45 protein-coding genes (2 of these 45 running past the window's edge) are annotated in these 57671 nt (G+C 70.7%); 21 read left to right on the top strand and 24 right to left on the bottom strand.

Annotated elements, in window-relative coordinates; all coding sequences use genetic code 11:
- From EG812_RS06000 to EG812_RS06015, 4 genes are all read left to right on the top strand, one after another.
- Positions 1–1591: the 3' end of a DEAD/DEAH box helicase gene (locus tag EG812_RS06000; RefSeq protein ID WP_126710991.1), read on the top strand. The gene continues 4835 nt to the left of window position 1, outside the view; 1591 of the gene's 6426 nt are visible here — the last part of the coding sequence; its start codon lies beyond the left edge, outside the window; its stop codon occupies positions 1589–1591.
- Positions 1588–3813: a UvrD-helicase domain-containing protein gene (locus EG812_RS06005; protein WP_043721012.1), complete on the top strand. Its 2226-nt coding sequence runs from the start codon at positions 1588–1590 to the stop codon at positions 3811–3813. Before EG812_RS06000 ends, EG812_RS06005 begins: the two co-directional genes overlap by 4 nt.
- Positions 3814–3894: 81 nt before the next feature.
- Positions 3895–5163 (top strand): serine/threonine-protein kinase, encoded by a 1269-nt coding sequence (locus EG812_RS06010; protein WP_013734045.1) that lies wholly within the window; start codon positions 3895–3897, stop codon positions 5161–5163.
- Between the two features lie 318 nt (positions 5164–5481).
- A complete protein-coding gene (locus tag EG812_RS06015; RefSeq protein WP_043721011.1) occupies positions 5482–6771 on the top strand; it encodes a serpin family protein in 1290 nt (429 codons plus the stop codon).
- A 67-nt stretch (positions 6772–6838) separates the two neighbouring features.
- Here EG812_RS06015 and EG812_RS06020 read toward each other — a convergent pair whose 3' ends face one another.
- Positions 6839–7273: a MerR family transcriptional regulator gene (locus EG812_RS06020; protein WP_013734043.1), complete on the bottom strand. Its 435-nt coding sequence runs from the start codon at positions 7271–7273 to the stop codon at positions 6839–6841.
- Between EG812_RS06020 and EG812_RS06025 the strand changes: the two genes are divergently transcribed.
- From EG812_RS06025 to EG812_RS06035, 3 genes are read left to right on the top strand one after another with little or no spacing between them, the layout of a single operon-like run.
- Positions 7272–7526 (top strand): helix-turn-helix domain-containing protein, encoded by a 255-nt coding sequence (locus tag EG812_RS06025; RefSeq protein ID WP_232510817.1) that lies wholly within the window; start codon positions 7272–7274, stop codon positions 7524–7526. The two genes, EG812_RS06020 and EG812_RS06025, sit on opposite strands and share 2 nt — an antisense overlap.
- 37 nt (positions 7527–7563) lie before the next feature.
- Positions 7564–8613, top strand: coding sequence for a sigma-70 family RNA polymerase sigma factor (locus EG812_RS06030; RefSeq protein WP_013734041.1), 1050 nt, complete (start codon positions 7564–7566; stop codon positions 8611–8613).
- A 58-nt stretch (positions 8614–8671) separates the two neighbouring features.
- A complete protein-coding gene (locus EG812_RS06035) occupies positions 8672–9235 on the top strand; it encodes a dihydrofolate reductase family protein (protein ID WP_013734040.1) in 564 nt (187 codons plus the stop codon).
- A 58-nt stretch (positions 9236–9293) separates the two neighbouring features.
- Here the strand turns inward: EG812_RS06035 and EG812_RS06040 are convergent, their stop codons facing one another.
- Complete coding sequence (locus EG812_RS06040; RefSeq protein ID WP_013734039.1) at positions 9294–10568, bottom strand: hypothetical protein; 1275 nt, start codon at positions 10566–10568, stop codon at positions 9294–9296.
- Between the two features lie 137 nt (positions 10569–10705).
- Between EG812_RS06040 and EG812_RS06045 the strand changes: the two genes are divergently transcribed.
- Positions 10706–12256 carry an NAD(P)/FAD-dependent oxidoreductase gene (locus EG812_RS06045; RefSeq protein ID WP_013734038.1) on the top strand — a complete coding sequence of 517 codons (1551 nt, stop codon included), beginning with the start codon at positions 10706–10708 and terminating at the stop codon, positions 12254–12256.
- A gap of 11 nt (positions 12257–12267) precedes the next feature.
- Here EG812_RS06045 and EG812_RS06050 read toward each other — a convergent pair whose 3' ends face one another.
- Entirely contained in the window at positions 12268–13485 is a 1218-nt protein-coding gene (locus tag EG812_RS06050; protein ID WP_081476136.1) for an MFS transporter, read from the bottom strand.
- An 89-nt stretch (positions 13486–13574) separates the two neighbouring features.
- Here EG812_RS06050 and EG812_RS06055 point away from each other — a divergent pair, with 89 nt between their 5' ends.
- Positions 13575–14195, top strand: a complete 621-nt coding sequence (locus EG812_RS06055; RefSeq protein WP_158632489.1) for a CGNR zinc finger domain-containing protein — start codon at positions 13575–13577, stop codon at positions 14193–14195.
- A 104-nt stretch (positions 14196–14299) separates the two neighbouring features.
- Positions 14300–15916: a flavin monoamine oxidase family protein gene (locus EG812_RS06060; RefSeq protein WP_126710993.1), complete on the top strand. Its 1617-nt coding sequence runs from the start codon at positions 14300–14302 to the stop codon at positions 15914–15916.
- 30 nt (positions 15917–15946) lie between these two features.
- Here the strand turns inward: EG812_RS06060 and EG812_RS06065 are convergent, their stop codons facing one another.
- From EG812_RS06065 to EG812_RS06075, 3 genes are read right to left on the bottom strand one after another with little or no spacing between them, the layout of a single operon-like run.
- Positions 15947–16732 (bottom strand): hypothetical protein, encoded by a 786-nt coding sequence (locus tag EG812_RS06065; RefSeq protein ID WP_050814616.1) that lies wholly within the window; start codon positions 16730–16732, stop codon positions 15947–15949.
- 35 nt (positions 16733–16767) lie between these two features.
- Positions 16768–18081, bottom strand: coding sequence for an HEXXH motif domain-containing protein (locus EG812_RS06070; RefSeq protein ID WP_158632490.1), 1314 nt, complete (start codon positions 18079–18081; stop codon positions 16768–16770).
- On the bottom strand, positions 18078–19277 hold the full coding sequence (locus EG812_RS06075; RefSeq protein ID WP_126710995.1) for an FxsB family cyclophane-forming radical SAM/SPASM peptide maturase: 1200 nt from the start codon (positions 19275–19277) through the stop codon (positions 18078–18080). The genes EG812_RS06070 and EG812_RS06075 overlap by 4 nt, the downstream gene beginning before the upstream one ends.
- A gap of 274 nt (positions 19278–19551) precedes the next feature.
- Here EG812_RS06075 and fxsA point away from each other — a divergent pair, with 274 nt between their 5' ends.
- From fxsA to EG812_RS06090, 3 genes are read left to right on the top strand one after another with little or no spacing between them, the layout of a single operon-like run.
- Positions 19552–19734, top strand: coding sequence for an FxSxx-COOH cyclophane-containing RiPP peptide (gene fxsA / locus EG812_RS06080; RefSeq protein WP_126710996.1), 183 nt, complete (start codon positions 19552–19554; stop codon positions 19732–19734).
- Complete coding sequence (gene fxsT / locus EG812_RS06085) at positions 19721–23575, top strand: FxSxx-COOH system tetratricopeptide repeat protein (RefSeq protein WP_126710997.1); 3855 nt, start codon at positions 19721–19723, stop codon at positions 23573–23575. The genes fxsA and fxsT overlap by 14 nt, the downstream gene beginning before the upstream one ends.
- Positions 23576–23586: 11 nt before the next feature.
- Entirely contained in the window at positions 23587–24576 is a 990-nt protein-coding gene (locus EG812_RS06090) for a hypothetical protein (protein WP_013734029.1), read from the top strand.
- A 49-nt stretch (positions 24577–24625) separates the two neighbouring features.
- On the opposite strand, the gene EG812_RS06095 is transcribed toward EG812_RS06090, so the two are convergent.
- Complete coding sequence (locus EG812_RS06095; RefSeq protein WP_013734028.1) at positions 24626–26797, bottom strand: ATP-binding protein; 2172 nt, start codon at positions 26795–26797, stop codon at positions 24626–24628.
- 314 nt (positions 26798–27111) lie between these two features.
- Between EG812_RS06095 and EG812_RS06100 the strand changes: the two genes are divergently transcribed.
- Positions 27112–28914, top strand: coding sequence for a RyR domain-containing protein (locus EG812_RS06100; protein WP_126710999.1), 1803 nt, complete (start codon positions 27112–27114; stop codon positions 28912–28914).
- Positions 28904–29401: a hypothetical protein gene (locus tag EG812_RS06105; RefSeq protein ID WP_199743812.1), complete on the top strand. Its 498-nt coding sequence runs from the start codon at positions 28904–28906 to the stop codon at positions 29399–29401. The genes EG812_RS06100 and EG812_RS06105 overlap by 11 nt, the downstream gene beginning before the upstream one ends.
- An 18-nt stretch (positions 29402–29419) precedes the next feature.
- Here EG812_RS06105 and EG812_RS06110 read toward each other — a convergent pair whose 3' ends face one another.
- The 10 genes from EG812_RS06110 to EG812_RS06160 form a co-directional block, all read right to left on the bottom strand.
- Positions 29420–30046 (bottom strand): response regulator transcription factor, encoded by a 627-nt coding sequence (locus EG812_RS06110; protein WP_126711000.1) that lies wholly within the window; start codon positions 30044–30046, stop codon positions 29420–29422.
- Positions 30043–31227 carry a sensor histidine kinase gene (locus EG812_RS06115; RefSeq protein ID WP_126711001.1) on the bottom strand — a complete coding sequence of 395 codons (1185 nt, stop codon included), beginning with the start codon at positions 31225–31227 and terminating at the stop codon, positions 30043–30045. Before EG812_RS06115 ends, EG812_RS06110 begins: the two co-directional genes overlap by 4 nt.
- Positions 31228–31237: 10 nt before the next feature.
- Complete coding sequence (locus tag EG812_RS06120) at positions 31238–31675, bottom strand: ABA4-like family protein (RefSeq protein ID WP_126711002.1); 438 nt, start codon at positions 31673–31675, stop codon at positions 31238–31240.
- Between the two features lie 61 nt (positions 31676–31736).
- The gene (locus EG812_RS06125) at positions 31737–32669 is read right to left on the bottom strand and encodes a hypothetical protein (RefSeq protein WP_233579393.1); all 933 of its coding nucleotides are present in this window, start codon (positions 32667–32669) and stop codon (positions 31737–31739) included.
- 346 nt (positions 32670–33015) lie between these two features.
- A complete protein-coding gene (locus tag EG812_RS06135) occupies positions 33016–36720 on the bottom strand; it encodes a tetratricopeptide repeat protein (protein WP_126711004.1) in 3705 nt (1234 codons plus the stop codon).
- A gap of 192 nt (positions 36721–36912) precedes the next feature.
- Positions 36913–37803 (bottom strand): hypothetical protein, encoded by an 891-nt coding sequence (locus tag EG812_RS06140; RefSeq protein WP_013734016.1) that lies wholly within the window; start codon positions 37801–37803, stop codon positions 36913–36915.
- A gap of 13 nt (positions 37804–37816) precedes the next feature.
- Positions 37817–39379: an AAA family ATPase gene (locus EG812_RS06145; protein ID WP_013734015.1), complete on the bottom strand. Its 1563-nt coding sequence runs from the start codon at positions 39377–39379 to the stop codon at positions 37817–37819.
- A 10-nt stretch (positions 39380–39389) separates the two neighbouring features.
- Positions 39390–39944 (bottom strand): hypothetical protein, encoded by a 555-nt coding sequence (locus EG812_RS06150; RefSeq protein WP_013734014.1) that lies wholly within the window; start codon positions 39942–39944, stop codon positions 39390–39392.
- 3 nt (positions 39945–39947) lie between these two features.
- Positions 39948–40142, bottom strand: coding sequence for a hypothetical protein (locus tag EG812_RS06155; protein ID WP_013734013.1), 195 nt, complete (start codon positions 40140–40142; stop codon positions 39948–39950).
- Between the two features lies 1 nt (position 40143).
- Complete coding sequence (locus tag EG812_RS06160; RefSeq protein ID WP_013734012.1) at positions 40144–41913, bottom strand: hypothetical protein; 1770 nt, start codon at positions 41911–41913, stop codon at positions 40144–40146.
- 745 nt (positions 41914–42658) lie between these two features.
- Here EG812_RS06160 and EG812_RS06165 point away from each other — a divergent pair.
- The 4 genes from EG812_RS06165 to EG812_RS06180 all read left to right on the top strand — a co-directional run bounded on the left by EG812_RS06165 (position 42659) and on the right by EG812_RS06180 (position 50994).
- Complete coding sequence (locus EG812_RS06165; RefSeq protein ID WP_126711005.1) at positions 42659–43972, top strand: hypothetical protein; 1314 nt, start codon at positions 42659–42661, stop codon at positions 43970–43972.
- The gene (locus EG812_RS06170) at positions 43972–45930 is read left to right on the top strand and encodes a caspase family protein (protein WP_013734010.1); all 1959 of its coding nucleotides are present in this window, start codon (positions 43972–43974) and stop codon (positions 45928–45930) included. Before EG812_RS06165 ends, EG812_RS06170 begins: the two co-directional genes overlap by 1 nt.
- Positions 45927–49847, top strand: coding sequence for a CHAT domain-containing protein (locus EG812_RS06175; RefSeq protein WP_126711006.1), 3921 nt, complete (start codon positions 45927–45929; stop codon positions 49845–49847). The genes EG812_RS06170 and EG812_RS06175 overlap by 4 nt, the downstream gene beginning before the upstream one ends.
- Positions 49848–49992: 145 nt before the next feature.
- On the top strand, positions 49993–50994 hold the full coding sequence (locus tag EG812_RS06180; RefSeq protein WP_126711007.1) for a CehA/McbA family metallohydrolase: 1002 nt from the start codon (positions 49993–49995) through the stop codon (positions 50992–50994).
- Between the two features lie 77 nt (positions 50995–51071).
- Here the strand turns inward: EG812_RS06180 and EG812_RS06185 are convergent, their stop codons facing one another.
- The 4 genes from EG812_RS06185 to EG812_RS06200 are packed head-to-tail and all read right to left on the bottom strand — an operon-like array spanning position 51072 to position 53296.
- A complete protein-coding gene (locus EG812_RS06185) occupies positions 51072–51413 on the bottom strand; it encodes a hypothetical protein (protein WP_126711130.1) in 342 nt (113 codons plus the stop codon).
- Positions 51413–52606 (bottom strand): WXG100 family type VII secretion target, encoded by a 1194-nt coding sequence (locus tag EG812_RS06190; protein ID WP_126711008.1) that lies wholly within the window; start codon positions 52604–52606, stop codon positions 51413–51415. Before EG812_RS06190 ends, EG812_RS06185 begins: the two co-directional genes overlap by 1 nt.
- Positions 52603–52914 (bottom strand): type VII secretion target, encoded by a 312-nt coding sequence (locus EG812_RS06195; RefSeq protein ID WP_126711009.1) that lies wholly within the window; start codon positions 52912–52914, stop codon positions 52603–52605. Before EG812_RS06195 ends, EG812_RS06190 begins: the two co-directional genes overlap by 4 nt.
- Positions 52901–53296 (bottom strand): YbaB/EbfC family nucleoid-associated protein, encoded by a 396-nt coding sequence (locus tag EG812_RS06200; protein ID WP_126711010.1) that lies wholly within the window; start codon positions 53294–53296, stop codon positions 52901–52903. The genes EG812_RS06195 and EG812_RS06200 overlap by 14 nt, the downstream gene beginning before the upstream one ends.
- A 426-nt stretch (positions 53297–53722) precedes the next feature.
- On the opposite strand from EG812_RS06200, the gene EG812_RS06205 reads away from it, so the two are divergent.
- Complete coding sequence (locus tag EG812_RS06205) at positions 53723–54424, top strand: CBS domain-containing protein (protein ID WP_126711011.1); 702 nt, start codon at positions 53723–53725, stop codon at positions 54422–54424.
- A gap of 69 nt (positions 54425–54493) precedes the next feature.
- On the opposite strand, the gene EG812_RS06210 is transcribed toward EG812_RS06205, so the two are convergent.
- Positions 54494–55270 (bottom strand): SDR family oxidoreductase, encoded by a 777-nt coding sequence (locus EG812_RS06210; RefSeq protein WP_126711012.1) that lies wholly within the window; start codon positions 55268–55270, stop codon positions 54494–54496.
- Positions 55271–55503: 233 nt separating this feature from the next.
- Here EG812_RS06210 and sigJ point away from each other — a divergent pair, with 233 nt between their 5' ends.
- Positions 55504–56388 carry an RNA polymerase sigma factor SigJ gene (gene sigJ / locus EG812_RS06215; protein ID WP_126711013.1) on the top strand — a complete coding sequence of 295 codons (885 nt, stop codon included), beginning with the start codon at positions 55504–55506 and terminating at the stop codon, positions 56386–56388.
- Between the two features lie 113 nt (positions 56389–56501).
- Here the strand turns inward: sigJ and EG812_RS06220 are convergent, their stop codons facing one another.
- Both EG812_RS06220 and EG812_RS06225 read right to left on the bottom strand, forming a co-directional pair.
- Entirely contained in the window at positions 56502–57128 is a 627-nt protein-coding gene (locus tag EG812_RS06220) for a DUF6518 family protein (protein ID WP_013734000.1), read from the bottom strand.
- Between the two features lie 70 nt (positions 57129–57198).
- Positions 57199–57671, bottom strand: partial view of a CG0192-related protein gene (locus EG812_RS06225; protein ID WP_126711014.1) — the 3' portion only. It continues 163 nt past the right edge of the window; the window shows 473 of its 636 coding nt (coding positions 164–636); its start codon lies beyond the right edge, outside the window; its stop codon occupies positions 57199–57201.

The raw sequence follows: 57671 nt of genomic DNA on the forward strand, positions 1-57671 counted from the left end.
CCGACAGCGCATCACCACCTGCGAGTGCCGCCTCCAGGCCAAGCCCGTCTGCCACCGCTGCCTGCTGCGCTACGCACGCAACGAACAGTTCACCCTGATGAGCCGGGACGAGGCGCTGGGCATGCTGGACAAGCTGCTGGAGCGCTGGAACGTGGAGGAGGGCACCCGCACCGACGAGATCTCGCTCATCGGCCAGGTGGAGAGCGAACTGGAGATGCGTTTCCTCACCAAACTGCTGGCGCTCGGCGCCACGCCGCACTCCGGATTACGAGTCGAGAAGCGTACGGATCACGACGGCGCCCGCATCGCCGACCTACGCTTCGTCACCGACGGCGGGCAGAACGTCACCCACTGGCAGATGAAACTCCAGAACACCGTCCAGGGCACCCGGCCGGACGTCCACTTCAAGCGTCTTGACGCGCCGTCGCCCGAGGTCGCCGTCTACCTCGACGGCTTCAAGTACCACGCCTCCAGCCAGTACAACCGGCTCGCCGACGACGCGGAGAAGCGAGCCCGGCTGCGTGCCCACGGCTACCTGGTCTTCGCCGCCACCTGGGACGACGTGGCGACCTGGGGCAACGCGGAGAGCCCGGGGCGCTGGCTGCCGTACGGCGGCATCAGCCGACAGACCGCCCGGGAGCGGTACCGCAAGTTCCTGCCGGGCGCCGACCCGGAGGAAATGGAAACGACGATCTGGACCAACCCGATCGAGCAACTGCTGCGTTTCCTCGCCGAGCCGGACCTGCGCCGCTGGCAACGGCGGGCCGAAGCCGCCCTCGCCGGTCTGCTTCCCCAGGCCCGGGAGAACAGCCGATGCGACTCCAGCGGGGTGGCCGACCGGCTGCTGGCGGCGCTGCGCGGCGAGCCGCTTCCGCCGCCCGCCGCCCAAGGGAAGATCATGGTCCTGCGGGCCCGGGACTCCGCCGACTGCGCCCTGACCCTGCTGGTCGACGGCCGCAGCCAACCCCTGCCGACCTGGTCGGCGCTCACCGTGCTCGACGACCTGCCTGCGGCGATCGTCGCCGACGGGCACAAACAACGCTGGTCGAGCTGGTTGACCTGGGCGAACGTCATCCAGTTCCTCGCCGAGGGCGGTGGCGACGCCGGACAGCTCGTGGTCTCCGACCTCGACAGCTTCGAGCCCGCGTCGATGGCCGTCGCCGAAGGCACGGGACTGTCTCTGACCCGACGCGCCCTGCCGCTGGACGAGGAGACCTCGACCTGGCTCGGTGCGGTCAACCCGCTGACCCCGACCCAGCCGGTGCAGGACGGATCACCGTGGCGCGACGTCCTGCGCTACGTGGACCCCGACGAGGGCACTCTGGAGGGCCTGGTCCAGCAGTTGGCCGCTTGGAACCTGCCTCTGCCGGTGGTCGGCTACGAACTCGGGGACCAGGGGTGGCAGGCGGAGTTGGCCTGGCCCGAGCGGCGGGTCGCCGTCGTGCTCAGCGGATCGCCGGGCGATCCGGAGGTCGAGGACCGGGACCGGGCGTACACCGAGGCAGGCTGGCGGGTGCGGACCGCAGGGCAGTGGTCGGCGGAGGAGTTGGCGGCGCAGCTTGCCGCGACCAGTGGGGGAGAGGGCCGATGAATACCGGAGCGATGCTGCGGATGCTCGATCGGGCCGACAAGGAGGTCATGAAGCTGAGCCGCGCCGACAAGGGGGCGGTCTACGAGTTCACCCACAAGTTCCGCAACAACCCGGACAATCCCGGCCTCCAACTCAAGTCCCTGCACGGCAACTCGCGGCTGATGTCCGCACGGATCAACCGGGACTACCGGGCACTGCTACTGCACATCGCCGAACGGGACTTTCTCCTCGTCGCGGTCAAGCACCGCAGCGAGGTGTACGACGACCTGAGCCGGTACGCGTACCGCATCAACCGGGTCACCGGCGGCATCGAGGTCATCGACCTGACACCCGTCGGCGACAGCATCGTCGGCCGGGTCGTCTCCGCGGATTCGTCCGTGGCCGTCCCCTCGGTGACTGATCCCGCGGTGGCCGACCCGTCGGTGGCCGACCCACAGCCGACGCCGAAGCCGATCTTCGACCGCTACTCCGACACTGAGCTGGTGGAACTGGGGGTCGCCGAGCCGCTGCTGCCGCAGATCCGCGACCTGACCACCGAGGCGGAACTGCTGGAACTGCTCGACCGGGCCCCGCAGCTCACCACCGACGTGCTCTTCGCCCTCTTCGACGGCAAGACCTACGACGAGGTACGCGCCCAGGTCACCGACCCGGTCCGGGCCGAGGAACCGATCGACCCCGAGGACTTCGAGGCCGCGGTGGCCCGGCCGGCGACCCAGGTCACCTCCGACGACGAGGCTTTGCAGGCGATGCTCGTCGAGTCCTTCGGACGGTGGCAGATCTTCCTGCACCCCACCCAGCGCAAGCTGGTGGAGCGGCAGTACAACGGTCCCGCCCGGGTCGGTGGGGGACCGGGCACCGGAAAGACCATCGTGGCTCTGCACCGCGTGGCGTACCTCGCCCGGCAGCTACCGCCCGGTGTGGACAAACCCATCCTGCTCACCACCTTCAACCGCAACCTGGCGGCCGATCTGCGTACCCGGCTGATGGCCCTCGGCGGTGAGGAACTCGTCGCCCGAGTCGACATCGTCAACATCGACCGGCTGGCCAGCCGGGTCGTCGCCGAGGCCCGCGCCGGTGGTGGCCGACGGACGGTCAGCGACAACGAGGTGCCGCAGCTGTGGGCCGACTTCCTGATCGAGACCGGCGAAACCGGCTGGGAGCCCGAATTCCTGGCCGCGGAATGGACCCAGGTGATCCTCGGCCAGGTACTCAACTCCCGAATCGACTACTTCAAGGCCCGCCGCCCGAACCGTGGCCGCAGTCTCAACCGGATGGAACGCGACCAGATTTGGCGGCTCACCGAGCGGTTCACCACCTGGCTGGAAGGGCAGGGGATCTGGACGTGGCGACAGGTCGCCGAACGGGCCGCTCGACTGGAGATGGACCGTGCCGCCGCCAGCTCGACCGAGTCCTCCGGCAGTCTCCACCGGCCCCGGTACCGGCATGTCGTGGTCGACGAGGCCCAGGACCTCAGCGCAGCCCACTGGAAGATGCTGCGGGCGATGGTGGCCTCCGGCCCGGACGACATGTTCCTCACCGGCGACACCCACCAGCGGATCTACGACAACCATGTGACCCTCGGCAGCCTCGGCATCAACATCCGGGGTCGCTCCTCCCGGCTGACCCTGAGCTACCGCACCACCAGGCAGATCCTCGCCGACGCCCTACAGATCATGACCGGTGAGGTGTACGACGACCTCGACGGCGGCGAGGAGGACCTGGCCGGATACCGTTCGCTGCTGCGCGGTGAGCGACCCTCCTTCCGGGGCGCGGCGACCTGGGCGCAGGAACGCGATCTCATCGCCGAACAGGTGCACGCCTGGGGTGACCCGACCGACGGGTCGGTGGCTGTCTGCGTGCCGACCAGGGAGTTCGCGGCCGACGTGATCGCGCGACTGGAGGCCGACGGCCTGCCGGCCGTGGAGATTGGCCCCGATGGCCCCAAACAGCCCGACGGTGTCCACGTCGGCACCATGCACCGGTTCAAGGGCCTCGAATACCAGCGGATGATCATCGCCGGGGTCAGCGACGGACTGATACCCCGACAGGCGATCAGCCGTTATCGGGATACCGACCCCAAGCGCTACCAGCGCGAACGCCAGAGGGACCGGTCCCTGCTCTTCGTCGCCGCGACCCGCCCCCGCGACGAACTGGTGGTGCTCTGGCACGGCACGCCCAGCCCTTTCCTCACCAGCCGCCTCGTGCAGCGCCAGCTACCGTGAGAGCCGACCTGGGGCGGGGCTCGACACCCTGCCCGGGTCGGGTGGCGCCGTAGGGCCGGCGGGCAGCAGGGGAGGCCAGGGGTGCAGGCACGGGACCGCATCGGCGACCGGTACGAGTTGACGTATCCGATCGGACGCGGCGGGATGGGGCAGGTCTGGGCGGGCTACGACGAACGGCTCGACCGGCCGGTGGCCATCAAATTCCTCCGCCAGTCGGAGGTGCCGGAGGACGAGCGTGCGGTCGCGGCCAAACGATTCCGGCGGGAGGCCCGCGCCACCGCCCGGCTCGACCACCCCGGGGTCCCGGCCGTGTACGACCTCGGCGAGCACGGTGAAGACCTCTACCTGGTCATGCAACTCGTCCGTGGAATCGTCCTCGCAGACCACATCGCCGAGCAGGAGCGGCTACCCGTGCACGAGGCGGCGTCGATCGCCGCGCAGATCTGTTCCGTGCTCGACGCCGCCCACCGCGCGTCCCTCGTGCACCGGGACCTGAAGCCTCAGAACCTCGTGCTCACCCCCACCGGGGCGGTGAAGGTCCTGGACTTCGGGGTTGCCGCACTGCTCGGGCCGGCCGAGGCGTCCCGCCTCACCACCACCGGCCGTACCCTCGGCACCCCCGCCTACATCGCTCCCGAGCAGGCCGCCGGCAGCCGGGTAGGACCGGTGGCCGACCTCTACGCCCTGGGCTGCATCCTCTACGAGATGCTCGCCGGTCGGCCGCCCTACCAGGCGACCAACGCGCCGGAGATGCTGCGTCTGCACATGGGCGCCCCGATCCCGATCGTCACCGAGCACCGGTCGGACGTGCCGGATGACCTGGCGCACCTGCTGTTCTGTCTGCTCGCCAAGGACCCGGCGGAGCGGCCACCATCGGCCGCCGAGGTCGAGAAGCTGCTGGCACCCTTCCTCGGGGGCCGGCCCGCACACCCGTCAGCACCCCCGCCGCGCACATCCGACCCGGTCGGGTCGACGCCGACGGCTGACGCGGCGTTCGTGCCGCCCTCGCGGCAGGACTTCACTGTGGTGCGTGCGCGGGCGCAACAACTCGCCGAGCACGAACGGTTTGTCCAGGCAGCCGAGTTGTTGGAGGGATTCCTTCGCACCTGCGATGTGCACCCCGGTGCATGGCAGGTCGTCGCCCTGCGGATGGACATCGCCAATCTGCACATGCTCGCCGGTGACCTCCGGCGCGCAGGTCAGCAGTTCGAGGCCCTGGCCGACGATCTCGAACAGGCAGCGACCGATCTCGACCTCGCCGAGAATTGTCGGCGCCGCGCCGCGACCTGCCGGCAGGAACTGGCCGGGCCCGCCAGTTCGATCACATCTGGCATTGACACGATGGCGTGAAAGCTCTGATGGGCTTGTCCGCGCTGCCGTCGTGACCCCGACGGACCTTCGCCTGCCAGCCACCTCGCCGACACCGAGAGAGACCAGGTTCATTCGGCCCAGAGACCGGGTCGGAGCAACCCGGACGGCAGCGTACGGACGGTCTCCGGCGGCCTGCCGGGCCTCAACAAGCGCCGCCGGTGAAGCAGACGGCTGACGCCCCCGTCACCACGCGGTTCCGGTGCCCGACGGACAAGCGGCTGCAACATATCGCAGAACTTCGATGTATTTTCGGTGTTGACCTGGTGTTCCGGCGTGGGGCTGCATTACCGTCGAGATATGGTCTCGCGTCGATCGGTATTGCGGACCGTGCCCCTCGCGGCCGCCGCACTCACCGCCACCCCAGGTCAACTCCGCCGTCTCGACGAATCGTCCACATCGACCGATCCGATACGCGTACCCCCCGATCCTGCCACGCTGGCCGCCGCCGCGACCGCCGTGCGCGGCTTCTCGGCCGACCTCTACCGCGAACTGGCCTCGACCCGTCCCGGCGACAACGTGGTCTGTGCGCCGTACTCGGTCGGGCTCGCCCTGGCGATGACCCGGGCGGGCGCCGGTTCGGCCACGGCGGCCGAGATGGACGCCGTGCTGCACGCGCCGCATCCCCGACCCGGCGCGCTCGACAGCGGCCTCAACACCATCGAACAGACCCTCGCCACCCGCTACCAGGACGGCGACGGGACAGCCCGGCCCCTGCTGAGGACGGCCAACGCTCTGTGGACCCGGCTCGGCCTGGGCCTGCGACCCGGCTTCCAGGACACGCTGGCCGGCTACTACGGTGCCGCGCCGCACCCGGTCGACTTCGCCGGCGCGCCGGAAGCGGCCCGTCAGGAGATCAACACCTGGGTCTCCGACCGGACCAACGCGAAGATCCCCGAGCTGTTGCCGATCGGTGCGGTGAGCCCCGGCACCAAGCTGATTCTCACAAACACGACCTACCTCAAGGCCGCCTGGAGATACCAGTTCCTTCCGGCGTTGACCGCGACCGAGTCGTTCACCCGGGACGACGGCAGCGTGGTCGGCGTACCGATGATGCGGGGGCCGTTCGCCGGGATGGGCTACCAGGTCGGCGACGGGTGGCGGGCGGTCGACGTGCCGTTCGCGGGGGACCGGCTGGGTATGGCCATCGTCATGCCGACCGGGGACGATCTCGCCGCGATCGAGGCGAACCTCGACGGGGCGTGGCTGAGCGCGTTGCTGACCGGGTTCGGCGGCGCCACCGTCCAGCTGCGGCTGCCCCGGTGGACGTTCCGCCTGCCGGCGCAGCTGGCTGTCGCGCTGAGCAACCTCGGCATGCCCACGGCGTTCACGCCGCAGGCCGATCTCAGTGGCATGAGCACCGATTCGGCCCTGTACATCGACGACGTGCTGCACGAGACGTTCATCGCGGTGGACGAGAAGGGCACCGAGGCGGCAGCCGCGTCGGCTGTCATCATCCCGCCGCCGTCGATCCCGCAGGGGCCGCAGTTCTTCGTGAACCGGCCGTTCCTGTACGTGATCCACGACTGGTACACCGGCGTGCCGCTGTTCCTCGGCCGAGTCCACGACCCACTGGTCAGCACCCCGTAGGAATCGGACACCCCGCCACGACGACACCGAAGCGACCCCAAGCACGTGCCGCTCCTGGCGTACGGGATCAGGCGGTGACCGGCACGGCGGCGGCCGTGGTCGCCGCGTCGGCGTGGTATGCCGTCCACGGAGGTTCACGCAGGGCGGGGCAGTGTTCGGAGGTCGGATGGTGCGCGATGTCGATCATGCGGTCGAGGGTGTCGCGTGCGGCGGTAAGGCCGGCGATGGCGGCGCTGATGCGTTCGCGCTCGGCGGCCATCAACTCGACGGCCTCGGGGGAGCCGTGCCCGGTGTCGATGTGGGGCATCAGCGCAAGGATGGTCCGGCTGGGTAGGCCGGCGGTGAAGAGCAGCTGGATCAGCCGAACACGTTCGACGGCTGATGCGGGGTAGATGCGCTGGCCGGTGGGGGAGCGCTCGGAGGTGAGCAGACCCTGCTCTTCGTAGTACCGCAGCGCGCGGGCGCTGACGCCGGCCTGTCGCGCGATGTCACCGATCCGCATGCGTGTCCTCCTCCGGGTTGCTGTCCGACCTGCCCTTGACGTCAACGTCAGCTTTTACGGTAGTCGACGCCGGGCCTACCTGACCGAATGGCGGATGACCCTCGCCGCCGACATGCTGGCTGACACCACCGCGACCGTCGCTGCCGTGGCGCGCCGCATCGGCTACGCGGACGCCTTCGGCTTCAGCGCAGCATTCAAACGCGTCAACGGGGTCAGCCCGAGCCAGCACCGCAAACTCGCCCGAGCCCGGTGACCGGCTGAAACCGCCTCCGGTTCGGTACGGTCGCCCGGTGAGCGACGACGACTTCGCCTCCCGGATCGAGCAGCACCGGCGTGAGCTGCGCGTCCACTGCTACCGGATGGTCGGCTCCTTCGACGAGGCGGAGGACCTCGTGCAGGAGGTCTTCCTGAAGGCGTGGCGGGCGCGGGACGGGTTCGAAGGTCGGTCATCGCTGCGCAGCTGGCTCTACCGCATCGCCACAAACGTCTGCCTCGACGCCCTCGACGGGCGCAAGCGGCGGTTGCTGCCCGATCAGGCCAACCCGGACTATGCGCCGGGGCAGCCCGTGGCGACCCTGGTCACCGGCCCGTGGCTGCAACCGTTTCCCGACGCGCTGCGCGAACCGTACGCCCTGCGGGAAGCACGCCCGCTGCGGGAGCCACGTACGGTGCGGGAGCCGGTCGCGCCGCGCCAGGACGAGCCGGAGGCGGCCGTCGTGGCGCGGGAGACCCTGGAACTGGCGTTCCTGGCGGCGATGCAGCACCTGCCGCCCCGGCAGCGCGCGGCGGTGATCCTCTGCGACGTGCTGGGCTGGCCGGCGCGGCAGACCGCCCAGGTGCTCGACGGCAGCGTCGCCTCGGTAAACAGCGCGTTGCAACGGGCCCGCGTGACGTTGCGGGAGCACCTCCCGCCGGGCCGGTCGGACTGGGCTCCGGCCGCGCCACCGACCGAACCGCAGCGGCAGGTGCTGCGGCGATACCTGGACGCGGTCGAGCGCGGCGATCTCGACGAGGTGGCCGAACTGCTGGCCAAGGATGTGCGGGCGACCATGCCGCCGTTGCCGGAGTGGTTCGCAGATCGTGAGTCCGTCCTCGCGGCGCTGGCCGCGACCTGGGACCCGACCTCCGCCGAGTACATCGGCGCGTTGCGGATGATTCCGACGAGCGCCAACGGACAGCTCGCCGCGGCGAGCTACCGCCGACCGCCGGGCCAGCAGGTCTTCGAGCCGTTCGGGATCGGAGTGTTGCAGGTACGCGACGGGCTGATCACCGAGATCGTCGCGTTCCACGAGCCGGCGCTCTTCCCGGCGTTCGGCCTCCCGCCGACGCTGGACCGATGAGTTTTCGTCGCGGCTGCCGTCTCTTCTTCGGTACGACCGATCGCACCAGGAGGACAGCATGAGCGACTTCGCACCACAGACCGCCGGCGGCAAGGTTCTGTGGCATTTCACCATGTCACTGGACGGATTCGTGGCGGGACCGGATCACGACATGACGTGGATGCAGACCGGCATCTCCGAGCGGCCCGGCTTCATCCAGCAGTACGTCGAGACGACAGGCGCCATCCTCGGCGGCCGCCGTGGCTGGGACATGTTCCCCGACGCCGGCAATGTCTACGGCGGCGACTGGACCGGCCCGGTCTTCGTGCTGACCCACCATCCCGAGGACGCGAAACCCGCTGACCGGGTGACGTTCCTCAACTGCGATGTGGCGGAGGCGGTGCGGATCGCGTTGGCGGCCGCCGACGGCAGGAACGTGGAGGTGCTGTCGCCGGACATCGGCCGCCAACTCCTCGAACGTGGCCTGATCGACGAGATCGACCTGCACATCGCGCCGGTGTTGCTGGGTGACGGCATCCGGCTCTACGAGCACCTCGGCGGCCGTCCGATCTACCTGCACCGCGTCGGTGCCGACGACCCGACTGCCGAGGTGGACGTCCGCTACCGGCCGGCGGCAGCCTAGCGCCCCGGGGTCCGGACCAGCCCGCACGCTGGTCCGGACCTCGACCAGCCCCGCTGTCTCAGATGATGAAGTGGGTCCAGTAGGCGAGCCAGATGACGAACAGAGCGCCCTGCAACACCGCGAGCACGGCGGTCAGCCAGACGTCGAGCTGGGGTCGTCGTGCCCAGCCGGCCAGCACCAGGGCCACCGGGAACACCGCGAGCAGATAGCGCAGCAGGCTCTTGTAGACGGGGGTGCCCATCGACAGCGGCACCAGCACCATCATCACCCCGTACACCAGGTAGGGCAGGCCCAGGCGGCGGGCGCCGGCGACGAGGACGGCGAGGAACAGGACGGCGATCCAGACCCGTACGGCGTCCGGTGCCGCTCCGGTCAGGCCGTGCCAGAGGACGCCGAGCGGGTTCTGCACCCGGATGTTCCAACCCTGCTCCTGCGCGTGCTTGTAGGCGAACCAGTCGCCGCTCTGCCACCAGCAGAACGCCATGAAGCTGAGCCAGCCTGCGGGCAACAGCAGCAGCGGCCACCCGGCTCGGAGATATCCCCACAGGGCCCGCGGACGCAGCCGATAGCCGCCCTGGCGCAGCAACACCAGGACCAGCGGTAGCGCCACGAAGAACCCGGCCGACCGGCTCAACGCGAGGAAGAAGCCGATGACGCCGACCAGCAGCCAGCGTCGTTTCTCCGCGTAGTAGAAGGTGGCCAGCGTCAGGCAGAGGAAGAGGGACTCGGTCAGCGCCGCGTGGAACAGGAAGGCGGTGGGCAGCAGCACCAGGTACCGCACGAACCGCCGCGCCGCCCGGCCACCGTCACCCGACCCGCCGGCAGCGCCCGACCCGCCGATGCGGCTGGTGGCAGCGTCCGGCCCGTCGGCACGGTCGGTGGCAGGGCCCCGATCGTCGGTCAGCAGGCGCTCGCCGAGGCGGACGCCGTAGTAGAGCACACCGACGAAGGCCACGTTGGCGATGACCAGCAGGGCCAGCGCGGTGTCGCCGCCCAGCAGCGGTGCCAGCGGCCGGGCGAGGAACGGATACAGCAGCGGGAAGGCGAAATCCGTCCACGGTTCGTCGAGCGGCAGCCGGGCCAGGTGGTGGTAGAGGAACGAGTCCCAGGCGAACCAGAGCGACAGCCACCCGTGGGGCGAGACTTCCCGCTGCTGCTGGCGCATCTGCGCCTCGTCGGGCGGGGGCGCCCACTCGGTGCCGTCGAAGGCGGCGAGCGTGAGCACTCCGACCAGCGTGAAGACGATCTTCGTGCCGAGGAAGACCGCGAGCACGTACGGCCAGGGTGCCGGCACCCGCGCGAGCGCCCGGCCCACCCGGCCCGTCCCGACCATGCGTCCCCCGACCGTCGCGCACGAATCGGGTCGGCGTACCCGCTCCGGCGGCGACCACACCCGCAGCAGGCAGGTGACATCGCCGCGAAGGCGGGTAACCGGCCGGGTCGGTCGGGGGACGTGAGGTGGCGAGGGTCATGGGCGACGAGCACGGCACTGTGGTGATCGGTGCGGGTCCGGCGGGACTGACTGCGGCGTACGAACTGCTCCGCCACGGCGCGCCGGTGCGGGTCTTCGAGGCCGACGGGGTGGTCGGTGGCATCAGCCGGACGGTGGAACGCGACGGCTGGCGTTTCGACATCGGCGGGCACCGCTTCTTCACGAAGGTGTCCCGGGTCGAGGACTTCTGGCACGAGATCCTGCCGGACGAGGACTTCCTGCTCCGCCCCCGGATGAGCCGGATCTACTACCGGGGGGCGCTCTACGACTACCCGCTCAACGCCGGCAACGCGCTGCGCAACCTCGGCCTGTGGGAAGCGGCCAGGTGCATGGCGTCGTACGCCCGTGCCCGGTTGCGGCCACCGAGGGACCAGTCGCACTTCGAGGGGTGGGTGTCGGCCCGCTTCGGTTGGCGGCTGTATTCGATCTTCTTCAAGACGTACACCGAGAAGGTCTGGGGCATGCCTGCCGACCAGCTGCAGGCGGACTGGGCGGCGCAGCGGATCAAGAACCTGTCGCTGGCCAAGGCGGTCCGCAACGCGGTGCTGCCGAAACGCAACCGCACCGACGTGACAAGCCTGATCGAGGAGTTCCAGTACCCGAAGCTGGGGCCGGGCATGATGTGGGAACGCTGCGCCGAGCAGGTACGGCGACACGGCGGCACGGTGCAGACCGGCACCTGGGTCACCGCCGTGCACCGCGACCCTCAGCAGCGGCGGGCGACCTCGGTCACCGTCGACGGCGTGGACGGCCGACGCACCGAGCCGGCCGACCACGTCATCTCCTCGATGCCCATCTCGGAACTGGTGGCGGCGCTGCGTCCGGCCCCGCCGCCGCAGGTCCTCGCCGCCGCCGAGGATCTGCGCTACCGGGACTTCCTCACCGTGGCGCTCGTCGTACCGGCGGAGTTCTCCTTCCCCGACAACTGGATCTACGTGCACGACCCGGACGTGAAGGCGGGCCGCATCCAGAACTTCGGCTCCTGGTCGCCGTACCTGGTCAAGGACGGTCGGACCTGCCTCGGGCTGGAGTACTTCGTGTCGGTGGGCGACGAGACCTGGCGTACGCCCGACGCCGACCTGATCGTCGCCGCGATCCGGGAGTTGGAGACGCTGGGACTGGTCCGGCCCGGGGTGGTCGAGGCCGGCTACGTGGTGCGGATGCCGAAGGCGTACCCGGTCTACGACGAGCGCTACCAGCGCAACGTCGACGTGATCCGGCAGTGGCTGGCCCGCGAGGTGCCGAACGTGCACCCCGTCGGGCGCAACGGCATGCACCGCTACAACAACCAGGACCACTCGATGCTGACGGCGATGCTGACCGTCGAGAACATCGTGCGCGACGCCGGCCACGACGTCTGGTCGGTGAACGTGGAGCAGGACTACCACGAGGAGACCTCGCGCGGCGACGGGCGGCACGGCACCGGCCGTGACGCGCCACTGATGCCGGCCCCGCCGCTGCCCGCCGCGACCACCCTCGCCGTCGAGATCCCCGCGGACGTCCACCGCAACACGGGTGTGCCGCGCTGATCCGAGGGGCCTCAGGACACGCGCTCGGATTGCGCCGCTGAGCCGGAGGGCTTCTCGTCGTACCGTCGGTGCTCTGTCCTGGCGACGGGTCGGAGGCGTCGTTCGCCGACAGCCAGCATCGCGGCGGCGACGCCGAGCAGGGCGCCGATCAGCACCGTGCTGCGTACGCCGTGGTTCGGCAGGGCGAGACCGCCGATCAGGGCTCCGGCGGTGATGCCGACGTTGACCGCGGCGGAGACGGTGGCGGCGGCCAGGTCGGACCGCCCGGGGGCCACCTGGAGCACCAGGCCGCCGAGGGCGGCGGTGAACGCGGCGAAAGCGAGCCCGGCCACCGCGATCAGGGCGACGGCCACCCCCGGTCGGTGGCCGAAGGCGTAGAGGCCGAGCAGTGCCCCCGACTGCAACGCGACGGTCGCGGCCAGCACCGACCACGGGCCACGGTCCACCACTGCGGCGACGGCGAGGATGCCGAGGACGCTGGCGATTCCGCGTACCAGCAGGATGGCCCCGACGGATGTGGCGGAGAAGCCGGCCACCTCGGTGACGAAGAGGGCGACATAGGTGTAGGCGGCGATGGCGCCGGCGGTCGCGAGGACGGCCACGGCGACCAACAACCAGAAGCGCCGGGCGTCGGGCGTCGCACCGCGAGCGGCATGCCCCTGGTCGGGCCGCGTCGAGGGCAGCAGCGAGGCCACCGTGGCGAGCACGGCCGCACCGAGCGCGGCGACCGCCAGGAACGAGGCCCGCCAGCCGGCCCGCTCACCCAGCCAGGTTCCCGCGGGTACGCCGAGCGCCAGCGCGACGGTGCCGCCGGCGAAGACGACCGCGACCACCCGCCCGCGCAGTCGAGGTGGGAACAGTTCGGCCGCTGCCGGCACCACGACCGCCCAGAACAACGCGTGCGTGGCGGCGGTCGCCATCCTGGCCGCCAGGAGCAGTGTGAGATCGTCCGCCACCACCGTGATGGCGGTGCTGAGGACGAAGCCGGCCAGCAGGGTCGACAGCAACCGTCGGCGGGGGACCGTGCGGACCAACGCCGTCAACGGCACCGAGGCGATCATCACCACCGCGCCGTACGCGGTGACGAGCAGGCCGACCTGCGGCGGTGTGACGGCCAGGTCGGCGGCCATGGGCAGTAACAGTCCGATGGGCAGCGCCTCGGCGGTGGTGTAGAGGAACGTCCCCCCGGACAGGCCGATCAACGCTCCCACTGCCCGACTGCGCCTCATCCGACCCCTCCCCGCTGTTACTCCCTAAACCTGTTACGGAGGAAACTAAGCGCCGCTCGTCGATGGGTCAACTGGTAAAGTGGATTTCGATGGAAACACCCGAGGACGTCACGCGGATGCGCCTGGTGGGCGGCAACCTCGCCCTGGACTTCGTCAACACCCGCTCCGGTCCACCCGCCGCAGCGCCGGACGACGACACCCTCACCAGCTATTCCGACCTGGTCGCCTGGGGCGTGTACGCGGGCGCGCTCACCCCGGCGCAGGCCGCAGCGCTACGCCGAGGCTCTCGTGACGATCCGGGTGGTGCCGAGGCCGCCTTCGGGCAGGCGCTGCGCATCCGCGACGACCTCGACGAGGCGTTCCGGGCGCTGGCCACCGGCCGGGACCCGAGCGCATCCGTGCTGGCCCGGCTGCGAGACGACGAAGCAGACGCGCTGCGCCACGCACGACTCGAACGCGACCTCACCTACGGGTGGACCTGGCACGCCGACGGCACCCTCGCCCGGCCACTGCGACCGGTCGTACACGCGGCCGTCGGCCTGCTCACCACGGGCCAACTGGACCGGATCAAGGGCTGCGGCGGGTGCCGGTTCCTCTTCTACGACGAGAGCAAGAACCGCAGCCGCCGCTGGTGCAGCATGGACGACTGCGGCACCGCCGAGAAGATCCGCCGCTACGTCACCGCCCGCCGCAGTCGCGCCGCCCGGTGAGATCGCCGTCCGGTCGGGCGGTGATGCCCGTGTTACCGGGCTGACCCGCCGGTGAAACCCGCCGCTGAGATCGTCACGCATCGATCTTCAGCGAGGAGGCGGCGATGACCAGTCCCACGACGCGGCGTCAGTTCCTGCAGGCCGTCGGAGTCTCTGGCGGAGCGGGCGTCCTCTACAGCACGATGGCTGCCCTCGGCCTGGCACCGGCCGCCCAGGCGGCACCCGCGTTTCGGGCGCCGAACCGATCGGACTTCACCCTGACCGGCCGGTCCGCAAAATCCGTCCTGATCCTCGGCGCCGGCGTGGCCGGCCTGGCCACCGCGTACGAACTTGCCAAGGCCGGCTACCGGGTGCAGATCCTGGAGGCGCGCAACCGACCCGGCGGTCGCAACTGGACGGTACGGGGCGGCACCGTCGAAACCGACCTGGACGGGCAGACCCAACGGGCCCGGTTCAGCGGCGGACAGTACCTCAACGCCGGGCCGGCTCGGATCGCACAGCACATGGTGACCCTCGACTACTGCCGTGAGCTGGGCGTGCCGGTCGAGGTCTTCGGCAACCAGAACGCCGACAGCTACTACTTCAACGACAACGTCGGTGCGCTGTCCGGGCAGCCGATCCGGCACCGTGAGGCCAAGGCCGACGTCTACGGGTACGTCTCCGAACTGCTCGCCAAGGCCACCGACCAGGGTGCCCTGGACACCCACCTCACCGGCGAGGACAAGGAACGGCTGCTGGAGTTCCTGCGCTCCTTCGGCGCCATCGGCCCCCGGCTGGCCGGCGACCCGGCGGCCAGCTGGCGGTACACCGGCACCAACCGGCGCGGCTACGAGGTGGAACCGGGCGCCGGCTTCCAGGCGGGCACCCCGAAGCTCACCCCCTACCCGTTGTCCGACGTGCTGGCCAGCGGCGTCGGCCGGTACTTCTCCTTCGAGTTCGGCTACGACCAGGCGATGCTGATGTTCCAGCCCGTCGGCGGAATGGACCGCATCGCGTACGCCCTGGAAGAGGCCGTCGGGCGACGCCACATCACCTACGACGCGGAGGTCCGCTCCATCTCGAACACCGGCGCCGGGGTGTCCGTGGTCTACACCGGACCGGGTGGGCGGACGCGCACCGCCACCGCCGACTTCTGCGTCTGCACCATCCCGCCGCAGGTGCTGGCGAAGATCCCGTCGAACCTCACCGAGCCGGTCAGGACCGCCCTGGCGTACGCGGTGCCGAACGCCACCGGCAAGATCGGTCTCCAGTACCGCCGACGGTGGTGGGAGCAGGACGAGAAGATCTACTCCGGCATCACCAACACCAACCTGGATCTCTCCGCGATCTGGTACCCGTCGTACGGCTACCACGGCGCGAAGGGCGTTGTCGTCGGGTACTACAACAACGGCGCGAACGCCCGGGCGTACGCCGCACTGTCACCTGCCGACCGGGAGGCCCGCGCCGTCGCCCAAGGGGTACGCATCCACGGCGAGAAGTACCGCACCGAGCTGGAGACCTCCTTCTCGGTGGCCTGGGAACGCACCCGCTACTCCGAGGGCGGCTGGGTGTCGTGGCCCTCACGCACCACCGGCGGACACTACGGTCGCCTGCTGGAACCCGACGGCCGGGTGTACTTCGCCGGTGACCACCTCAGCCACTACATCGCCTGGCAGGCCGGTGCCTTCGAGTCGGCCCGCAAGGTCGTCACCGACCTGCACACCCGGGTCATGTCGAGTTGACAGGCGCGTACCGACCGACCCGGCGGAGGCTCAGCCGGGCCGGTGGTTGGTGGTCCGGCCGACCCGCTGGATGAGGGCCTCGACCCAGCGTTCGAAGCGGCCGTTGCCGCCGCCGAGCAGCCCGCTGAGCTCGTCGGCGGTCACCGCGCCCCGGGTGGCCAGCGAGTCGACCAGGGTGCGCAGCCGGCGGTTGTCGTCGTCGGCCGGCCCCTCGCTGAAACCGCCGGTGCCCAGGTGGCGCTGCACGTCCTGGAGGATGTCCATCATCTGCGGCAGCGTTTCGACGATCTGCGACAGGCCGGCCTCGCGTGGGCTGGTCGAGCCGCGCAACTCCTGAAGGGCGAGGGCGATCGATATCGGGGTGACGATGTCGTCGCCCTCGCCGAAGGCGTCGATGGCCCGACCGAGCTGCTTCTTGGCCTGGTGCACGCTGTCCAGGTCGGTGTGGTCGACGCTGATCACCCGCATGCCGTGCACGTCGAAGGGCAGCTGCTGGTCCTTCGCCAGCAACTGCACGAACGGCTTGCGCAGCGCGTGCCGGACGGCCAACTCGTAGAAGACGTTGGGATTCTGGTCGGTGAGGTCGGCGATGACCAGGTCGTTCAGGATGATCCGGTCCAGCACCTGCGAGGTGATCATGCCGGAGCGTTCGATCTCGTCGCCACGTACCGCGACGTAGCCGCGCTCCTCGACCACCGGGCGGATGACGTGATTGAGGATCTGGTCGCTGCGTTTGCGAGTGTCCGAGCCCTCCGGGCCGATCGGTGCGATCACGAAGCACTCACGGCTCGCCGGCCTGTCGTTACCCTCCCCCATGGACACAGCGTAGTGGAGTTCAGCGATACGCGTTGTCAGCCGGTCGGTGCACGACGTCGGCCCCACCGCTCGCGATGGTCGGCGAGCAGCCGGTGGGCCCGCTGCGCGGCCGGCGGACTGACCGACTCCGCCGCCCAGTCGGCCAGCACGGCGGCCATCCCGTCGACCAGGTGCCGGCCCACCGGGGTCAGTCGCCGCTGCGCGGCCAGCACCCGTACGGTGTCGTCGGCGGCCCGGCTCCACCGGGCGAACTCGACCTCGGCGCGGTACCGGGCCGCACCGTCGACCGTCACCCGCGCCTGCCGACGCCAGAACCCCGCCACCCCCAGATGGGCGTACACCCCGTGCAGCAGGCCCTCCAACGGCCGGGGGTCGGTGCGCCACGGCGTGTAGAACAGCTCGGGTGGGCCCGGTTCCAGCAGGGCGAACATGTCGTTGAGCGCGGCCAGTTTGGCGTGCTGGATCTCGTGGGCCAGCACGACGGCGGCGGACGGGGCGTCCGGTGGCAGCGACATGGCCACCGCCCCGAAGGCGTGGTGGAAGGTGCCGCTGCGGCTGCCGGCGCCGGGCGAGGGGACCGGCACCAGCGCGCGTAACGTGCCGGACAACTCCTCGGCGACCGGGCGATGGTGCTCGACCAGCAGACGCCACGCCTCGTCCAGGCGCGACCGCCACGCGTCGGTCAGCCCGCCGCTGATGCGGTGACCGGTGCCGATTCCCGGCACATGCTGCCAACTGCGAGTGTCCAGCAGCAGGGACAACCGCAGCCCGTGGTGGGCCAGATCCAGCCGGGGTACCGGCCGCCAGCGCCTGTCGGTCGAGCCGGCACCGATCTCGACCCGCTCGCCCGCGCCGTACGCCCAGGCGTGTCCACGGCTGACCCGGACCCGGGCGTGGGTGGCGGTGTCAGGCAACGTCGCCGTGCCCAGGCCGGGCAGATCCAACCGGCCGGCCGCGCCGACCGCGAGCGGCACGTCGAGGTCGGCCTCCAGTCCCGCGCGTACGGCGGCGGTGGCCGCCACCGCCGCCAGCAGCCCGGGGTACGCCTGCGCCGTGCCGTCCCCGTCGAGCAGCGCCGCGGTGCCGAACGCCCAGGCGGCGACCGGTGGATGCCCGAGCGCCGTGGCCCGCTGCTCGGGCCGCAGCCCGGCCAGCAGCCGATAGGCCGCCTCGATCGCGGCCCGGTCGGGATGCCCCCGCTCGCGCAGCAGCGCGATGATCGCGCGGACCAGCAGCATCGACTTGCTGTGCTGGGCGGCCCGTAACCAGGCCACCCCGTCCGCGCCGCCGCGCCCGGCGGCCAACTCGTCGAGGACCACCCGGGGCAGCCGATGCTCGCCGGGGATCACCGGGCCGCCCCGGACAGCACCGCGAGATCCCGTCGTATCGTGCGCCCGATGTGGCCGATCAGGGCGTACAGGTCGGGGCAGTAGACCGACGGATTGTCGAAGCCGGTGTCGGCTCGCCAACGGTGGGTACGCAATCCGCCGCCGCACACCCGGCGCCTGTCGCAGGCCTGGCAGGTGGCACAGAGGGACGCCGACCCGGCCTGCTGCGCGCGGACCGCCGGCAGGTCGAGCGCGTCGTCGAACCGGTCCCGCAGCACGTGCAGCCCGGTGCGGGCGGCGCCGCTGTGCGCGGCGGCGAGCGTGTCGTCCATCTCGATGGCCCCGTCGGTCTGCACCACCGCGACCGCGGCGGGGCTGGTGCCCACCCCGGCGAGTCGGGAGTGGCCGCCGAGCAGCACCTGGATGATCTCGTCGAAGAGACGGATCCGCACCGGTGGTCCGGCGGCGTGGTACCACTGCTCGAAGACCGTGATCAGCCAGTCCGCGTACGGGGTAGGGCGCGGTTGCGGCACCCGCCCGGGTGGGGGAGTGCTCCAGGTGCCGTGCGGCAGCAGGAAGTCCATCGTCGGCGGCCGGTGCGCCAGCAGGCTGCGGTACGTGGTCACCGGATCGTTGCGCAGGTCGACGGTGCACAGCAGACCGTTGAACAGGTGCGGATAGCCGGTGGTGAGCCGGCGGATCGCCGCGTCGACCCGGTCGTGGCTGCCGCGCCCGTCGGCCCCGCGCCGATGCCGGTCGTGGGCGGCCCGGTCACCGTCGAGACTGAGGCTGATTCGCACGTCGAGCCGGTCGAACAGCCGCAGGTACGCCTCGTCCAGCCGGATGCCGTTGGTCTGCACCGTGAGCCGGGTCGGCACCGGCGCGACGCCCTGTCGGATGGCCGACACGGCGCTCTCGATCCGCGCCGGCCCGGCCAGCAGCGGTTCGCCACCGTGCAGGATCACCGAGACGGTGTCGAGTCGGTGGGCGCGGGCATGTTCGCCGATGCGGCGTGCGGTCGCGTCGAGCACCCGGGGCGACATGATCCGGGGCAGGTCCCGCCACCGCTGGTCGGCCATCGTGTAGACGTAGCAGTGGTCGCAGGCCAGGTCGCAGCGACTGTGCAACTTGAGCACGAACTGGCGGAAGGCTACCGGCGGGGCGCGGCGGACGGCCGAATCACCGGCTGTCCGGTGCCCGTCGTCTGATTCGGGCATCAGGGGCTCCAAAACAGGCGGCGGCCGGAGGGCCGCCGTCGATGCCACCAGCATACATTGATGAGCGACGCTGACCGGGTTGCCAGCGGATCGACAGACAGTGAAGGATGTCGTCCGAGACGGTCCGCCGCCGGCCTCGGGTGGCGCAGCGGTCACCCCTGGTCTCGACGCCGTACCGTTATCATGGGCGTACGCAGCGGATCTGGCCAACGATCTATGTCCGGCTTCGAGGCGACACGATCATTGTGCGATACGCAGACAGGCGGTGATCGGGTTGGACACCGGGGAGGACGTGTTGCGCTCCGATCTGATCGATCTCACCGAAGTGGACCTGGCCGCGCTGGAGGGCATGCCCTCTCAGGTGCTGCTGGCCGCGCTGCATCGCCTGCAACGCCGCAGCGCCGCCGCCGGCGACCAGTACGCAGGCTGGAACAGTGCGATCGATGACGACGACTGAGCAACAGGGCGGCCCGACCGCCGCCGTGGGCGCGGGGGAGCCGGTCGCCCACTGCACCATCGTGTCCTTCGTGTCGCCCACCAGCGGCAACTCCGGGCGCAGCAGCGCGGTGGCCAACATCGCCTGGATCCTGGCCTCGAACGGCAAGCGGGTCCTCGCGGTCGACTGGTGCACCAAGACCCCCCGGGTCTACGACTACCTGCGTTCCTTCCGGATCGACGCCCTCGGCAGCGCCGGGGTGCTCGGCGCGGAGCTGGCCGCGTTGACCAGCCCGCACCCGGACGCGCCGGCCCACCGCACCTCGGCGCTGAGCGGGCCGACCGCACCGGAGCAGGGGGTCCTCTACCGGTACGCCATTCCCGGCACGAGCTTCAGTTTCGCCCTGGTCGGGGTGAGTCTGGAGGTCGACGGCCTGCCCAAGGTCGACCCGGTACGGGCCCGGCTGCTGCTGCGGCAGGCCGGCTACGACTACGTCCTGATCGACACCCCGGTGGATCTCACCATGCCGGGGGTCAGCTACGCCGCCATGCTCAGCGACGTCGCGGTGGTCTCGATTCCGCCCCGCCGTCCCGCCCTGCAGCAGGCCGCCGACCTCGCCGACCAGTTGCAACGGCAGGCCACCGGCGGCATCCGCATCCTCGCCGCGCCCACCCTGCGCGACGTCAGTCAACCGTGGTACGGCGAGGCCCGCGACTCGGCCCGCAAGGCGTTCGCGAAGCTGCTCGACGAGTCGGCCAACGCACCGAACTCCTCCGTCGAGATCGTGGAGGTGCCCGAGCCGACCTACGACACCTACGACGACGTGCTGGCCGTGCTGGCCGACAGCCCCGGCGAGCAGAGCAGCCTGCTGTCGGCGTACGAACAGATGGCCTCCTGGATCAGCGGTGGCGCGGTGACCCGGGTGGCCGAGGTGCCCGACCGGATCCGCCGCCGCTACCGCCGGGGTGTGTTGCTGGAACGGGCGGAGAGCGCGGACGAGATCCACGTACTGTACGAGCCGCCCGAGCGGCCGTACGCCGACTGGATCGCCGGGCAGCTGCAGCGGGCCGACGTCCACGTTCACCCGCACGCCCTGCGTGGTGGCGCCGCGCCGACGTTCGAGGCGGACGCCACCGTGCTGGCCCTGCTCTCCCCAGGGGTGGTCAAAGCGCTCGGTGCCGGCCTGACGGCCGCACCCGGCACCGACATCGAGGTGTTCGGGGTACTGACCGAGGGTCAGCCACCGAACCAACTGGATCCCAGCCGGATCATCGACCTGCGCGAGGTCGACGCCGCCCGCGCCCAGCCTCTGCTGCTGAGCCAGTTGGGTCTCATCGCACCCACCCAACCCCCCGGCGACCTGCGCTCGGCCCCGCGCTACCCGGCCGAGACGGAACGTCGTCTGCGCTCGAATCTGCCGACCCGCAACGGGTCCTTCGTCGGCCGCAGCGATTACCTGGAACGACTGCGCGACCAGCTGACCGACGGTGGTGGGCCGGTGACCCTCAGCGGCGGGGCCGGCGTCGGCAAGAGCGAGATCGCCCGGGAGTTCGCCCACCGCTTCGCCTACGACTACGACGTGGTCTGGTGGATACCGGCCCAGGACCGGGAGACGGTGCAGACGGCCCTGGGCGAGCTGGCTCAGGAGATCAACGTGGTGGACAGCGTCGGTGCGGCGGAGGCGGCCGTGGCCGCCCTGTCGGAGCCGAGGAGCACCATCGCCCGCTGGCTGTTGATCTACGACAACGCCGACGACGCCGAGGTGCTGGCCGGCCTGCTGCCCCGCCCCGGTACCGGGCACATCCTGTTCACCTCCCGCGACGACGGCTCCTCGAACCTGCCCTCCCCGCTGGAAGTGGCGGCGTTCAGCGGCGACGAGAGCGTCACCATGCTGCGCCGCATGCTCGGCATCAGCTCTGCCGACGCCCGGTCCATCGCCGCTGCGGTCGACCACCTGCCGTTGGCCCTGCGGCTGGCCACCGCCTGGATCCGGGAGCGCACCCGGATACTGGAACGCGAGGGCGTGCCCAACCTGGTGGCGGTCAGCCGATCCGTTGAGGAACTGCTGTCCAGCCTGCGCCAACCGGGCGTGGAGGAACCGACCGAACGCATCCCCGGATCGCGTACCTCCACGGTCGCCCGGGTGCTGGACAACACCCTGGCCACCCTGCGGGACACCGAGTTCGGGGCGTTGGCCATCCGGGTGGCCGAGATCGCCGCGTTCCTCTCCCCGGAAGGCATCGGCCTACCACTGCTGCGCTCGACGCCGATGCTGGTACAACTCGCCGCGGCAGCCGAGACCGATCCGGAAGAGTTGCTGCTCGCCGCCGGAGAGATCGACCTGGTGCTGGCCGTGGGCGCGCGCTTCGCCCTGTTCGACATCGACTGGGGACGGGGTGCGGCGCTGCGGATGCACCGGGCCATCCAGTTCCTGATCCGCGAGTCGATACCCGAGCCGCAGCGGCGCGAACGACACCGTCAGGTCCTGCACGGCCTGGCCGGTTACGCGCCGTCCGACCCGGAGGCCGACGACCGCCGCTACCTGCCGATCTTCGAGGAACTGCAGCGTCATCTCGTGCCATCCGGGGCATTGACCGCCGACGACGCCCGGGTACGGCACTGGGTGGTCAAACAGGTCCGTTACCTGTTCTACTTCGGCGACAGCGACGCCTGGCAGTCCGCGGTGCGCCTGGCGCAGCAGGCCTGTGACCGGTGGGCGGCCGGCGGCGACTTCGACCAGCTCACCATGCGCCTGTTCGTGCAGACCGCGAACCTGCACCGGGTGCTGGGCCGGCCGCAGGAGGCGCTGCGCCTCGACGAGCAGGTGCTCAGCGAGCAGCGCCGCCGCTACGGGCTGCGGCACTTCCGGACCCTCATCGCGGGCCGGGGCAGGGGCGGTGACCTGCGTGGCCTCGGCCGATTCGAGGACGCCCTGGTGGAAGACCAGGCCACCCTCGCCGGCTACCACGAAGTGCTCGGCGGCGACCATCCGAACACCCGGATGGCGATCAACAACCTCGCCATCTCCTTCCAGCTGACCGGCGACGCTCGGGAAGCACTGCGCCTGGCGCACCAACTGTTCGACAGGTGGATGAGCCTGTTCGGCCCGGACGAGCCGGCGACCTGGCGGGCGGCATGCCTGGTCGGCACCCTGGAGCGGGAGGTCGGCGAGTACGAGCTGTCGCTGACCACCCTGCGGGGCACCCTGGAACGGGTGCACGAGCTGCGGTCGGCCTCCCAACTTGACGAACTGCAGGTCAACCGCAGCCTCGCGGTCACCGAGCGCCGTCTGGGGCTGACCCTCGCCGCGAAGAAGCGCAGCATCGAGACCTTCCGTGGCTACCGGGACCGCTTCGGGGAAGATCATCCGCTGACTCGGTCCAGCCTGCTCAGCATGGCCGTCGACTACTACCGGGCCGGAGACGCCGGCGCCGCCGTCGAACATGCCATGCGCTGCCTGCGGGGCTACGAGCGGACGCTGGAGACCGGCCACCCGTTCACCGCGGTCTGCTCGGTCAACCTCGGCATCTGCCACCGGGGCACCGGCGAGTACGACCACGCCATCCGTGACGGGGAGCGGGGCATGCGCACCCTGCGGGCCCGGCTCGGCGACGCCCACCCGTGGACGCTGACCGCGGCGACGGCCCAGGCCGGTCACCTGGCCGCCCGCGGTGACCTGGCCGACGCCGTACGTCTGCAGCAGGAGACGCACCTGACCAGTCTGCGTTTCCTCGGTCGGCGGCACCCCTGCACCGGCGACGCCGCCGCCAACCTCGCTGCGATCGTCGCCCGGCGCGACGGCACGGACGACGGCGGTGTGGCGGCGTTGACCGACACGGACATCGACGTGCCGAGAAGCTGAGGAGTGACCAGGTGAGCGACCCGCAGCTGATCGATGCGGTGGTGGAGGACTCCGCCGAGCAGGACGTGCCGGGGTTCCGGAAGAAGCGGAACCTGTGCCGGCAGTTGCTTCTCGACGACCCGGCGGTCTACCACATCGCGCACTACACCGGCGGCGTGCTCGACTTCTCGCTGGACCTGCTGGCCCACGACTCGGCACCGGCCGGTCGACCCGACACCGACCCGACCCAGCGCCGTGAGGCGTACCGCCGGGTGGGCGCCCAGTTGGCCTACCGGGCCGCCGAACTCAGCCGCCGGGTTTGGCACCTACAGCATGGTGGGCTGGTGCGGTTGGCCGCGCAGACCCGGGTCGACTACGTCTTCTGCAACACCACGGTCGGCGGGGAACACGTGGTGGGTTTCGCGCGCACCGCCGCGGCCACCGACTCCGTCGTCGACCCGGCGGCGGCCAGTCAGACCGACCAGGGGGCTGCGAAACTCGCCACCGACCTGCGCGGTCTGGTCCGACAGCCGTCACAGAATCCCGGCGGCTGGCAGACCGAGACGTACGACCCGTCGTCCTCGGACGGCGACATCACGCCCTACCTGGCCGAGGTCGGCGACAGCGAGGCGATCCTCACCCGGGCCCTGCGCCCCGCGGGCCTGCACTATCTCAGTCATCACCGGCTGGGGGAGCAGGTCTCGGCGGTCGACATCCTCGTGCACCCGGATCTCGAACAGTTCTTCAACCGGGGCGCCACCGTGGTCGACCGGCGTACCGGCTACCAGCGGCTGTCGCGGGACCTGTCCCTGCTGGCCCTGCAGGTCAGCCGGGACCTCCGCCGGGCAATCACGGGCGAGGTGGAGCGGTTGGTGCTCGACCTGGAGATCGGCGCCGTCTACTACTACCTGCTCGCGCCGGACGAATACCTCTTCGGGGTGTGTCTCGACCAGGACTGGGTCAGCCACGCCGACCAGGCCATGTGGAAGGTGGGCGGGCAACTCTCCCGCGCCCGCCCCTGACATCTCACGCGCTGTCCGAGGCCCCCCAGACCCGGGGTGGAACAGCTCGTCAGCTGTCGATCACCTGTCGGCGAACCTGGCCGCTGAGCCCGTCGAACATCGACCGCGCCTCCGACCAGCTCAGCGACCGGTCGACCGGTTCGGCCTGGGCGCCGCCGTCGGGCGGGGCCAGGTCGTCGAGCAGATCCAGTTGGAACAGTGGCAGGTATTCGGCAATCCCGTCGTAGGTTTCGCAGAGCCGGTCCAGCCGTTGCAGGTCGGCCGGATGGGGGGCGTGACGGTGATTGACGTACCACTGCTCGACGCCTTCGCGGAACGCCTCGATCAGCCGGCGCAGCACCAGGGCGGTGCCCAGCGCCCGCTGCACGTCCCGCGAACGCAGGCCCGAGCGCAGCAGCGGTGCCGCCTCGCCGGTTCGGCGGGCGGGCTCCGGTCGGGACGGGGTGAACGCGTCACGCAGGTGGCGTTCGAAGCCGGTGAGCTGGTCCAGCGCCTGCACCGCCTCGACGAAGACCCGGGCCACCCGGCCCGGCAGGGCAGTGGCGAGCCCGGTCTCGGTCTGGTGCGTCGACGACACGGTGTCGCGTCGGGTCGACGTCCGCGCGTCCGGGCGCAGGTCGCCCCGGATCTCGTCCAGCTGGTACGACAGCCGTTCCAGCGAACGCTGGGCGTTGGTCTGTTGCCGCTGGATCCGCTCGACCCGCTGCCGTACCGAGGTCAACGCGTCCGCGCCGAGAGTCTGCTCCAGCCGACGCATCGACGCCTTGACGCTGCCGGACAGGTCCTCGGCGAAGGTCTGCGGATCGTGGACGATCGGCTCCACACTGAACGTCTCGGTGAGGTCGGCGGCGAACTCCGCCGGCAGATGCCCGACGACGACCAGGATCACCTCGCTGTCCGGCACGGCCGCCCGGATCGCCACGACCCGACGGTTGAGCTCGTCGACCTCCTCGGCCTTGAGCACCGACTCGGTCAGCAGCACGCAGCAGCCGGCGCCCTGCTCGTCCAGCGGCACCCAGAAGTCGACCGGTAGGTCCCGCAGCGAACCGATCAGGTGGTCCCGTTGGTACGACCAGCCTTCCTGGGTCAGCACCCGCCGTACGTCGGCGGCGACATCCTGCCGGCTGGCCAGATCGAACTGGACCCGTACCGCCTCCCGGACCATGCGGTGGGTGACCTGCGTGCCGTCCTGCATCGCCCGCTGGTAGAGGTGGTAGCACAGCCGGATCAGTCGACGCGGCACCCCGTCGGTCAGGTTGGTCAGGTACTCGGTGGTCTCCACCGTGAAGGGTGTCAGTCTGGCCTGGCCGAAGGCCCGCAGCTGGCTCTGCCGGATGAAGTCGCGGACGTCCTGCGCGGTGAGCGCGGACATCCGCACGATCGGCCCGATCCGCTGGCGCACCTGCGGGGTCAGCAGGTGCAGCAACTCGGGCAGCCCGGCGATCACCAGCAGCGCGCCCGCCGAGGCGAAGACGCCGATCAGGCGGGAGAACCGGGCCGAGGTCTCGTCGCCCGGCCGTCCGGCGGTGGACAGGATCTTGTCCAGTTCGTCCAGCACCAGGACGAAACGGTCGTGTCGGCGCGCGAGCAGCAGCGCCAGCACCCCCATCGTCTCCACCGCGCCGGACTCCACGTCCGCCCGTGCGGTGACGCCGGCGTTGACCAGTGCCGGCCCCGGTGGATAACCCATCAGCCAGTCCCAGGCCGCCGCCTCGGTGGCCGGATCGACGAGCATCGCCAGCACCGTGCCGACGGCGGGATCGGCGCTGACCTCGGCCAGTTCGACCCGCAGCCGCTCGGCGAGCACCTGGGTACGCTCACCGGCTGGTGTCGGCGCCTCGGTCGACTCCGCTCGGTAGTCGTCGACCAGGGCGCGTACCGCCTCACGGGACAGTCGACCCAGGAACCGTCGGCTCAGCGACAGGAATGTGTCGGCGGGCGCGTCGAGGTACACGGCCTGCACCGTCCCGGTGGTGCCGCGCCGGGCGTGGGCCAGCAGCTCGGCCGCGAGGTGTGTCTTGCCGGTGCCGTAGTCACCCACCACCGCCACCGTCCCACCGTTGCCGGTGGTCAGGTAGTTGTCCAGGTGTGCGAGGGCGTCACGGATGGCCACCGTGACCACGGTGGTGGCCAGCGCGCCGCCCTCGGTCACTCGGGCCACTGCCGTCGGGGAGAACGGATTGACCGGGTCGACCGCCGGCGGATCCTCGATTGCGTCCATTGCCCTGATCCTCCGGTAGCTCTGCTCTGGGCACCAGGCAGTCCCACGCCGGAGGTCGGATTTCCCCGTACACCGCCACCGGAACGTCTTCAAATCGTAGCCCTCGGTAGCCATCCAGGCGGACCCTCGAACGAGCTCAGAAGGGGCTCACCTGCAAAAAAGAGCCGATCGGCGGGTCTGCCGAACGCTCTGGCGATCGACTGCGTCAAATACCATTGGCCCATGGGCTCAGTCCGCTGGTCGGGATGCCGACCGTGGCCGCCCCACCTCACCGGTTCCGGCACGTACGGCCCTCCTGAGGAGGGCACCCTCCGATGACGTACCCGTCCTCCGGTTTCGGCCGGCCCTCCGCCTGGTGGCTGCGGGTCGTGTTCGGAATCATCGGCGTGGTCGCCCTGGTCCTCGGCGGGATCGGGTTCGACCGGCTGCGCACGGAAAGCCCGGACGCCATCCACGATTCCTACGACGTGCTCTACTACACGCTGCAACTGTTCGTCCTCAGCGCCGAGCCCTTCGAAAACCCCGGCCCCTACCCGTGGCAGTTGCAGGTCGCCCGCTTCGTCGCCCCGCTGTTCACCCTGCTCGCCGTCGCCGAGGCGGCCCGACTGCTGCTGGCCGCCGAGATCCGCCGGCTGCGGGCCCGCCGGGCCAGCGGCCACGCCCTGGTCTGCGGCGACTCCCAGTTCGCCCACATGCTCGCCGACCGGCTCTACGCCGACGGTGAGCGGGTGGTCGTGGTGCGCTCCGAAGCGTTCGGGCCGCTGGAATACCGCCGACGCCGCTACCTCGGGGTGATCGGCGACCCCACAAGCGTCGAGGTGCTGCGCGGCGCCGGTCTGCCCCGGGCCCACACCATCTACGCCTGCACCCACGACGACGACCTCAACCACGCGATCGCCAACGCCGCCAGCCGGCTGATCCAGGACCGGCGCAACCCGCCCCGGGTCTACGTCCAGGTCCACGATCCGGAGATGTGCCTGTCGTTGCAGGCCCGGCGGCTCGGTGCCGCCGGTTCCAGCCGACTGCGACTGGACTACTTCCACGTCGACGACATCGCCGCCCGCGCGCTGCACCGCCACCATCCGCTGCGTCCGACCCGGGACCGCACCGCCACGATCCTCATCGCCGGCAACGGCAGCTTCCGTCGCGCCCTGCTGGTGGAGACGGCCCGGCACTGGCGGGCCCAGCGCACCCGCTCGAACCTGGCCGCCGCGCCGCTGCGGGTGGACCTGGTGGCCCCGGACGCCCGCGCCGAGTTCGCGCTCGTGGCCGCCCGCTACCCGTTCCTGCGCACCGTCTGCCAGGTGTCGACGTACGACCGGCAGGTCGAGGAGCTGACCGCGCTGGCCCAGTTCACCGCCGGTGGCTACGACCGCATCTACATCTGCCTGCCGGACGAGGACAGCGGCCTGCAGTTCGCACTCGACACTCCCGCGCTCTGGCAGGGCACCCGCAGCACCGTCTTCGTGCCGGTCTACCGGCAGGCCGCGCTGGCCGCCGCCTTCCACGGCGACTCCCGTCACGACCTGCTCGACGAGGTGCACGGCAAACTGTGCCTCTACCCGGTGCTGACCCACGCCTGCGAGGCCGAACTCATCGCCGAGGACCTCACCGAACGGCTGGCCCAGCAGATCCACGAACGCTACCTGCACGCCCGGCAGCAAGCCGGCGTACGCCTCGGCGACGCCCCCGCGATGGTGCACTGGTCCCGGCTGCCCGAGTCGCTGCGCCGCGCCAACCGCAGCCACGTGCAGGACATCGCCGCCAAGCTGCTCAACCTCGGCTGCGTCGTCGCGCCCCGGCACGGACACACCGGCGACGCCTCGGCCGCCGGGCAGGCCATCGCCGAACGCGTCGAGCAGTTGGCGCGTCTCGAACACGAACGGTGGTGCCAGGAACGGCGCACGGAAGGCTGGACGTACGGTGAGCCCCGTGACGATCTGCGCCAACGGCATCCCGAACTTCGACCGTGGGACGAGTTGAGCCCCGCCGTGCAGGAACAGAACCGCGAGGAGATCCGGGCCCTGCCGGATGTGCTGTCCGACAGTGGATTCGAGCTGATCCGGCTGACCACCCCGGTGCCCGCCCCACGACCGGGAGCAGCCGATGCTCGGTGAGCACGGCCCGCTGCGCGTCGGCGTCGCGGGCCACATCCACCTGACTCCCGGCAGCGTCCGGCCGATCGCCGACGCGCTACGGGCCGAACTGCACCGGCTCAGCGACCGCCCGGTGCACGGCGTCACCTGCCTGGCCGACGGCACCGACCAGATCTTCGCGCGGGTGGTCCTGGCCACCGGCGGCACGTACGAGGTGATCCTGCCCGCCGCCGACTACCGGGACACGATCACCGCCGCCCGCCGGGCCGAGTTCGACGAGTTGCTGGCGCGGGCCAGCACAGTCATCCACACCGGGCACCAGCACTCCGGCACCGCCGCCTACCTGGCCGCCAACCAGGAGTTGTTGAGTCGGGTGCAGTGTCTGGTCGCGGTCTGGGACGGCTCACCGGGCTGCCACGCGGCCGCCACGGACCGGACCGTCGACGCGGCCCGGCAGCGCGGCATCCCCACCACCGTCCTGTGGCCCGCGCAGGCCCGCCGCGCCTGACGGCCGGCACGCCGCTGCTCACACGCCGTGGGCGAACAGCGCCAGGCGTACCCGGTTCGGGCTGCCGGTCTTGGTCATCAGGCTGGTGATGTGCGTCTTGACGGTGGTGACGCCGATGTGGAGCCGCTCGGCGATCTCCGCGTTGGACAGCCCTTGGGCGACCAACCTCAGCACCTCCTGTTCGCGGGCAGAGAGCCCACCGACCGGCTCCGGCGACCCGGTACGGGCGTGCACCGCCCGGTGCACCAGCCGCCGCAGCACCTCCTGGCTGAACGGACTGTCCCCGGCCGCGGCCCGACGGATGCCGTCGAGCAGGTCGGCAGGGGGTGCGTCCTTGAGCAGGAAACCGCAGGCACCGGCGGTCAACGCCGGATAGAGGTGGTCGTCGTCGCCGAACGTGGTCAACACCAGCACCCGGGTGGCGGGCCGGTCGGCGAGGATGCGGCTGGTCGCGGTGATCCCGTCCACCCCCGGCATCCGCAGATCCATCACCACCACGTCGGGGCGCAGCCGGGTGGCCAGCGAGATCGCCTCGCGGCCGTTGTCGGCCTCGCCGACCACCTCGATGTCCGGCGCGGACTCGCAGAGCATCCGCAGGCCGGCGCGGATGAGATGCTGATCGTCGACGAGCAGGACCCGGATCATGACACCCCTTCCGTCGCGGCGGGCAGGACGGTCTGCACCCGCCAGCCCGTACCCTCGACCGGTCCGGCCGCCAACCGGCCGCCGAGCACCTCGACCCGCTCCCGCATCCCCGGGATGCCGTGGCCGCCGCCGGCCGGCACCGGCGCCGGCACCGGGCCACGCCCGTCGTCCACCACCTCCCAGTGGACGGCCCCGTCACGCATCCGCACGGTCAGCCGGGCCACGGCCGACGGGCCGGCGTGCCGGGCCACGTTGGTCAGCGCCTCCTGGGTCAGGCGCAGCACCGCCAGGCCCCGCACCGCGTCGATCGCGCCGATCGCCGGGTCGATGTCGGCCTCCACGGTGATCCCCGCCTGGCGGGCCCGGTCCACCGCCGCACCCAGGGCCGCCGGCAGCGCCGACGGCTCGATCGCGGTCAGCGCCGCGTCGCCGCGTACCGCATCGGGGTCGCGCAGCACCGCGACCAGCCGGCGCAGGTCGGCCAGGGCCGCGGTGCCGGTGGCGTGCACGTCACCGAAGACCGCGTCCACCCGCGGATCCAGGTCGGTGATGACGTGCCGGGCCACGCCGACCCGCAGCACCATCGACGCCACGTGATGCGCGACCACGTCGTGCAGTTCGCGGGCGATGGCGCTGCGTTCGTCGGCGCGGGCGGCCCGGGCCTCCGACTCCCGGCGGCGCTGCTCCTCCGCCGCCCGCTGCTGCGCCTGCGCGGTCAACTCGCGGGTCGTGCGCACCACCAGGCCGAGCAGCAGCGGAACGCCGACCTCCAGCAGCAGCCCGACCACACCGGCGAGGAACCGGGGCAGTGGTTCGCCGATCGAGTCGGTCAGCGCGACCGCCGCCAACCCGGCGGCGGCCAGCCAGATCGTACGGGTCGCCTCGGCCCGCATGGTCAGTTCGAGCAGCGCCCAACTGGCCCCGACCTGGTTGATCGTGATGTCGTCGAGCAGTGGGATCGCCACGGCCAGCAGCGCGGTCTGCACCACCAGGTTGACCAGGGGCCGGCGGTGCAACACCAGGCCGAGGGAGAACGCGATCACCGCGAGGACCCACTGGGTGACCCCCGGTCGGTCGCCACCCAGCGGACCGAAGATCAGGTAGCCGAGGCCCGCGAGATCGAGCAGGACCATCCGCGCGAAGCTGTCCCGCGCGTCGAACAGCCGTCCCACCCACCCCACGCGGGTCACCCTAGCCCTCCGCGCCGGCCGGGCGCGGCGTCCACCTGCCCCGGATGATCAGGTAGGCGGCCAGGCCGAGCGGCCCGAGCAGGATCGTCAACAGCAGCACCGGCGCCATCACCAGCGACGGCACCCGACGCTCCCGACTGTCCAGCCACGCCCACCGACCGACGAACAGATCGAAAACGATCATGTGCGCCCAGCCCGCCGCCGCGCCGTCCGCCTCACCCAGCAGGTCGCGTACCCCGTCCAGGGACGGCGACGCCACCGCCGGCAGCACCTCGCCGAGCGCGGGCAGCACCAGCACCGCGTAGATCACCAGGCCGGGAAGCACGATCCACGGCGAGGCGATGACCCGGGCGGTCACCGACCACTTCGGTGCCAGGATCATCAACGCCCAGAACGGCGCGGCCACCGCGAACGTCAGCGTGAACAGCACCTCGGTCATGTCTGCGCCCCTTCCTCCCAGACGCCTTCCCGGCGCCCGCCGCACCTGATGCTGCGCCCGCTCACGCCGCCAACGCCACTTCGGGTTTGCGACCACGGGCCACCAGCAGGCCGGCGGCAGCCACGGTTGCGACGAGGAGTGCCGCCGCGACGCCCAGGGTCAGCGCGTCCGGCCGCAGCAGCGGCTGCCCTCGCAACGCCTGCCAGGTCAACAGCAGCGTCAACCCGCCGTACGCGCCACCCGCCACGACCAGCAGCCGCGCTCGGGTACGACCGTCGAGACGGCCACCGCCGAACCGGCCGAGCAGCACCGCCACGATCGGCAGCACCTGCATCGCGTGCAACCCCACGAAATGGCCGATCCGCAGGTCCCCGCCGCTGCTGCTCCAACCGGCCAGGGGCAGGCCGGGACCGCCGTCGACCACCCCCACGCTGTGCGCCCCGGCGATCCCCTCGGCGGCCGACCCGTCACCGGCCATCACCATCGGGATCGCCACCAGCATGCCGAGCAGCGCCAACCCCAACCCCAACCCGATCGCGTACCGGCCGGCCCGGTCGGCGATCGGTTGCCGCAGCACCGCCACCGCGAGGACGAGGTGTGCCACGGCCAGCATCATGATCGCCACACCCATCAGCATCCACAGCATCGCGTTCAACGGGCTGCTCACGTTGTAGTGGCTGGTCGTGCCCCGCAGCACCTGACCGACGATGATGGCCATCTCCACCACCCCCAGCGCCACGATGAGGGTGGCCGTCCACTCCGCGACCCGGCTGCGTCGGCGCAGCAGGGAGAGCAGCCAGGCCAGGGTCACCCCGTACAACACGAAGGACACCGCGAACTTCAACGGCTTGAGCCAGATCGGCACACCGGTCAGGACCCGCCCGTCGACGACGACGCCAACGGCGGCGACGACGGCGAGACCCGCCATCGCCCAGACGAAAACCATAAGCGGACGATGCCAGGACGTCCCCTGGCGCGAATAGGTAGCAGTCATGCCTCCGATGCTGTTCGGCGTGCTGCCGCAGCGCGCCCGACCACAGGCCCCAACCGCGACCACAGGTCTGGGTCCCGCCTCCTACCGGGGTAGGAGAGGCGGTCAGCGCCACGGGATCTGCTCGGGCAGGTGAATCCGGTCGGCGGGCACCCCGGCGGCGAGCAGCCGCAGCAGGGAACCGGCGAGCATCGCGGGTGGCCCGCAGACGTAAGCTGATCGACGCCCTACTCGCCGCCGATGATCGAGTCGAGAACCTCGGCATGGAACACGTACGCCTTGCCGATTCGCCGGTCCGACGGAAGTAACGCTCCCTCTTCGACGTCCCATTCTGGAGCGCCGATAGCCCTCAGTCCGCCGTCGGCTCATCCTGCTCGGGCAGGCCCGCCAGCAGTTCGCTGATGCCTTGGACTACGTCGGACATGCCGATCTTCTGAGCGGCGGCCAGGCTCAGTGCAAGCACCGAACGGGCTTCATCGAGTTGGCCTGCACCTCCCAGCAGTTGACCGAGTTCGTAGCCCACCACTGCAATGCCGTCGGGACGTTGCAGTCGAATGAGGTAGTTGAGCGAATCGACAAGTCGCGGATAGGCAGACTCGTAGTCATGGCGCGCCAGGTCAAACTGGGCCAACCCCCATGTCGCATTCGCGATCCCATCGAGGTCGCCGTGGCTCTCATGCACAGCTAAACGCTTGCGCTGAAGCTCAGCGGCGAAGTCATAGTCGCCGCGTAAGTGGTGGATGTCGGCGATTTTTCCCCAGGTGACGGCGGTGGAGCGGGTGTCACCGAGGCGTTCGTAGACGGGTAGTGCGATGTCACGGCGGATGCGGAGTGCTTCGTCGTAGTCGCCGCGTAAGTGGTGGATGTCGGCAATTTTTCCCCAGGTGACGGCGGCTTCTCGGGTGTCACCGAGGTGTTCGTAGACGGGTAGTGCGATGTTGTGATGGATGCGGAGTGCTTCGTCGTAGTCGCCGCGTTGCTGGTGGATGTTGGCGATTTTTCCCCAGGTGACGGCGGCTTCTCGGGTGTCACCGAGGCGTTCGTAGACGGGTAGTGCGACGTCGTGGTGGATGCGGAGTGCTTCGTCGTAGTCGCCGCGTTCGAAGTGAATGTCGGCGATTTTTCCCCAGGTGACGGCGGTTCCTCGGGTGTCGCCGAGGCGTTCGCAGGCGGGTAGTGCGATGTCGTGGTGGATGCGGAGTGCTTCGTCGTAGTCGCCGCGTAGGTAATAGATGTCGGCGATTTGACCCACAGCGACTGCAGCCTCACGCTCCGAACCACCTGCCAGGAACAGTTGATGCGACTGCCGTAGGAGTAGCTCGGCCTGCTCCGGCTCACCCTGGACCCTTAGGAAGTCCGCCCGTTGTGCCATGATCCGCGCCTGGTCGAGCGGGTCGGCGTCCTGCTCATCCGCGTTCTGCACCTGCTGTAGCGCGCGGTCGTACAGCGCTTTCGTGGCGTCGCCGTCGCCGCTGGTCCGGGCAGCATCGGCGACCTGGCGCAGCAAGAAAGTCGGCACTGGCGTGTGGTGTCGGTCGAGCAGTGCGATCGCTTCCTCCCCAAACCGGAAAGCGTCCACCGCCCGGCCGGCGCGCAGCGCCCACACGGCCCTTGCCGCGCAGGCCGCCACGACCATCGGGTGGTCGGCCGCCACTGCCAGCCAAGTTATTTGCAAATCCAGAACCGGACTGCGGGTGGACTGGTGCTCGGTATCGCCCCAGGCGTCGAACAACGGCTCGACTGTCAGCGCGGCCACCGTGGTCTGCTCGTGCGAGGCCAGGGGAGGGAGCCGTCCGGCGACAAGAGGGTTGACGGCCACCGCCGGGCGTTGCGGATCGAAGGCATCCGGGTAGGCGTCCAGGAGCCCGAGTGCACGCAACCGGTCCACTGACCCACCGGTATTGCTGGCCAGCACCTCGATCGCCGACACTGGCACCGGCAGGTCGAACAGAGTTATCGCCCGCAGCAGTGCAACGTGCGCTGGCCCGGCCAGGACCAGCAGGTCGTCCAAATCGAGGTTTTCCAGGAAGGCGCGCAGATCGGCGTCCGAGGGCAGGCCACCCTGTTTCAGGTACGCCTCCAGCCCGGCCACGGCCGTTTCAGCCCGTTCCAGGGACACCTGCTCGCTGTAGACCAGTCGCCGCCCGATGAGATCCTGTAAGCCCGGGTTGCCGCCGCTCGCGTCGAGTGCCCGCTGCGCCAACTTCGCCCGCTCGGCCTGCCGCTCGGTGGGGATGAGCCCCTGCTGGCGCTGAAGCAGCTTGTAGCGCGCCACGCTGGACAGCGGACGCAACTGCACCGTCTCCAGTCGCGACTCCAACCCGCCGAGGGTGAACAGGTAGCGGCTGGTCAGCAGCAGTCGGCTGTCGGTCTCCAACGGGTCGAACGCGCGCAGCACGGCCGCCAGCACCGGCGCGGACCCGGTCTTTACCCGGTGCAGGCCCGTGGGGTCAGGGTCGAGAATCTGCTCCAGATCGTCGATGACCAGCAGCAGTGGACGCTGCCCGTCGCCTTCCTGGGCGCACGGGCCGGCCAGCAGATCGATCAGGACATCTTCAAGGGCTTCGGGTCGATCGCGCACCTCCGGCCGACGGCATTCGATCAGGTCCCGAGCGGTCGGGTAGGCGCGTACCGCCTTGGCGATCTCATCCAGGATCGCCATCGCGCTGTAGTCACCGAAGACGACCGCGACCGCCCGCTCCGGGAAACGGTCCACGATCCGGGCGGCCAGGCTGGATTTGCCCAACCGCCCCTGGCCGTGCAGCAGTACTCCGGCCCGCTCGCCGGAGCGCAGCGCCCGCAGCGCCTGCTGCAACTCGGGCCGTCGGCCCACGAACATGTCCGCGGAGGCGACCGGCACCTGTTCCTTGCCCGCGAGGAAGGTCGTGATTCCGCGTACGGCCCCGACCAGTGACCGCCGTCGGGCGCCTGCCACCAGGGGCCCGCCACCGGTCGGCCCCAGCCACAGCCGTGCCAGGTGCCAGTCCGCGCGTACCGTCATGTCTTTTGAATCGAACAAGGCCCGGCGTGCCTCGCCGACCGCCTCCGCTAGGTCGGCCCGCTTTCCCAGCTGGCCGTAGAGCTTCTCGGCGAAGATGATGGCGGCCCGGTCGTTGACCGAACCATCCCACCCCAGCACTGCCGGTACACCTGCGGTGACCAGCGTGGTCGCCAACGAGTGTGCCACCAGGGGCGTGCCACCCTCGGAGCGTCCCTGACCGGTACGCCTGCCGCTGCCGGGCGGCAGGTGGCCGGTCGCGTCGGCCGCGGTGGCGGTCAGGCAGGCCGAGACGAACATCAGCCGGGGCATCGTGGTCAGCAACCTGACCAGGTCGGCGGCGGTGGTCGGGCGTGCGTCGCCCACCTCGTTTTCGAGGATCAGCGCCGGCACGCCACGGCGGCCCGGCTGCGCCGACCAGTTGTTCACCCCGTGGCAGGACAGGTGCAACACCGGGAATCCGCCCAGGTCGGCCAGCCGATGCGCCAACTGCTCCGGGTCGCCGGTGTCCTCGACCATCAGGTCCAGCCGGGTGTCCCCGACCGTACGCAGGATGGCCGCCTCCTCGGCCTCGAAGTCGAGTTCATGCTGCCCGCGCGGGGCCGCCGCCATGAACGCCAACCCCAACCGGAAACCGTCGAGCAGCGGCGTGGGCCCCGGCGACCCGAGTCGGCGGACCACCGAGAACTGGGTCCATTCCTGCATCAGGAACCCGCCGCTTGGCCGGGCCAGCAGTTCGTACGGCGCCCGCAGCACCGCCCAACCCCGCTCCGAGGGGGTACGCGGCCCCTGGACCTCGAAGATCAGCGGTGCCGGTGCCTGCTTCAACAGGCCGGTCAGTTGGCGGTGCTCACCGTCCAACCAGTCGAACAACTCACGACCCAGGGCGATGAACACCTCATCGTCGTTGTTCGCCTGCACCGCGCGCACGTAACGCGCCGCCAACGTGTCCAGCAGGGTCGCATCCTCGGCGCTCAAGGTCCGTCGAGGCCCGACCCGCTCCCCGTCGACCAGCACCTCGAAGCCGGTGTCGTCAAGAACCAGACCGGTGGCCATGCGAGCCTCCCCCTACCGCTTTTCCTACCCTGCCGACTGCCGTGAATCCGAGACACGACAAGCCGTCGATGGCCACTTCTGAACTCGGCGAGCGAGTCGCCGTATCGCCGAAACGGCGGGGTAGACGGCGGCGGGAAGCCGCCATTCCGGCGTAACGGAGTCGATCACCGCCCTGGCCGATGGCAGTGCGGGTCAGGAGGAGCCGACAGGGTTCAGGCGGCGAGGCACGCACTGGTTGTCCAGGTCGGTTCCGGTGAGTTGGGGGAACTGGTTGGCGCACCAGCGGGCGACGGCCTCCTTCGAGCTGCCCGGTGGGAGCGCGAGGGTGATCCAGAGGGGCTCACCCTCGTACAGTTGCTGCCGCCCGTAGTCGGTGCTCAGCAACAGGACCACCTGGGTCTCGCCGTCGAACCTGTTCCGCAGGTCAAGATGCTCGGCCAGGATGTCCTCCGCGTAGAAGGTGTGTGAGCCGTTGGCCGCGATCTGGTTGCGGTCGACGATGCCCACCGTCTTGGAGGCCATCTGGGCGACGTACTGACCCGCCAGGGAGACCGTCGGCAGGTCCTGCTGGCGGAACTGGTGCAGCTGGGCCAGGGCCAGGTCCTCCGGATCGTCGAAGGTCGGCTCAGCGGACTCGCTGGTCGGTACGACCGGCGGGTCCGGGGTCGGCAGCCCCGCCTCCTCGGGGGGAAGGTAGTGCGGCCCCCCGGCCGGGAAATCGGGATAGGAGGTGCCGGTCGAGGTGTCGTCGTCGGTCGATCCGACCGCGACGACGAGCGCCACGACCATCACCAGCAGGGTGACACCGGCCGCCACGACCGCCTTGCCCATCGAGATTCCGCTCGGCTGCGGGACCACCTGGTCGGAACTGACCCACTCGCCCCGCAACGACGGCTGAGGGGTCGGCCCTGTCGCATCCGACGCAGCCGGGCCGCCGACCGGACGGCCCGACTGCGGCCGGCCGGCGGGTGACTCCTGCGGCCTGCCGGTGGAGGACTCCGGTGGCAGCTCATCGGCCAGGTCCCCGACCAGGGCACGAACATTCCAGATGATCCCGCCGTCGGGCTGCTGATCATTACTCATCTGATACTCCTGGTCAGGTGTCTCCCGGGACGATCACCCGGCGGCGGCCACCGGCAGCCGGCGTACCGGCGGCACCGGCGGCACCGGCGGGAATCGCCCGCTCCCGGCCCCAGGCCCGCAGCTCGGCGATCTCCTCGGGATGGGTACGGCTCATCGGGTTGGTGTTGACGAAGGTGTCCACGACGAACTCGGGCCGCAGGCTGGTGGTGCCCTCGGTGTGGACCGTGTATCCCAGCTCGCGCAGCGCCGCCTCGATGTCGGAGCCGGCGAAGCCGTCGGAGGCGGCCACGAGCCGACCGACAAGTTCGTCGTCCGGTTCGGTGCGGAGGTAGCGGCCGTGGTAGAGCCGGATGATCTCCGCCCGTTCGGTCTCGTCCGGCAGGTCGACGAAGAAGAGTTCGTCGAAGCGACCCTTACGCAGCAGTTCCGGCGGCAGGGAACGGACGTCGTTGGAGGTGGCCACGACGAACACCCGGGACCGTGACTCCTGCAACCAGTACAGGAACTGGCCGACCATGCGCCGGCTCACCCCGGTCGAGTCGTACTGCCCGGAAAGACCCTTCTCGATCTCATCGATCCAGAGCACACAGGGCGCGGTCCGGTCGGCCATCTCCAGGGCCTCCCGCAACCGGGCCTCGGACTGCCCGACGTACATGCCGAGAATGGCGGCGAAGTCGAGCCGGTACAGCGGTAGTCGCCACTGGGCGGCCACCGCCTTGGCGGAGAGGGACTTTCCGCAGCCGGGTACCCCGACCAGCAGGACCCCCCGCGGTGGGCGCAGCGAGGTCTCCCGCAAGTCGGAGAGCATCACCTTGTGGCGGCGGTCCAGCCAGGTACGGAGCTGGTGTAGACCGCCGATCATGCGGTCGGCCGGTCCCAGCGGGACACGTTCCAGGCCGGCCAGATCGGAGAAGTGCTTGTCCTTGACCTCGGTGAGCCGATCGAGATCCTCTCGGTGCAGGCGTCCGGCCGTGGCGATGGTGGCGAGGATGTTCACCGCGGTGCCCTCGGGGACCCCGACCAGGAACTGGGCGGCGCGTCGGGCGTCGGTCGCGGTCCAGTCGATGGTGATCGCGCCCTGCTGCTCCTTGAGGAAGCCGACCACGATGTCGTACATCTCGTCGACGTTGGGCGGCTCCAGGGTGATGCTCATGCCCAGCCGTTGCAGCCCACTCCACAACGGGGTGTCGGTGATCAGCACGATGCTGCCGGAGTGGTCGTCGGCCAGGCGGGCCAACTCCGCCATGTGACGGGTGACCGAGGAGTCGGCGTCGAGCATGTCCGGGTCCACGAACGCGGTCGTGGCCTGGGCCCGCCGGGTGAACTGACTGGCGGCGAAGTCCATCGCGGCCACCAGCGACCGGTCGTCCTGTAGGGAGTTGTTGGTCCGCAGATCCCGCAGGCCGGTAGCCCGGGTGTAGATGGAGAAGGGCAGGTTGACCCGACGGGTGCTGGAGGCCACCTCGCGCAGCAGCCGCACGGCGCGTACCTGCTCGGGGGTCCGGATGCCGATGAGGGGAACCCGTGCGGCGATGTAGCTGTCGAGGTCCCGGCGGGCCTCGTCGTAGTGGGACAACGGGCGCTCCTCAGGTTGGTCGTACGGGAGGATCGACGATGATCCGGCGGCCCGGCCGGGCCGGGGCGGCGGCCCAGCCGGTCCCGGCGGGCGAGCGGTCCTGCACGGTCAGTGGGTTGTCGCGCAGGGTGCGCAGTCTGGCCTGTACGAGCCGGTCGTCGAGCCCGGCCCGGCGGGCGTCGTCGATGCCGTCCTCCAGGGCCCGCTGGACCAGGCGGATCTGTTCGTCGACCTGATCGCGTAACGCCCGCGCCAGCTTCCCGGGCAGGGCGGGATGGGCCGCGACGGCCCGGATGGCGGCCAGTCCGCGCCTGGCCTGGGTCAGGGCACGGGCCATCTCGAACTCGTCACGGGTCGCGGCCATGGCGTCGATCAGCGCATCGGCCCAGGTCTGCAAGCGGTACGCCAGGGCATCGGTCAGTCGGGTGACCAGCCGCAGCCAGACCTCCGCCGGGTAGTCCTGCTCGACCAGGGTCGGCAGACCCTGCGGATCGTTGGCGGAGCCGGCCCGCCACTGCTCAAGGAAGGCGGCCCACCGCTGGTAGCCGCCGTCACCGACCAGCACCGGTCAGCCCTGCCGAGGGCGGCGGATCACCATCTCACCCGGTGGCATCGGCTCCCAGTCGGGCAACCCCTCGGCGATGCGGCGTACCCGATCGGTGTGGCGTTGACGCGGCGGTGTGGGCTGCCGGGCCCACGGCACCACCTCAGCTTCGGTGGGCCCGTCCGGGGTCGGCTGGTCGGCGCTGTCGGTCGACGGCATGTCAGTTCTCCTCCAGGGGGTCGACCGCGCGACGCTCGTGCGGGCTGCGTGGTGCGCCCGCCGTGGCGAGGTTGGCGATCAGCTCTTTCACCTGCGTCTCCTTGCCGTCGGCTGCGCTGAACCGGCTGGTCCAGTCGGTCAGCTCGGCTCCGGCCGCCCGCAGCACGAGCACGGAGTCCTTCTTGGCCGTCGCCACCCGAGCCCGAGCCTTGTCCTGACCGGCGCGGGCCTTGTCGGCCGCCCCCTTGAGGTAGACCAACCAGGCGACCCCGCCGAAGACGGCGATCACGATGCCCAACCCCACGTTGCTGGCGGCGGAGACGAAGAGTAGGACGAGAATGAGCACCACGGCCGGCACGATGAGCCGTTGACCCCACCGGAAGGCCAGGCTGTTGAGGTACGGCTGCGCGTACCGGTCCCAGTGCTGGTTCAGCGACCGTTCCAGGGCGTTCATCGGCTGGTCGAAAGAGCCCGTCCAGGCGGGTGGTCGAAATCCGGCGAGTCCGGCGTTGCCACCCAGGTCAAATCGCATCTGGACCTTGGCGGGCATCGCCAGGCGGTAGTCGCGGGTGAAGGCGGTGTGCGCCTCGTCCATCCAGACGTGACAGAACGCCACGGCCAGCCGCTGGGTCTGCGTAGACACCCCGATGCCCTCGGGTTCGAGCGCCGACTGGGTCTGGATGGTCAGATAGTCGCGGGTGTCGTCCAGGGTGGTGGTCTCGGAGAAGGCGGCCTCGGCTGCTGCCAAATCACCACCGGCCTGGACGATCGACTCGTTGGCGGCGAGTTCCCGACGCAGTGGCAGTTCCTCGTGGTCGTACTCGTCGACCAGCCGGTCGAGGATGTCGTCGATGGCGTCCTCGATGCGGCTGTTCGGCGGCGCCTCCGCGTCCATCAGGGCGGTGTACCGGTCGATGATCGACTGATGGGCCTCGGCACCGGCCAGGACACGTTGCAGTTGTGGCCACTGGGGCGATGTGGTCGCCAGGCGGGGGAACTCTGCGGCGAGTTCCTCCTCCCGGACGTGGGTCTCCATCTCCCGGCGCCAGCGGTTGACCTGGGCGACCATCGACTCCTTGTCGTCGAGCAGCAGGTGACGCCAGGTGTCCAGTCGGTCCCGGACCACCTCCATGCCGGCCGGTCCGAAGGCGCCCTGGGCGATGGCCTCCAGGATCACCGCGAACTCGCGGTTGAGGGCCTTGGGGTCCTGCGCGTCGAGGTAGTGCCGTAGCCACCGGGCGGCGCTGGCCAGCCGCCCCTGCCGACGCAGGACGAGCATCATGAACAGGGAGGTGCGATGCGGGGAGCGGCGGTACGCCTCCTCGACCGCCCGGACGCACAGATCCGGATCGTCGCCGGCCCAGGAGGCGAGGGCGACCAGCACGGGGGCCAACCAGTAGCGGGGGGTCTGCACCATCAACTGGTCGCCCACCGCCCGGACGGACTCCTCGCTGACCAACCCGAGGTCGAACGACTGGAGCATGCCGACCGCGGTTCTGCGGACCACCTTGTGATGGCCGAACTGATGCTCAAGGTCGCCCTTGAGGGTGTTGATCGCGATCTCGGCGCGTTGCAGGTTGGCGGTCCGCTCCGCCTGCTCGACGAAGCGGAGGAAGTCCGCGCGCAGCGCCAGGAGTTCCTCCCGGGCGGCCGTCTGCTGTTGCCCGAGTTGGACGACATGGGTACCCACCAGGTCCAGGGTGCGGTCGAGGTCGACAAGCATCCGCTTCGCGTCACGGACTTCGCTACGTATCGCGTTCAGTTCGGACATGATTCTCCGGCTCACGTGTCAAAGGGGATGAGCGAGCTTTCCCGGTAACGGGATGAAATGTGGATCGGACCGCGATTGCTGGTCCCATGGACGGTACTGGCAGGCATCCTGTCTGCTACTTCGACTGAAGGGATTGAATGAGTGTCCGAACGGATGTCGGAAACAGTGTCCGGGTGGGGCTGATCATTCAGCTCCGACAGACGTTCGGCTGATCGTTGCGGTCGGGAGGTTGGGTGCGGTCGCCCCGCAGGGCAGTTGTGGCAGATGTCGATCGACAGCCTCCGGGCCGGCGCCGACCCGTCGGGCTTGAGGCTGGCCCCACCTCGGCCGGTTGCCGCCGTCCAAAGTGGGGCCAGGGGATCCTGGCGGGCTGCCGTCGTTCCTTCTGCTGCGTCAGGGTCGAGCCTGACACCCCCGGGCCCGGCGGATCCCGCCTTTCTACGGGATTCCCGTGACCGGACCGGGTCATCGTTGGGAGATGCCTCAGCCGGGGAGGAGTTATCTCACGACCAAGCCGGATTCTGTCGACTGGGCGACACTTCCGCTCCTGTTCTGGAGGTTTCGGTGATGATCGGAGCCCGCGCGATGAACTCATCGGTCGTGTGTATCTCGACGCCAATCCCATGGCATACCGCGGGCGTGACATGTAGATGTCGAAATGGGTGACCCGGTGCAATCCGTACGGCCCTGACAGTGGACTGATGCTGGCTGCCGACCATTCGACGAACGGTGAACTGGAGGGTCGATGACCGCAAACCCCTCAAGGCATCCGGCGGAGGAACGGCTGCAATCCTCCGATGTGCTGGCTCGACTGCCGCTTCGACCGGAGCAGGTGCGGGGGGTCGACGAACCGGATCCGTCCTTCGGCGCGGGCACGGTGAGCTGTGGTCGTCCCCTGATCTTCCCGGTGCCGGTCGAGGATCTGCCGGTCGAACTGCGCCGCCGTGCGCAGGCGTCCGGGCGGCACTACTACGGGCTGTTGGTCGCCTTCGACCTGAACGAGCCGCCGGACGCCCGGCGCTACACCTCGGTCCGCTTCGAGGTCGCCCTCGACGACGCGGAGGCCGTGGCGGTACGGCTCGACCGGGACGGCGGCACCCTCGGCCTGAGCTACGCCGCCAGCTCTCCGCATCCGTTGACCCCGGCCGCCGACCGCGCGATCCTCGCCGCCACCACCCGGCAGGGCTGGCTGCTCCGCCTGGCCCCCCGCTCCGGCCGTCCCCGAGCCTGGTCGTTCGGCCTGCACCGGCACCGGTTCGGCTGGACGTACGAGGACCCGTCCGGGGCGATGTTCCTGCCGCTGACCTACGGGATGCACGCCATGATCGAGGTGCCCCCGTCGACCCGGCTCCTGTCCGGGCGCATCGGATTGCGGGTGGAGACCCTCGGCACCTGGCGGCATCGGCCGGTACACCGGTCCGCCACCCTCGCGGACTCGGTCGCCTTCCGTGAGGCCCTGCCGGAGAACCCCGTACCGAGTGGCGCGGCCGTGCGACTGTGCCTGGCCGCCGATGTGACAGGTTACAGCCGCCGACCGAATCATCTTGCCGAACGGACTCAGTCGTGGCTGGTGCGGTCCCTGGCCGAGGCCCGCGCCGGCGCCGGCCTGGACGAGGCCACGGTCGTGGTGCAGGCCCAGGGCGACGGGCAGTTCGCTGTCCTGCCGGTGGGCATCGATGAGTCGCGGGTGATCCCGGACCTGATCTGCGGTCTGGCCGAAGCCCTGCGTCGGACCAACGACGGCCTGAGCGCCGAGGAGCGGGTACGACTGCGGGTTGCGCTGCACCGTGGCTTGATGAAACCGGCCGACAGCGGCTGGGTCGGCACTGCGGCGATCGCGGTACATCGGATTCTCGACAGCCCACCGCTACGCGCCGCCATCCGGGACACCCCGACCGCCGACTACGTCCTGGGCGTGCCCGACCTGCTCTACCAGGACGTCATCCGGCACTCCGTGGTTCCCCCGCTGCCCCACCAGTTCACCGAGATCACCATTGACCTGCCCGACAAGGGCTTCGTCGAGCACGGCTGGCTGCATGTGCCCGTGGGGAGCCGATGATGACCAGGAGGATCTTCGCGCTGCTGGTCGGGATCGACCGCTACCGGGCCGCAGGCCAGCTTCAGGGATGCCACAACGACGTGCTCGCGGTGCGGGACTATCTACAGGTACGTGCCGGGGTGAGCGACCCGCGAGCCATCCGGCTGCTGGCGAACGAAGACGCCACCCGCAGTGCCGTCATCGCGGGCCTACGTGAGCACCTGGGCCAGGCCGGGCCGGGCGACACCGCCTTGTTCTGGTTCAGCGGGCACGGCTCCTGGGCCGCGGTGCCAAAGGAACTGTCCCACCTGGAGCCGTCCGGTCAGATGCAGACTCTGGTCTGCCATGACAGCCGACACGACGAGGTGCCGGACCTCTACGACAAGGAGCTGCTGCTCCTGTGCGACGAGATAGCCGGCACCGGTGCTCACCTGGCGGTCGTGCTGGACAGTTGCCACTCGCAGAGCGCCACCCGCGACCTGGTCCGCTACGCGCCCGCCTCGACCACCCCGCCGAGACTCGAAGCGCTGCTGCCGCAGTTGCGCCGCGTGCTGACCCGGCCACCTGCCCAGCATGTCGCACTGGCGGCCTGCCGGACGGACGAGACGGCAGGGGAGACCTGGGCGGACGGGCGGGCGTACGGCCTGTTCAGCTGGTCCTTGCTGAGCGCCATGCGTCGGCTGGCGCCCTCGGCGACATACCGCGACCTGCTGGTGGCGGCGCGATGCGAGGTGGAGCGCCAGTCCCGGCAGCAGGTCCCGCAGCTGGAGCCGGTCACCCCCGGAATCGCTGATCAGCCCTTCCTGGGCGGACGGGTCACCCTGCCCGCCATCGGTATCCGGATGCGTCGAATCCGGGGCGAATGGGAGATCGACGCTGGCTCCTGCCATGGGTTGTCCCTGCCCTCGGCCGCCCAGGACGTCCGGGTTGCCGTGCCCGGGCCGCTGCTGCGCGAGGCGCGGATCGTGCGGGTCCATCCTGGACGCAGTGTGGTGGAGCCGCTGGGCTGGGAACCCGACGAGGACACCCAGTACCCGGTCGTGTTGAGCCGGGTCCCGATGCCGAGGGTCACGGTGGCGGTCGACGGCGTACACCGCTCCGCAGCCGACCCGGTGCTCACCGCGCTGGCCTCGGCCGCGCCGGGCGGCGGGCCCTCTGCGCACGTACGACCGGTCGAGGGGGACGACGAGCGCAGCGCCGACCTGCTGCTGGACGTACACCTGCCGGACCGGGTGCGCATCCGCGACGCGGACGGCTTCCCGCTCTGCGCCGAGCTGGCCGTCGACGACGGCGGCCGGCGGGCCGTCCTGGCCCTCGAACATCTGGCTCGGGTGCACCAGATCAAGGCCCTGGTGAACCCGATCTCCGGGCTGGCGGGTGCGGTCGGCATGGAACTGGTCGAGGCCCGTCCGGGTGAGTCGACGGCACCCGCGTACCGCCCGCCCCTGCTGCCGGCAGGAGACGGCACCCTGCATCTTCGCTATCGGTGGGAACAGGGGACCTGGCGACCCCCGACGGTCTTCGTCCAGCTGCGTAACAACAGCGGTCGGAAACTCTTCTTCGTCCTGCTGAACATCACCGAACGGCACCGCGTCCACGCCACGCTCTTCGCCGGGGATCATGTCGCACCCGGGCACGTCGGGGCGGCGCTGTACGGGCGAGCGGTCGAGTTCACGATCCCGGCCGGCGATCCGGTGCAACCGGGTGCGCGCACCCGGGACTGGCTGCTGCTGCTCGCCGCCGAGGAACAGTTCAGCTCCGCTCCGTTCGAGCTGCCCGCGATCGAGGACATCTCGGCTGACAGGAGACGCTCTCCACTGGCCGTCGCCGGTCTCCTGGGCCGCCTGGGGCTGGCCGCCGTGCACCGCGATGCCGGTGCCGCCGGTACGGGTGCCAGCGACTGGATCACCCTGGCGGTGCCGGTGGTCACCGAGGTGCCCGCCGGTCGCGGTGCCCACCTGGCCGGTGAGCGTCGGTGAACGGCCACGAGGAGATCGAAGAGGTACCTCTCGACGACTGGATTGCACACCTGACCGTGCTCGTAGCCTCCCCGCCCGACGGTGAGGACCTCGCCGAACTGGCCGGGCTGCTCGGGCAGGCGTACGGCGAACGCTACGTACGCGACCAGGACGAGACGTCGCTCCTGGCCGCCATCGTCGAATTCGACCGGGCGCTGACCTACGCCCCCCACCACGAGCAGGCACCGTTCTGGCACTGGGGAAAGGGCATGTCCCACCTCGAACGGACCTGGCTCGACGACGAGAGCACCGACGACGAGAGCACCGATCACGAAAGCGCGGTCGGACACCTGATCGAGGCGTACCGGGGGTGGCCGTCGGAGGACACGGAACGCGATGACGTGGCGAACACCCTGCTGGAGGCGATCTGGAACCGGTATCTCTGGCGGTACGCGCAGAGCGAGACGCCGGAGGCGACGGTCGAGTACGGCGCCGAAGCCATGCATGCCCTCCAGGTGGTGCTGACCAGCCCTTCCGGTGAGGAGTCCACCGCGTACGCCCGGATGCTGCTGGGTGTGCTCCTGCTGAACCGGTACGACAATGGCAGCAAGGACGTACCGGATCTGGATCAGGCGATAGCGCTGCTCGCCGAGTCGCTGGCCCGGCTCTCCCCGGACACCACCGCCCACTATTTTCTCGCCTGCACGGAGCTGGTCGCGGCCTACCTGGAGGCGGCCGGCCTGCGCGAGGACCGGACGAGCGTCGAGTCGGCGATCCAGGCCGCCGACCGGGCCGTGGAGGCATGCCCGCCCGGTGACGCCATGCGGCGTCACCTGCTTCGCCACCAGGCCGAGGCGTACGCCGCCTTGTGGCGCCTGGACGCAGATCCGGCGAACCTGACCCGGGCGATCGACCGCTGGCGTGCGGCGCGTGCGGAGGATGACGACCCTCTCTGCCAGGTGGCCCTCGCCGAGCTGCTGTACGCCGCCGGTGACCTCGACAGCCTCACCGAGGCGGTCGCCCTGTGGGAACAGGCGCTGCCCTCGGTGCCCCGACCGTGGTGGGTGTGGGTACACCTCGGCGCGACGCACCTGGCGCGCTGGGAGCTAGCCGAGGTGCCGGGCAGCCTGGACGCCGCTGCCCGCTGTCTGGATCATGCCCTCGCCGAGGGGGAGGCACCGGATGAACTGCTGTCGGTGCACGTCATGCGGGTGATCGTCGTCAGGGCGTTGCTGGGACACGAGTCTGCCCGGGACCCCGATCGCGCTCCACCAGGCCTGCACCGGGTGCGGGAGATTCTCGACGAGGGGGGACGCGCACTGGATGACGCGCCGGATAGCAGCCCACACGACCGGGCTCTACTGGCCGCCGTACTGCTGCGCTGCGAGCTCTCCTATGTCCTGCAGGCGCTGGTCGAGCCGGACTCGCCGAGGATGCATCATCTGTTGGCCGTGGGGCGAATGGGCGGTGCGGACCAGCCTGCGGACATCACCTTGGTGCTGGACTTGGTCGAAGGAATTCTGCGGCAGTTCGACCAGGTCAGCCGCAGCGACAGCACCCCGGATGATGGCCTGCCGACCTTCCTGCGAATCGTTGCCGACGAGCGGATGACCGAGGCGGACAGAACCCTCCTCCGGTCGGTGTTGCCGAACTTTCTGCAGGCCCGAGCCGCTCGCTTCTTCGATGACCGCCCGCACCGCGCCGCGCAGGCCATGGCGGCGGCCCTCGCGCGCGGTCACTCCCAGACCGCGGCCGTCATTGAGGCCCAGATGCTGGCGGCCGTGTCAGAGGCGCTCGGTCGGGGTCGCCTGGGGGATGTGGAGGGGATGCGGACGGCGACCCGGCGAGCCGTTGCGCTGCGGCGTCGGCTCGGCCCGTCGCGGCTGAACGCGGCCATGCTGGATCCACTGGTCCGCCTCTGTGAGGACCTGGTCGACAACATCGACGGCCGAGGGATCCGGCCGCAACCGCCGGTTCCGCTGCCACCGGGTCCTCCCACCCACTCCGCAACCCTCTCGGTGCTGGTCGGCGGGGTCCAGGTCATGGCCGCCCTCCGGCGCGCCGACCTGCCGCTGCTGCGCCAGTGGGCGGACTATCTGACCGATCTTGCCGGCCGTTTCCCGCAGCACCATGTCCTGCGGGTAGGGAGTTTGGCGACGGCCGCGAAGGCCCAGTTCCCCCTGGCGGTCCTTGGACAGCGGCAGGCCGCCGCCTCCGCCGTCGCCCTTCTGGAGCAGGCGACAGCGGAGGCGGGGACCAACATGGCGATCTGGGCCGAACTGGTTCACGACCTCGCATACGCTCTGCGCCTGGCCGGTGACCCTGACCGGGCGCGGGCCCGGCGGCTCGGGCTCGACGGCCTGCACGGCCGTGCCCGGCGGGTGCTCCTGCAGGCAGGCACGGATTACGCCATGGGTACCGCCCGGGAGGCCGCCGCGACCGCGACCACCGTCGCCAGATGGTGCCTCCAGGACCAGGCCGACGACGATCTTGTCACCGCCCTCGACGCGGGGCGTGGCCTGGTCCTGCACGCGGCGACCGCCTCCCGCAACGTGGCCGACCTGCTCGAGGAGGCTGGGCAGGCCGAGTTGGCCACGGAGTGGCGACAGACCGGGGGACTGGGCCGTGACCAGCTCACCGGCGCTGCCCTCGCTTCGGTGCTCGCGGCCGGGGAGATTCCCGACGACCTGCGGTTGCGTGTGCTGGATGCCCTCGACCTGACCACCCACGGCCCGCTGGCACAGGTGCGCCCCGGCGAGATCAGCAGCGCCCTCACCGCATTGGAGGCCGACGCGCTCGTCTATCTGGTGCCGGCCGCGCCCCCGGTGCCGGGCCTCGCGGTGGTGGTCCCCAGCGTCGGCGAGGTCGAGATCCTCGAACTACGCGATCTGGTGGCCGGCGACAACGCGCCGGTGCGCAGGCTGCTGCGAGCCGCCTTCGGTGCCGACCTCGCCGGGGCGGGGAGGCGGGCACCCCGAGATGCCGGTCCGGTCGGCGGGCCCCGTCCGCCGTCTGCGGGAACCGCCATCGACGACCTGTGCCGGTGGGCCTGGCGAGCAGCCATGAGTCACCTGGTGGCGTACCTGCGACCGCCGGATTCGGCGGGCCCGGCTCGGGTGGTCCTCGTCCCGATGGGCGTACTGGGGTTGGTGCCCTGGCACGCCGCCTACCGCCAGACTACGTCCGGTCGCCGCTACGCCGTGCACGACCTGGTCGTCTCCTACAGCCCCTCCGCCCGGCTGCTCTGCACCGCCGCGGTGCGCCCGGTACAGCCGATCCGCTCGGCTCTGTTGGTCGGGGATCCGCTCGGTGACCTGCCGTTCGCGGGCATCGAGGCCCAGGCAATCCACCGACGGTTTCACCCCGAGGGCCGCTATCTCGGCGGACCGGCCGACGATTCCGGGCACCTGGCACGCCCGGAAGCCGTCCTGGAGTGGGTACGCACGGTCGGGGCGGGATCATCCCTGCTGCACCTCGCCTGTCACGGGCGCGTCGACCCGACCCGACCTGCCGACTCACACCTGGTGCTGGCCGGTGGTCTGCTGCCGGCCCGTGACCTGTTGGAGGTGTCCCGGCTGGCGGCGCTCGACCTGGGTCAGGTGTTCCTCGCCGCCTGCACGACGAACCTCGCCGGTGGGCTGCCCGACGAGGCGTTCAGCCTGGCCACCGCGTTCCTCGCGGCCGGCGCCCAGACCGTTTTCGGCTCCTTGTGGTCGGTGCCCGACGTGGGTACCTCCCTGCTGATGTACCAGGTCCACCACTTCCTGTATGAGCAGGGATGTGCACCGGCCGAGGCGTTGCACCGGGCCCAGTTGTGGATGCTGGACCCGGACCGTGAACCGCCCGAAGGTATGCCGGCGGAACTGGCCACCCACTGTTCCCGCGTCGACAACGCCGCGCCGCTGGCCTGGGCCGCCTTCACCCACCTCGGGCGGTGACCCGGGCGTCAGCGCCCACGACCCGGTCCCGGCTTGTTCGCTGCCGACCACTCGGCCAGGTGGCGGCGTCGCCAACGGTGGCTCGCTCGCGGATCCGCCGGGGTGCCCCCTGACGTCCTGGTTCGGATGGATAACCTGGACGTCGATGTCCGATGTCGCGCAGTCGCGCTATCCGCCTCGACGGGCGGCGGGCCGAGGGCCCGGTTGGTACCGGGGCGACCTGCACGTGCACTCGCTGCTGTCGCAGGGTGCCGACCTGATTCCCGCTCACCTTGCCGCCGCAGCCCGTACGCTCGGCCTCGACTTCATCGCCACCACCGAGCACAACACGGTCGCCGGGCACGGCGAGTGGGGGCCGTACGCCGGGGACGACCTGCTGGTGATCCTGGGCCAGGAGGTCACCACCCGGACCGGCCACTGGCTCGCCCTGGGCCTTGCCCCCGAGCAGGCGGTCGAGTGGCGTTACGGCGTCCGGGACGACGTGGTCGGACAACACCTGGATCAGGTACGCCGCAGTGGTGGACTCTGTGTGGCGGCGCACCCGCACGCGCCGTATCCATCGGGCACGCTGATGTACCCGTACGACTGGTTCGACGCGGTGGAGGTGTGGAACGGGCGCTGGGCCTCGGACCTGCCATGGAACGCCGACAACGAGGCGGCCCTGGCCGAGTGGGGACGCAGCCTGGCCCATGATGTCCATCGAGGACGGTGGCAACCGGCGGTGGGTAACAGTGACGCGCATCTCGCCGGTCAGCTCGGTACGCCGCACACCGTGGTCCATGCCGAGGAGTTGAGCTGCGATGCGGTGCTGGCCGGCGTCCGCGCGGGTCGAAGCTGGATCGCCGAGTTGCCCGCCGTCACCCTCGACGTCACCGCCACCGCCGCCGACCGGACAGGGGGAGTGGGCGAGCACCTGGCCACCGACGGCGAGCCCATCGTGGTACGGGTGCAGGTCTGCGGTGTGCCGTCCGGCACGATCACCCTGCACACCGAGCATGGCGTCGTGCACCGCCATTCGCTGCCCGACGACGGCGCGGGCGTCACACAGTGGCGGACGACCGCGGACGAAACGTCCTTCGTCCGCGTCGAGGTACGCCACCCCGGCCGGCAGATGGCCGCCCTCAGCAACCCCATCATCCTGAGCTGAGGAAGTCGCGTCGCCGTATCGCCGAAACGGCGGGGTACGCCTCAGCGGAAACCGCCACTACGGCGAAACGGAGTCGATCATCGTGCCTGCCGACGCCGCTCCGGAAAGCCGGCGGCGTGCGTGGCGTCCACCAGATCCTGAAGGTGTCCGAGCACGACTGTCTTCTGCTCGGTCTCGGGAAGCTGGTCCGCACCCGCCGCAACCAGGCCGTTGCGCAGCAGCCCGACGATCTCCTGTTGTGCCGAGCCAGGAAGCTCATGCAGCCACAACGATCCCAGGTTGTTGTCCACGATCTCCTGTAGCTGCCCTGCAACGGCTCGGTCGGAGAGGCGGGAGATCAGGAACTCCAGGGTCCAGTCGAAAAGCCCTCCGGTGGCAGTCCAGTCCACCCCGGGCCGGAGCACGATGAGGCCAGCCATCACGTCCCCACGATGAAGACACGCGGAGCAAGACCACGGTCGGCGATGAAGCGCTCGACCTGCGAGATTTGCTCTGCTGAGAATCTTGATACGTCCACCGGGACAAAGTCTGCCTTGTCCAGGTGTCGCTCGATCTGATACTGGAGCTGCGGCCACTGCCGGTCGAAGAAGTGGCCGGGAAAGTTGCCGACTGCATCATAGGTGTGGCCTGCTTCGTCGACCCAGTCGGCCGACGATTCTGCCGGCGCGCGGGTCAGCCTGACGCCCAGCACGGCTTCGAGCCGGAGGGCCGTCTCTGCCTCGCCGGGCCGGAACCGTCCCGTCGCGGGATCCATGCCGAGATCATGAACGCGTTCTTCGTCGACCTTGCCAGGAGCCGGAGAGCGACGAGGTTCCTCGGGGTGTGACGGTTGCTTACTCGGGCTGGGTGGTGCGTCGCGGAGTCGGGCGAGGGCTTTTTTGAGCTGGTCGATGAGGGCGCCGAGGCGGCGGATGGTGGGGATGAGGTGGCGGAGGCTGTTGAGCAGCCCGCGCAGCAGCCGGGCGATGCGGGCAGCCCATGCGGCGACCAGCGTGGTGACCTGTTCGACGACCAGGGGAGTGGCCAGGCCGGCGGTGGCGATGAGTTCGGTGGCGTACACGATGAGGCGGGAGACGCAGGTGGCGATGGCGTCGCGGACCAGCAGTCGGACGGCGGCGACCAGGCCGGCGGCGCCTTCGGTGATGGCGGCCATCGTGTCGGCGCCCTGGGCGAGGCCGGTGAGGGCCTGGTGTTGTTCGGTGGACCAGGCACGGTAGGCACGGGCGGCCTCGCCCTGCCAGGCCGCGATGTCGGTGGTGACGTCGCGGGCCAGCGTGGCGGCCTCGTCGCGCAGCGAGGATGCCACGTTGCGCCAGGTCTGGGCGTGTGCGGTGATCTGCGCCGGGTCACCGGCGAGCCAGTCGAGGGCTTCGCTGAGGGGTTTGACGTGTTCGATGAGCCAGGCGATGCCGTACTGGAGCAGGGCGCCGACCGGGTCGGAGACGAACGCGAGGGCGTCCAGGCCGGCGCTGACCACGCCGAGGGTGCCGTCGATCCAACTGCCGGTGGTGACACCCTGGTGGATCAGTTCGATGTCGTCGAGGATCCAGACCCCCGCCCAGGCGCTCGGCCCGGTGTGCACCGGGGCGGCGACGAGCGGGTTGCCGGTCACCGGACGTTCCGTACCCGATCCAGGGCGCGAGTGTCGGTGGCCCGGTAGTTCTCGGCGCTGGTGCGTAACCGGCCGGCGGTGTCGCGGACCGAGGTGGCGGCGGTGTCGAGGCCGTCGACCAGGATTCGTTGCAGGCCGTCGAGCAGCGTGGGCATGATCGCGCAGAGTTGACCGTACGCGTCGGCGCTGAGCCGGACGTGCTGGCCGGCCTGTCGGGCGGTGTGGAGGGTGTCGGCGTGCCGGTCGAGGCGTGCGGCGTGGGTCACCAGGTCGTCGGGGTCGACCTGGATGTGCTCACCGGTCGGCATCCGGTGCGTCCTGCCCGGTCATGCGGCGGTAGGAGTCCAGCAGCGCCGGCCCGGCCGGGTCGTCGTCGCCGAGGGTCTCGGTGGTCGCCGTGGTGATGCGGCGCAGCAGGTCGGCCTGGGCGGCTCGGGTGGTGGCCAGCACCTGCCGCGCGGTGTGTGCCGCGGACTGTTGGCGGATCCGTTCGTCCAGACGCAGGTCGACCAGGTGGCCTGCCGAGTCGACGGTGACCTCGACGCTGCGGTCGATGTTGTGGGCGGTGCCGGTGAGGGTGCTGACGCGTGCCGACAGGGCCCTGGCCCGCTGCGCCCGGTCGGCGAGCGACGCCTCCCACTCGTCGAGCCGGCGTTGCGTCGCGTCCAGCGCGGCCTCGTCCGCCCACATGCGAGCCTCCCGGGACATCGCCGGTCGCCAGAGGCGAGGTCGCCGTCACGTTATCAACCGGTCGCGCTGCGTGCTGCCCCGCGCACGCACGCCACCGGGTCCACCCGCGCCGCAACCACCGCCCGAGCCGCCCATCCGTTGAGCTTCGACCACCGCCACCACCGCCCGAGCCGCCGCGACCGGGCGCTTCGACCACCGCCACCGCCGCGCGAGCCGCCGGATCCGCGTGCGTCGACTCTGCCATCGCCGCCCGAACCGCCCGGTCCGGGCGCTTCGACCATCGCCGCCGGGCGCGCTGTCCGGTCGCTTGCCGACGGGCCTGGTCGGGGTGGGCCAGAGGTCCTGTCCAGGCGGGTCGGGCAGCACTGACCGGCCCGTCCGGGTCCGGCATAGCGTGGATTCGCAAGCCTTACAGAGGAGGTCGTGATGCGGGCCTGGCGGGTGGAAGACGTGATGACCAGGGACGTCGCCACGGTGGTGGAGCAGACGCCGTACCGGCAGATCGTCGATCTGCTTGCCGAGCGGCGGGTCAGTGCCGTGCCGGTGGTGGATGACTTCGGGCACGTGCTGGGCGTGGTGTCCGAGGCGGACCTGCTGCACAAGGTGGAGTGGATGGGTGAGCCGCACGAGCGGCGGGTCTTCGAGGGTGCCCGGCAGCGCAGGTCGCGCCGCAAGGGTGAGGCGGACAACGCCCGGGAGCTGATGACGACCCCGGCGGTGACCACGTCCCCGCACACCTCCTTGGTCGCCGCGGCCAAGCTGATGGACCGTGAGCAGGTCAAACGCCTGCCGGTGGTGGACGACCTGGGCCGGGTCGTCGGCATCGTGACCCGTTCCGACCTGTTGCGGGTGCACCTGCGCCCGGATGCGGACATCCGCCACGACGTGGTGCAGGAGGTGCTGCGTCGGGTGCTGGCGGTACGCGAGGGTGCCGTCCGGGTCGAGGTCCGCGACGGTGTGGTGACCATGACCGGTCGGCTGGACCGGCGCTCCGCGGTCGACATCGCGGGACGGCTCGCCGCCCGGGTGAGCGGCGTCGTCGAGGTGGTCAACGAGTTGGCCTTCGACTTCGACGACACCGACCTGCCCCGTTTCGCGTCGTTCCCCGTGCAGCCGACCCGCCTGTAGCGCCGGTGGCGCACGCGGCCGGGCCCGGCCGGGAGACCCCCGTGGTGTCCCGACCGGGCCCGATCCGTTTTAGGCCGACGCGGAGTGCCCGACCTGGTCGGCGAGGAACTGCCCCCAGCTGCGGGTGCCTCTCGTCGCGCCGGGCAGGCTCAGGTTCGCCCCCTCCCGGTAGGCGCGCCCCGCGCTGCCGGGCATCCGTACCGGCATCAGCAGCCGGCGTCGACCGGTGGCCCGCAGGTAGCTGCGAATCAGCTCGCCCAGCGCGTACACCTGAGGGCCGGCCAGGTCGGGCACCAGGCCGGCCGGCGCGGCCTGGGCCAGCGCGGCGAGCCGGGCCGCGACCTCGCGGCCGTCCACCGGTTCCAGCCGCATCCCGCCGGGCGCCGGGATCACCGGCAGGGCCGACATCTTTCGGACCAGAGTCAGGGTCAGCTCGTGGAACTGGGCGGCGCGCAGCGTCGTCCACGGCACGCCGGAGTCAGCGACAGCCTGCTCGGCGGCGAGTTTCATCCGTAGCCAGGCCAGCGGCACCCGGTCGGCGCCGATCACCGAGACGAACACCAGATGGCGTACGCCGGCCTGCCGCGCGGCCCGCGCCAGGGTGCGCGCCAGCTGGTCGTCGCCCTTCTGGCCGCCGGCCAGGTGCAGCACGATCTGCACGTCGCGGACCGCTGCGTCGACGCCCTCCCCGGTGGCCAGGTCGCCGGTGACGTGGGTGACGCCGGGGGAGGGCTGCCCGCCGTGACGGCTGAGGACCCGAACCCGGTGACCGGCCTCGTGCAGCAGTGGGACGACCAGCCGGCCGAGGGTGCCGGTGCCGCCGGTGACGAGGATCGGTGGGTGCACGACGTTCTCCCTGCGCCAGGACCGGGCATTACGCGCGGTCGATTACCGTTCGTGGCTTCACCGGCTCGACCCTGCCCCACCGATCGATGTGACCGCCGGGTGAGCTGGATCACCCGGCGGTCACATTGGGGCGCGAGGTGGGGTCGAAGCGTTAGGAAGGGCCCCTTCCTAACGCCTGCGGTAGAGGAAGGGCCCCTTGTTAACGACCAGTCGGTCCAGCCGAAAGGAACGACATGGACGGGCGTACCTGGCTGGCCGAGCGGTTTGAGGAGCATCGGCCGCACCTGCGCGCGGTGGCCTACCGGATGCTCGGCTCGCTCGGCGAGGCCGACGACGCGGTGCAGGAGACCTGGCTGCGGCTGTCCCGTACCGACGTCGACGGGGTGGACAACCTCGCCGCCTGGCTGACCACGGTGGTCGCCCGGGTCAGTCTGAACACGCTGCGCGGCCGCCGGCGCCGCCGCGAGGAGCCACTGGACGTGCGGGTACCCGACCCGGTGGTCGCACCGGCAGGCCCGGACGATCCCGAGTACGCCGCCGTGCTTGCCGACTCGGTGGGGCTGGCGTTGCTGGTGGTCCTGGACACCCTCACTCCGGCGGAACGGCTCGCCTTCGTGCTGCACGACATGTTCGCCGTACCGTTCGACGAGATCGCGCCGATGATCGACCGGTCACCGACGGCGGCCCGGCAACTGGCCAGTCGGGCCCGCCGACGGGTACGCGGCCAGGCCCCCCGACCGGACGCCGATCTGGCCCGGCAGCGGCAGGTGGTCGACGCCTTCCTCGCCGCCGCCCGCGACGGTGACCTCGACGCGCTGGTGGGCGTCCTGCATCCGGACGTGGTGCTGCGTGCCGACGGTGGCGTGGCCCGTACCCGGCACACCACCGTGCTCACCGGGGCCCGGGACGTCGCCGCTCAGGCCGTCACCTTCGGCCGGTTCTCCCCGTTCGCCCGGCCCGCTGTGATCAACGGCAGCGCCGGTGTGGTGGTGACCGCAGCCGGTCGGCCGTTGTCGGTGATGGCCTTCACCGTCTCGGCCGGCCTGATCGCCGAGATCGACGTGATCGCCGACCCGGACCGCCTGGCCCGACTGGATCTCGCCGCCTTCACCGACTGACGACTGCACCGGACGGCGAGGTGACCGGTGTCGCGGCCCGCCTCGCGCCGTCGAGATCGTCCGGTCGGGAGCGGTCGGGCGGGGCGAGTCGATGCGGTGGGTGTGGCACCCGGTCAGAGGCCGAAGCCGGCCAGTCGGAAGGCTGCGAAGCCGATCAGAGCCAGGGGGAGTGCGGTGGCCAGCGCGAGCAGTCGTGCCCGGGTGCCGCGGGCGACGACGACCACGACCAGGACGCCCAGCGTGGTCTTGATCAGGACGTCCCAGAGCGGGTCGATGCCGTAGTTCGGGTGGTTGATCCGGCTGGCGTCGATCAGGGCCTCGGCGAAGAGGACCGCGCCGGGCAGGGCGATGCCGACCGGTTGTCGCCATCCTCGCTCGTGCGCCCAGACACCGCCGATGCCGAAGACCACTCCGGCGAGGACGCCGAAGCTCATCCAGAGCAGCGAGGTGGGTGCCCACAGTATCGACCACTCGTCGCCCTGGATGAGCGCCGCTGCGGCGTAGTAGCCGGGGACCGCGACGACGAGCGCGACGGCGGCGCCGATGGCCGCGCGTACCCAGCCGGTCCGGACCCAGAAGCCGAAGGCGAACGCGGCGACCGCCCAGACCGCACTGGAGTTGCCCAGGTCGGCGAAGGGGAAGGGGACGAACTTGATCCAGATGAAGTCGAGGATGCCGAGCAGCAGTCCGCCGAGTACGGCGGTGAGCGCGATGCTGCGGCGGTCGGGGTGGTGTCGCATGAGATCGGAGCATACTCGGTATGCATCGATGGTCCCGAGGGTGTCCCTGCCGCTGCGTCGCTGACGGGCGTCAGCGCAGCGCGGCGTACGCCAGGGGGATGCTCACGCCGTCCCAGGCGCCGCTCAGCGTCGCGACCGTGCCGTTCGGCGTACCGCCGGCGGCCGCGTCGGGACGGCGGAGGAGGGTCAACTCCACCGTGTCAGTGACGATCACGGCCAGGGTGCCGTCCACCACCCGGCGTACCGCGCCGACGGCCGGCACGTCGATGCCGCCCGGGTCGCTGCTGATCTCCATGCTCGGCGCGCGCACCTCACGGTGGCCGTCGACCTCGAAGTATTCCTCGGCCTGCCCGGTGTCGGCGAGCACGGCCTCGGCCAGCGCGGCCGCGTACACCGGATCGGCGCAGGCGTCGTAGACCCAGCGGGTGCCCAGCGCCGAGTGCTCCATGGTGCCGATCAGCCAGGCGTCGGCGGACGGTAGCGGCGCACCACGGTAGGTCAGCGGCACCTGATGCACCGGGCCGGCCCCGGCGCGGACCAGCA

The sequence above is a fragment of the Verrucosispora sp. FIM060022 genome (genome assembly GCF_003977705.1).
Taxonomy (GTDB): Bacteria; Actinomycetota; Actinomycetes; order Mycobacteriales; family Micromonosporaceae; genus Micromonospora; species Micromonospora gifhornensis.

Coding starts and splice junctions, on each gene's coding strand:
- EG812_RS06005 (WP_043721012.1), top strand. CDS start 1,588: ATGAATACCGGAGCGATGCTGCGGATGCTCGATCGGGCCGACAAGGAG.
- EG812_RS06015 (WP_043721011.1), top strand. CDS start 5,482: ATGGTCTCGCGTCGATCGGTATTGCGGACCGTGCCCCTCGCGGCCGCC.
- EG812_RS06025 (WP_232510817.1), top strand. CDS start 7,272: ATGCGTGTCCTCCTCCGGGTTGCTGTCCGACCTGCCCTTGACGTCAAC.
- EG812_RS06020 (WP_013734043.1), bottom strand. CDS start 7,273: ATGCGGATCGGTGACATCGCGCGACAGGCCGGCGTCAGCGCCCGCGCG.
- EG812_RS06035 (WP_013734040.1), top strand. CDS start 8,672: ATGAGCGACTTCGCACCACAGACCGCCGGCGGCAAGGTTCTGTGGCAT.
- EG812_RS06040 (WP_013734039.1), bottom strand. CDS start 10,568: ATGGTCGGGACGGGCCGGGTGGGCCGGGCGCTCGCGCGGGTGCCGGCA.
- EG812_RS06045 (WP_013734038.1), top strand. CDS start 10,706: ATGGGCGACGAGCACGGCACTGTGGTGATCGGTGCGGGTCCGGCGGGA.
- EG812_RS06050 (WP_081476136.1), bottom strand. CDS start 13,485: ATGAGGCGCAGTCGGGCAGTGGGAGCGTTGATCGGCCTGTCCGGGGGG.
- EG812_RS06055 (WP_158632489.1), top strand. CDS start 13,575: ATGGAAACACCCGAGGACGTCACGCGGATGCGCCTGGTGGGCGGCAAC.
- EG812_RS06060 (WP_126710993.1), top strand. CDS start 14,300: ATGACCAGTCCCACGACGCGGCGTCAGTTCCTGCAGGCCGTCGGAGTC.
- EG812_RS06065 (WP_050814616.1), bottom strand. CDS start 16,732: ATGGGGGAGGGTAACGACAGGCCGGCGAGCCGTGAGTGCTTCGTGATC.
- EG812_RS06075 (WP_126710995.1), bottom strand. CDS start 19,277: ATGCCCGAATCAGACGACGGGCACCGGACAGCCGGTGATTCGGCCGTC.
- fxsT (WP_126710997.1), top strand. CDS start 19,721: ATGACGACGACTGAGCAACAGGGCGGCCCGACCGCCGCCGTGGGCGCG.
- EG812_RS06095 (WP_013734028.1), bottom strand. CDS start 26,797: ATGGACGCAATCGAGGATCCGCCGGCGGTCGACCCGGTCAATCCGTTC.
- EG812_RS06100 (WP_126710999.1), top strand. CDS start 27,112: ATGACGTACCCGTCCTCCGGTTTCGGCCGGCCCTCCGCCTGGTGGCTG.
- EG812_RS06105 (WP_199743812.1), top strand. CDS start 28,904: ATGCTCGGTGAGCACGGCCCGCTGCGCGTCGGCGTCGCGGGCCACATC.
- EG812_RS06110 (WP_126711000.1), bottom strand. CDS start 30,046: ATGATCCGGGTCCTGCTCGTCGACGATCAGCATCTCATCCGCGCCGGC.
- EG812_RS06120 (WP_126711002.1), bottom strand. CDS start 31,675: ATGACCGAGGTGCTGTTCACGCTGACGTTCGCGGTGGCCGCGCCGTTC.
- EG812_RS06125 (WP_233579393.1), bottom strand. CDS start 32,669: ATGACTGCTACCTATTCGCGCCAGGGGACGTCCTGGCATCGTCCGCTT.
- EG812_RS06135 (WP_126711004.1), bottom strand. CDS start 36,720: ATGGCCACCGGTCTGGTTCTTGACGACACCGGCTTCGAGGTGCTGGTC.
- EG812_RS06140 (WP_013734016.1), bottom strand. CDS start 37,803: ATGAGTAATGATCAGCAGCCCGACGGCGGGATCATCTGGAATGTTCGT.
- EG812_RS06155 (WP_013734013.1), bottom strand. CDS start 40,142: ATGCCGTCGACCGACAGCGCCGACCAGCCGACCCCGGACGGGCCCACC.
- EG812_RS06160 (WP_013734012.1), bottom strand. CDS start 41,913: ATGTCCGAACTGAACGCGATACGTAGCGAAGTCCGTGACGCGAAGCGG.
- EG812_RS06165 (WP_126711005.1), top strand. CDS start 42,659: ATGACCGCAAACCCCTCAAGGCATCCGGCGGAGGAACGGCTGCAATCC.
- EG812_RS06170 (WP_013734010.1), top strand. CDS start 43,972: ATGACCAGGAGGATCTTCGCGCTGCTGGTCGGGATCGACCGCTACCGG.
- EG812_RS06180 (WP_126711007.1), top strand. CDS start 49,993: ATGTCCGATGTCGCGCAGTCGCGCTATCCGCCTCGACGGGCGGCGGGC.
- EG812_RS06185 (WP_126711130.1), bottom strand. CDS start 51,413: ATGGCTGGCCTCATCGTGCTCCGGCCCGGGGTGGACTGGACTGCCACC.
- EG812_RS06195 (WP_126711009.1), bottom strand. CDS start 52,914: ATGCCGACCGGTGAGCACATCCAGGTCGACCCCGACGACCTGGTGACC.
- EG812_RS06200 (WP_126711010.1), bottom strand. CDS start 53,296: ATGTGGGCGGACGAGGCCGCGCTGGACGCGACGCAACGCCGGCTCGAC.
- EG812_RS06205 (WP_126711011.1), top strand. CDS start 53,723: ATGCGGGCCTGGCGGGTGGAAGACGTGATGACCAGGGACGTCGCCACG.
- sigJ (WP_126711013.1), top strand. CDS start 55,504: ATGGACGGGCGTACCTGGCTGGCCGAGCGGTTTGAGGAGCATCGGCCG.
- EG812_RS06220 (WP_013734000.1), bottom strand. CDS start 57,128: ATGCGACACCACCCCGACCGCCGCAGCATCGCGCTCACCGCCGTACTC.